The organism is Glycomyces paridis (assembly GCF_004912155.1).
In the GTDB taxonomy this organism is placed as follows: Bacteria; Actinomycetota; Actinomycetes; order Mycobacteriales; family Micromonosporaceae; genus Glycomyces; species Glycomyces paridis.
On the sequence record NZ_STGX01000002.1, the window covers coordinates 111774 to 169444 of the forward strand.

A 57671-nucleotide genomic window follows, 5' to 3' on the forward strand; every position below is an offset into this window, starting at 1 on the left:
ACAAACGCAAACACCCGTCACAACCGAACCGCCGCAAGACAACCAAGTCCGACCACCGACCACCACCGCGATCAACTCGAATCACGAGCTCGAACTACGAGGAGGAACCATGAACCGACTGCCGAACGATCCGCGACTGGCACTCATGCTGCTGTCCTCGATCGTCGAACCAGGCGACGCCGACCTCGAGGATCTGATCGAGGAACACGGGGCGGTCGAGACCGTCCGCATGGTCTGGGACGGGACGGTCCCCGACCGTCTGCGGCGCATCACCTGCGCCGCCGTGGCCTGCACGCACGACCCGGCCGAACGCGCCGCCCAGATCGCCTCGGCGACACGCGAGTGCGGCGCCCGGTTCCTCATGCCCGGCGACCCCGACTGGCCCGACCAGCTCCAGGATCTCCTGCTCGTCTGCGACGCGGACGAGCCGCACGTGCGGCCGCCGCGCGGCCTGTGGGTGCGTGGGGAGCACGACCTCGCCCAACTCTGCCGCAGGTCGGTCGCGATCGTCGGATCGCGGGCCGCCACCGAGTACGGCCAGCACCTCGCCGACGACCTCGCGGCGGACCTGACCGAGTCGGGTTGGACGGTGGTCTCGGGCGGCGCCTTCGGCATCGACCGCGCGGCGCACCTGGGGGCGCTGGCCCGCGGAGGCAGCACGGTCTCGGTCCTGGCCTCGGGTGTCGAACTGCCGTATCCGAAGGCGAACCGGTCCATGTTCGACCTCATCGTGCAGCGCGGTCTCCTGGTGAGCGAGTGGCCCCCGGGCGCCTCCGCGATGAAGCACCGCTTCCTCACCCGCAACCGAGTGATCGCCGCTCTGACCGCCGGCACGGTGGTCATCGAGGCCGCCCACCGCTCCGGTGCCCGGAACACCGCTCGGCACGCGGCCGAGCTGGGCCGGGTCCTGATGTTCACGCCGGGCCCGGTGACCTCCTCGCAGTCGGCGGGGACCCATCAACTCGCCCGCGAGCCCTGGGAGGCACGGCTGGTCACTCGGGCCGAGGAGATCATCGAGGACCTCACCGGCATCGGCGGCCCGATGGCCTCCCAACCGCCCACCGAGCGACGCCCGATCGACCGCCTCACCGAAATCGAAGCGCGCCTTGTCGAAGCGCTACCGCGCGGCTACGTGGTCGAAGCCGAACGCCTCGCCGCGGCGGCCGGAGTCCCGGCCGAGACGGCGGCCCTGACCCTCGCGAACCTCAAGCAGAGCGGCTGGGTCGACCAGATCGACAACCGCTGGCGCCTGTCGAGAGGAGGACACCACTGATCCGACCACGAGCACGAGCCCCACCGAGCCAAGCCGGGCAAAGGTAAGCCAACGGGTCCGAGCCGAACCAACCGAACGGAGGCGAGCCGAACCGAACCAGCCGCGCGAGGCTGAGCCGAACGGGACCGAACCGAGCCAAGCAAACGGAGGCGAGCCGAACCAGCCAAACAAGGCTGAACCGAACGGGACCGATTCGAATCAAGCCGAACCGATCAAAACGGGGTCGAGTCGACAACCCCGACAACCGAATACAACCGACCAAGCCCGAACGCAGCCACAAGCAGAGCACCGGGCAGCGCGCAGCATGCAAATCAGGGGTGGGTGGGGAGGGGGCGGGGGGAGGGGGAGTCCCCCAAGGCGAGGCCCGCGATCCAGGGTGAGTCAGTAGTCGGTGATCACAGTGCGGCGGTGTTCGGGTGGGGTGGGTGGGGAGAGGGCGGGGGGAGGCCCCAAGGCAGGGCCCGCGATGCGGGGAGGGTCAGTAGTCGGTGACGACCGTGCGGGGGTATTCGAGTTCGGCTCGGGGGGCCCAGCATTCGTAGACGCCGCGTTCGATGCAGGTCGCGTCGGTCGCCATGATCGCCTCGATGTCGGGGCGGGTCAGGCGCACCCGCACCCAGTCCTCGTTGCGGCCCAGCGCGAGCACTTCGGTATCGCGCCAGTGCGCCAATGTGAGGAACCGCTGCGGCCGGGTCACCGGGCTGCGGCTGACCGCGCCCCGCTCGTACACGGTGAAACCGTGCCCCGGATCGGCGGTGACCGAGACCCTTTCGCCCTCATGGACTCCCATGAGTCCGGCATGGACGGAGGGATCGACGCGGAACAGCGCCCGGCCGGTCTCAAGGCCGGGGATGCGGTTGACGAGGTCGCGGTGGCGGGCGCCGGCCATCCGGTTCCACACGTTGGTCTGCGGCTGGTACTGGAACAGCGCGATCTCGCCGCCGTCGGGCGTGTACGCGAGGATCTCGGCGCGCGCGGTGAGCGGCAGGTCGGCGAGCCCGGCGGTGGCGAACTCGGGGATCAGGTGGCTGCCGCTGGGGAGGAACCCCGTGCCGAGGATCATCGACCCGCGCCGCTCGCGCCCGGGGACGCCGACCAGGCCGGGGAAGTTCGCCGCCTCCGTGCTGAGGTAGTCGCCGGCGCCGATCGCCTTCCAGCGCAGGGCGAACGCGGTGTCGCGCACATCGTCGGGGTCGCCGGCGAGGACGACTCGGTCGTCGGGGGTGCGCAGGTGGGCCACGTCGAACTCGCGGAAGCACACGCCGCCGACGAGCGGCGCCGAGGTCAGCTGCCGGGCGACCTGGTGGCGGCTGAGCGGCTTGACCATGCGCGTGCCGGGGGTGATGAACGCGGTTGCACGCACGGCCGCGACGAGTGCCCGCTCGACGGGGCCGATGCGCGGGTTCTGGCTGTAGCGGTGGACGGTCTCGGCATCGGCCCCGGGCATGACCGGGACCGACACCGGCGCGACTCCGGCGAGGAGCAGTTCCCCGCCGTCGCTGGCGACCTCGGAGGCGTGCACGTACCGGTGGAAGGCGCCGCCGCTCGGGTGGAAGCCGGGTTCGCGACTGTCCGAGTAGATCTCGAACGCGGCGCCGCCGGTGATCGCGCGCGCCCGGTACCGCCTGTCGTTCCAGACGATCTCGGTGGTGCCGGTGGACGCGGCGGGTGGGGCCTGCATGACGCTGAGTTTACGGAGATCGGTGAACATCAGGGTGAACCGAAGGTGAACTCCCGCCGCCGGACCCCGCCCGAGCTGGGCTCACACAGTCTCTGTGACCTTCTTGAGACCTCTTGGCGCGTCGGGGTTCTCGCCGCGCTCGATGGCGAGATTGAGCGAGAGTTGTTGGAGCGGAAGGATGTCCAGAAGGGCCGCGAGGCGCTCGTCCACCGCGGGGGTGGCGAGGCGGGCGCTCTGGCCGGGGACGTCGGCGGCGCCGACGACGACCACGTCGGCGCGCTGCTTGCCGAGCTGGGTGAGGACGTTCCACATCGCGTGGCCGCCGGGGCCGGAGCCGACGACGGCGAGGACAGGGACGCCGGGGTCGGTCATGGCGAGGGGCCCGTGGAGGAGGTCGGCGCCAGAGAAGGCCAGCGACGGCAGGTAGGAGGTCTCCATGAGCTTGAGCGCGGTCTCGCGCGCGGTCGGGTACGCGTAGCCGCGGCCGGTGGTCACGAAGCGGGAGGCGAAGCGGTAGCGGCCGGCGAGCTCGGCAGCGCCGGAGTGCTCCAGGACGTGCTGGGCGAGCTCGGGGAGTTTGTCGAGCGCGGAGGCCTCGGCTGCTTCGAGGCGGCCGGTGCCGGTGCGGATGCCCTCGATGAGGAGCAGGAGGGTGAGGAGCTCGGCGGTGTAGGTCTTGGTGGCGGCGACGGCGCGTTCGTGTCCGGCGCGGACGTCGAGGTGGAGTTCGGCCTCGCCGGCGAGGCGGGAGTCGGGGTTGTTGGTGACCGCGAGGGTGAGGGCGCCGGAGGCGCGGGCGGCGGCCACGACCTGCGCGAGGTCGGGGGAGCCGCCGGACTGGGAGACGGCGATGACGAGGCTGTCGGACCAGTCGGGGCGGGCGTCGTAGACGGTGACGACCGAGGGGCTGGCGAGGCTCGCGGGGAGGCCGAGGCGGATCTCGGTGAGGTAGGCCGCGTAGAGGGCCGCGTGGTCGGAGGTGCCGCGGGCGGTGAACACGACCGACCGGGGCCTGCGCTCGGCGATGACCGCCGCGATCTTGGCGATCTCGGCCGCGCCGTGGTCGAGCAGGCCGCGGAACACGTCGGGCTGCTCGGCGATGTCGGCGGCCATGCCCGCACCGGGGCGATCGGCGGCGATCTCGTCGGCGGCGCCGACCTGGGGCTGGTTCACGGGACGCTCCTTGTGCGACGGGGACCTCTGAAGACGGGACCTGTAAATATTAAATAAACCTTCATAATGAAGGGTAGTCGACCCCTTCCCGGCGCGTCCACCGCCGTTCCCATTTCGAGCGGCGCCGCCGCGGCGCGTCGGAGCGGCCCGGCGCCGAGCGGACGCGGAGCGGGGAGGTCCGCCCCGGGCGGGGCGGGCGCCCCCTCCGACGGCGCCCCCTCCAACACTGCTCCGAGTTCACGCCGCCGTCAACGCCCTCGGGGTCCTCGCGCAGGTGCCGGTAAGGTTGACCCCTGCATTCCCGACCGACCAAGGAGGAGCCATGGCGAAAGCAGCTCGCAAGCGCAAGTCGCGTAAGAAGAAGTCCGCGAACCACGGGAAGCGGCCGAACAGCTAGCGCGTGGCGGGGCAGGCGGCCGCGCCGAGACTGCCCCGCGATCGCACTGGTCGATCCCGGACACGAACGAGACTGGCCCACATGACCGAAGCGCCGCGCGAAGCGCGCGACCAGCAACAGCCGAGCACCCGCGAGCGGATCCAGCAGACCGCGATCGCGCTCTTCAGCGAGCACGGCTACGAACGCACCTCCCTGCGGGAGATCGCCGAGCAGCTCGGCGTCACCAAAGCCGCCCTGTACTACCACTTCAAGACCAAGGAAGACATCGCGGCGAGCTTCTTCGAGTCCTACGCCGCCGACGTCGACCGCATCTGCGAATGGGGCGACACGCGTCCGCGGGACCTCGAGACCCGGACGGAGCTGCTGCGCCGCTACGAGGAGACCATCAGGTCCCACGTGCCGGTGCTCAAGTTCATGCAGAGCAACCAGGCCGCGCTCACGCGCCTGGACCGCATGTCGGTCTTCCGCATGCGCCAGCGCCGCCTGCACGCGCTCCTCATCGAGTCCGACGACCCGCTCACCCACCGCCTGCGGGCGTGGGACGCGATCACGACGCTGTACAGCGCGTGGATCACCTATCCGCGGATCGACGACTCCGAGCAGGAGATCCGGGAGGCTTCACTCCAGATCTCCATCAGTCTGCTCCAGGCCAACGCCGCCGAGTCCTCGGCCGCGTAGGGCCGTGCCGCTGGGCGCGGTCGGGCCCGGTCAGCGATCGCGTTCGGCGACTTCGCCGAAGAGCTCGCCGACCTGCTCGATCGCGCTGAGCTTGCGGCGCAGGCGCTCCTTGACCTCGTCGGGCGCGGTCTCCTTGCTGCAGCAGCGGTGGACGATGGTGCGCACCTCCTGCTCGATGCCGTACTCGGAGAGGCACGGGGAGCATTCTTCGAGGTGGTCGCGGATCACCGTGCGGCGGACGTCGGAGCACTCTTCGTCGAGGTAGAGGTAGACCTCTTCGAGGACTTCCCGGCAGTCGAGCTTGGGCTTCTCCGGTTCGGGAGCGGTCACTGCTGTACCTCCCGTGCGTGCGACAGGCCGCGGTCGGCGGCGTACGAGCTGAGCAGCTGGCGCAGTTGGCGCCGGCCCCGGTGGAGGCGGGACATGACGGTGCCGATCGGGGTTCCCATGATGTCGGCGATCTCCTTGTAGGAGAAGCCTTCGACGTCGGCGAGGTAGACGGTGAGGCGGAAGTCCTCGCCGAGGCGCTGGAGGGCGTCCTTGACGTCGGAGTCCGGCAGGTGGTCGAGGGCCTCGGTCTCGGCGGAGCGCAGGCCGGTGGCCGAGTGGGATTCGGCGTCGGCGAGCTGCCAGTCGGTGATCTCGTCGGTGGGCGAGGTCAGGGGCTGGCGCTTCTTCTTGCGGTAGGTGTTGATGTAGGTGTTGGTGAGGATGCGGTAGAGCCAGGCTTTGAGGTTGGTGCCCTCGCGGAACTGGTGGAACTTGGAGTAGGCCTTGAGGTAGGTCTCCTGGACGAGGTCTTCGGCGTCGGCGGGGTTGCGCGTCATGCGGAGGGCGGCGCCGTAGAGCTGGTCGAGCAGGGGCATGGCGTCGCGTTCGAACCGCTCGCGCCGCTCCTGGGTGTTCTCGCCGCCTGCCTCGGTCACCGTCTCCCTCTCGTCGCCGGTCAGTCCCGAGCCTACGGCAGGGGTGCGGGCGAGGTCGGGGGAAATGCGTGCGGCGGTGACGCCGCCGACGCCGTCGGGAGTGGCGGTGCGGCTGAGGGCCGCGGGCCATTCGGGCCCGTTCAGCAGGGCGGCCAGTCGTTCGTCCTCGCGTCCGCGGAGGGTGGTCGTCATGTGCGGTGCGCTCCTTACCGGCCTTGTGCTGGGCCCGCCGGCCTCCCGCGGTGGCGGGGGCGTGTCGCGGCGAGCCGAGTGGTGCGGCTCGACCGGTGCAACGTCGGGGGGCGGTGGATCATTCCGCCGGTGGCGAAACGGCGTGAGTCGTCTCGGCCACAGCGGTGGAGCGGGTGGAGTCGGGCGAGGTGTACGAATTTCGGGAAATCACACGAAATCATTACTTTGCGGAGGGAAGCGGTAACTTTCGGTGTGAGTGGTCGTTATCGTGGTTGGACCCGGAAGGGTCTTGATCGCGCCGGGTGACCGGCGCGTGAACTCCCAGTACCTGCCCCGGGCCGGCGGACTTGACACCGCCGCCGGTCCGGGGAGGCTGCGGTCCTCCCCCGATCCCCCCATTTGGACGCCGAGAAGCCGCGACGTCGCCCGCAGGGCGGTCGCGGCCGTCGGTGCGGCGGGTCGCTACGCGCCCACGGCGAGGGGGTTGATGTCCTTCCAGACCTCGATCATGGCCCGGCGTTCGCGGGGCGCGGTGTTGCCCCAGACGCCGTGGCGGTCGCGGGCTTCGAGGGCGCGCACGAGGCAGGGCGTGCGCACCGGGCAGGCGGCGCACATGGCGAGGGCGGCGTCGATGGGTTCGCGGGGTTCGGGGTACATGACGTCGGGCTCGGCTTCGGCGCAGTTGCCGCGGCGCAGCCAGTCGTCGCCGCTCATCCGGTAGGCGCCTCTGATGATCTCGTTGCGGTATTCGGCGGCATCGAGCAGCCGGGGGTCCATTCGGGCTCGGGCCACTTCCTCGGGGCGGATTCGCCGCATTGCTACCTCCCTGTTCCGTTCCGCCGCCGACCCTTCCGGTGTCGACGCCGCGACTCCTGAAGCGATTCCCGTCGGTCAGCGGCGGCTTGTACACGAAAGACCGACGACTTGGGGTACAGATACCGATGCGGCATAGTGATTGAGTTCACATTCCCGGAAGGGTCCGGGCACCGTCCTCCTCGTCGATCGGGCGGACCAGTTCGGGGCCCTCGTTGGCGGCCCGGCCGACCGCGCGGCTCACCTTGCGGATCTCAAGCTCCTCGGGCAGCGACGCGGCGGGCCCGGCGAGCAGTTCGCCGACGTCGGCGTCCTCCTCCCCCAGCCAGGCCGCGTACCGCTCGGGCGGCAGCACGTAGGGCATCCGGTCGTGCACCGACTCCATTGCCTCGCCCATGGCCGGGCAGGTGAGGACCGTGAAGGTCATCAGGCTGAGGTCCTCGGCGCCTTCGGCGCGGGCCTCGCGCGGGCGCCAGGTCTCCCACAGCCCCGCGAAGACCACGCCGCCGGGCCGGGTGAAGAAGTACGGCTGCTTCCCGCCGCCGGGGAGCTTGCGCCACTCGTACCAGCCGTCGGCCGGGACGAGGGCGCGGCGCGAGGCGAACGGGCGCTTGTACGCCCGGGAGGTCGACACGGTCTCGATGCGCGCGTTGAACATGCGGGCGCCGATCGCCGGATCGGAGGCCCACGGCGGCACCAGGCCCCAGCGGGCCATCTCCACGACGCGCTCGTCCCGGGACTTCGAGCGGCGGACCACGGGGGCGAGGGTCGTGGGCGCGATGTTGTACCGGGGATCCCAAGCTCCGGCTATGAGGTCGGCGGCGTCGAACAGGGCCGCCATGCTGGGGCTCGACTTGCTGTTGGCATACCTTCCGCACATGCCCACACCGTAACCCGCGCCACCGACAGCGCGAATCGTCAATTCCGGGCGGGCCGGGCGCCACCCCGGTGCGCCGACGCTCCGGCCCGCGACCCGCAGGCCTCTAGACTGGGCCCCGTGAACGCAACCGCCGCCCCCGAGAAGCGCCGCTGGACCGCCACGTACGCCGAGACCGAGCTCGACGCGGTCGTGCGCGTGCCCGGCTCGAAGTCGATGACCGCCCGCGCGCTCATCCTCGCCGCGCTCGCCTCCGGCCCCTCCGCGATCCACCGCCCCCTCATCGCCCGCGACACCCTCCTCATGGTGGAGGGCCTGCGCGCGATCGGCGTCGGCGTCGACACCGCCGACGACGCCCTGTGGACCGTCACGCCCCCGGCGGGCGGCGCCTTCGCGGGCGGCACCGCCGTCGACTGCGGGCTCGCCGGGACCGTCATGCGGTTCCTGCCGCCGGTCGCGGCCCTCGCCGACGGGCCGGTGGCCTTCGACGGCGACCCCCACGCCCGCAACCGGCCCAACGACGGCGTCATCAAGGCCCTGCGCGACCTCGGCGTCGGCATCGAGGACGGCGGGCGCCTCGCGCTGCCGTTCACCGTCAACGCCGCCGGGCGCGTCGCCGGCGGCGAACTCGCCGTGGACGCCTCCAAGACCTCCCAGCTCGTCAGCGCCCTCCTCATGGCCGCGCCCCGGTTCGAGCACGGCCTGGACCTGCGCCACACCGGCGACCGTCCCGTCCCCAGCCGCCCCTACCTCGACATGGTCGTCCAGATGCTCCGCGAGGCGGGCGCCGAGGTCGACGACTCCGAGCCGAACCGCTGGCGCGTCGCACCCGGCGAGCTCAAGGGCCGCGAATGGGTCATCGAACCCGACCTCCAGAACGCCGCCCCGTTCCTCGTCGCCGCCGTCGCCGCCGGCGGGCGCGTCACCGTCGAAGGCTGGCCGACCGAGACGGCCCAGGCCGGCGACCGCATCCGCGACGTGCTCGCCCAGCTCGGCTCGCGCGTCGAATGGAGCCGCGGCGGCCTCACCGTCGTCGGCGCCCCCGACCCGATCCCGGTCGAACTCGACCTCGCCGACGCCGCCGAGCTCACCCCCGCCCTCGCCGCCCTCTTCGGCGTCAACCGCGGGCCCTTCACCGTCCGCGGCGTCGCCCACATCCGCGGCCACGAGACCGACCGCGTCGCCGCCCTCGTCGCCGAACTGCGCGGCATCGGCGCCGACGTCGACGAGTTCGAGGACGGCTTCCGCGTCAACAAGGGCGGCAGCCGGTCCGGCACCTGGAAGACCTACGCCGACCACCGCATGGCCCACGCCGGCGCCGTCGCCGGACTGGTGATCCCCGGCCTCGTCCTCGACGACGTCGCCTGCGTCTCCAAGACCTGGCCCGACTTCGCCGAAGCCTGGGAGCGCGCCGTCCTGCACGGCGGCGACCGACCCGCAGAGGAGACTGAGGCCTAGTGCCGCAACCGGACTGGGACGCCGAGGACGAGGACTGGGACGAGGACGACGTGCGGGTCAGGCCCACGCGCCGCTCCCGCCCCCGCACCAAGATCCGCCCCAAGCACGAGCACGCGCAGGAGGGCTTCGTCGTCGCCGTCGACCGCGGCCGCTACACCTGCCTCGTCGACGGCGCCCAGGTCACGGCCATGAAGGCCCGCGAACTCGGCAAGCAGTCCATCGTGGTCGGCGACCGCGCCGCCCTCGTCGGCGACCTCACCGGCGCCCCCGGCACCCTCGCCCGCGTCGTCAGGATCGAACCGCGCCACGGCGAACTGCGCCGCTCGGCCGACGACGAGAACGCCAACGAGCGCCTCGTCGTCGCCAACGTCGACCAGCTCGTCGTCGTCGCCAGCCTCGTCGACCCGCCCCTGCGCTACGGCTTCGTGGACCGGTGCCTCGTCGCCGCCTACGACGCCGCCGTCGCCCCCGTCCTCTGCCTGACCAAGAACGACCTCGCCCCCGCCAAGGTCGAAGAGGTCCGCGCCTACTACTCCCAGCTCGACCTCACCATCACCACCACCCGCCCCGACGAGCCCCTCGACGGACTCGTCGCGCTCCTGGCGGGCAAGGAGAACGTGTTCTTCGGCCACTCCGGCGTCGGCAAGTCCACCCTCATCAACCGGCTCGTCCCCGGCGCCGGGCGCGCCGTCGCCGAAGTCCGCGCCATCGGCAAGGGCAGCCACACCTCCACCAGCACCGTCGCCCTCGAACTGCCCGCCGGCGGCTGGGTCATCGACACCCCCGGCGTGCGCTCCTTCGGCCTCGCCCACGTCACCGCCGACTCGATCCTCAAGGCCTTCCCCGAACTCGAAGCGGTCGCCCGCGACTGCCCCCGCGGCTGCACCCACACCCCCGAGATCGGCGACTGCGCCCTCGACGCCGCCATCGGCCCCGACGACCCCCGCGCCGGACGCCTCGCCTCCTTCCGCCGCGTCCTCGCCTCGCTCCACGAATCCGACGCCAAGAACTGAACGGCCCCTTGTTCACCTGGTCGTCGCCTCGCTGGACGGCGGCCCCGGACGCGGCCTCAGTAGGATGAGGTCATGCCCACCTCCAGCTACAACGACGACCTCGGCCTCGCGCACCTGCTCGCCGACAGCGCCGCCCAGATCGGCACCAGCCGGTTCAGGGCCTCCGACCTGCGAGTCTCCTCGAAACCGGACATGACCGAGGTCTCCGACGCCGACACCACCATCGAGGAGGTGCTGCGCTCGACCCTCGCGCGCGCCCGGCCCCGCGACGGCATCTTCGGCGAGGAGTACGGCGACAACCCCGGGGCCTCCGGCCGCAAATGGGTCATCGACCCGATCGACGCCACCCGCAACTACGTGCGCGGCGTACCGATCTGGGCCACCCTCATCGCCCTGTTCGACCGCGGCGAACCCGTCGTCGGCGTCGTCAGCGCCCCCGCCCTGCACCGCCGCTGGTGGGCCATGAAGGGCGCCGGCGCCTTCGCCGGACGCGACCAGCGCGCCGGCAAGCGGATCCAGGTCTCCAAGGTCGCCAAGCTCGCCGACGCCTCGGTGAGCATCTCCTCCATCACCGGCTGGACCAAGCTCGACCGCCAGGGCGCCATGCTCGGCCTCCTCCACGAGGCCTGGCGCGAACGGGGCTTCGGCGACTTCTACTCCTACTGCCTCCTCGCCGAAGGCGCGCTCGACATCGCCGCCGAACCCGAAGTGGCCCTGTGGGACCTCGCGCCCCTCGCCCTCATCGTCGAAGAGGCCGGCGGCACCTTCACCGACCTGCGCGGACGGCCCGGCCCCGACGGCGGCACCGCCCTCGCCACCAACGGGCTCCTCCACGAGCAGGCCCTCGAGCGGCTGAAGATCCGCGAGACGTAACAGCGGCGGACATGCCGAGGGGCGCGGCCGATCGGGCCGCGCCCCTCGCTCTCCTCATCTTCGATGACCGAAGCCGATGCCGCGCCTCAGGCGCCCTTGGCGGCCTCCGCCAGGAACCGCAGGTGCTCGCCGCGCTGGTGGATGCCGCCGCCCTCGTGCTTGTTCCAGGGCCACACGGTGATCCGCTTCTCGCCCTGCCAGCGGTTGTAGGCCGCGAACACCGTCGAGGGCGGGCAGATGTCGTCCATCAGGCCCACCGAGTACAGCGCCGGGACGGTGCCGCGCGCGGCGAAGTTGACGCCGTCGAAGTAGTCCAGGGTCGCGAAGACCCGGTCCTCGCGCAGGCGCTGGCCCGAGAGGAACTCGACGATCTCCTGGTAGGGGAACGCGTCGGTGATCGTCACCGCACGGCGGAAGTAGGTCAGGAACGGCACGTCGATCATCGCGCCCGCGAGGTCGCCGCGCAGGCCGCCGACCGCCTGGGCGATACCGCCGCCCTGGCTGCCGCCCGCGACGACGATCCGGTCGGGGTCGATGCCCTCCAGGGACTTCGCGACGTCGACCGCGCGGTGGGCGTCGGTGAACACGCGCCGGTAGTAGTAGTGCTCGGGGTCTTCGAGGCCCTGGGTCATCCAGCCCTTGTTCGTCGGCCCGGTCGTCCCGTACGGGTCGCCGGTGTCGCCGGGCTGCCAGTTGCCGTAGCCCTGGCCGCGGGTGTCCATGACCAGGTGCGCCCAGCCCGCAGCGGGGTAGGTGGTGTGCGCCCACGGGAAGGACCGACCGCCGGAGTAGCCGATGTACTCGACCACGCACGGCAGGGGGCCCTCGACGCCCTTGGGCTTGACGAGCCAGGCCTTGATCGGGTCGCCGCCGAAGCCCGCGAAGACGAGGTCGTGGACCTCGACGGTCACCAGGTCGGTCTCGTGCGGGGTGAGCCTGACGTCGAGGTCGCGCTCGCCGGCCTCGGCGAGCGTGGACTTCCAGAACTCGTCGAAGTCGGCCGGTTCGGGCACGTCGGGCCGGTACTCGCGGAGCTGTTCCAGGGGGAGGTCGAAAAGAGCCATGAAGAGTTTGTAGCACGACCCAACAAATAAGTCCACATTCAGGAACACGTTTTCCAGGCCTCGCGACGAGCCTACCGGAAACGACGCCGCGGCGCCAGATCGACACGGAGCGTTGATATGTGGCTTTCGAGCGTTATGTGGTAGACAGGGGGAAGCGCGCTCCTCCGAGATTCCCCGGAAATCGCCAGCGCAATCGGTTGCCATCCTTCTCGAAGTCCGATAACATATCGAGACATTTCAATGTATTCCCAGCAAAAGCCGGGAATGCGAACAATCCGACAATCGAGAGGAACGACAACGTGAGCGCCAACCCGGCAGTTCCGCGCATCAAGCGGCGCGTGCTCCTGGCCTCCGGCGCGGGCGCCGCGGCGGCCGCCAGCGGCCTCGGCGTGTGGGCCTCCCAGCACGCCAGTGCGGCGACCGACGAGGGCGCGGCCGCGTCCGACGTCGGCGTAGCCCAGGCCGTCGTCGGCTGGGCGAGCCTGAACGGGGGCGTCTCCGGCGGCTCCCAGCAGGTCGAGGTCTCCAGCGCGAGCGACTTCCTGTCCGCGATCGGCGAGGGCGGCCTCATCGTGCGCCTGAGCGGTTCGATCAGCATCTCGGGGATGAACGACGTCGCCTCCGACACGACGGTGATCGGCGCTTCGGGCGCTCGGATCACCGGGGGCGGCCTCGACGTCTCGGGGCAGTCGAACGTCATCATCACCAACCTGACCTTCGACGACTGGGACGACGACGCGATCAACGTCCAGCAGGAGTCGACGAACATCTGGGTGCACCACAACACCTTCGGCGTCGGCTACGACGGCTGCGTGGACGTCAAGCGCGGTTCGGACTACGTGACCGTGGCGTGGAACCGGTTCGACGGGCACGACAAGAACATGCTCCTGGGGCACTCGGACGACAACGGGAGCCAGGACGAGGGGCACCTGCGGGTGACCTACCACCACAACTTCTTCAACGGCACGAACCAGCGCAACCCGCGCGTGCGCTTCGGCGAGCAGGTCCACGTCTTCAACAACTACTACAAGGACGTGGGCTCCTACGGGATCGCGACCACCGAGGACGCGGGCGTCATCGTGGAGGCGAACTACTTCGAGAACGTCGACGAGCCGACGCACATCGGCGAGGGCTCATCGAGCGACGGGCGCCTGGTCGAGTTCGACAACGTGCTCGACAACTCCGGCAAGATCCTCACGAACGGGTCGGTGAACACCGATCTGCCGTACGGCTACTCGGCGGACCCGGCCGATCAGATCCCGGGGATCGTGGAGGGCGGCGCCGGGGCGGGCTAGTCACGCCCGTATCAGCGCTTGCCACACGCACGACGGGGCCGACGAGACATCGTCGGCCCCGTTGCTTTCTATTTTGGACCGAGGTCTTGCAAACGCTGTCCCTGGCGGTTTACCGTCAACATCGAGATCCTTCAATACGTTGGGTCTCCCCCTCCATCGAAAGGGTCGATCTCATGGACCGCAAGCAGACCAGACGCGGATTCTGGAAGGTCGTCGGCCTCACCGCCGCCGTGCCCGTGGCCGCCTCCGCCGGACTGTGGACCGCCGCCTCGGCACAGGCGGTCACCCCCGGCACCTGGTACTACATCAAGTCCCGCCACTCCGGCCTCGTCCTGGACGTGCTCAACCTGAGCACCACCGGCGGCGCCGAGATCATCCAGTACACCCAGACCGGCGCGAACAACCAGCAGTTCCGCTTCGTCGACAGCGGCGGCGGCTACTACCGCATCCAGGCCAGGCACTCGAACATGGTGCTCGACGTGTGGGAGTGGAACGCCGCCAACGGCGCCACCATCGCGCAGTGGAACGACCTCAACGCCGACAACCAGCAGTGGCAGGTGACCGAGTCCGGCGGCTACGCCACCTTCGTGAACCGCTTCTCCGGCAAGGCCCTCGACGTCTGGGAGTGGTCGACCACGCCCGGTTCGCGGATCTCCCAGTACGACTACCTCAACGGCTGGAACCAGCAGTGGCAGCTCGTGCCGGCCAGCGGCGGCGGCACCCCGACCACCGGCCTGGTCGGCTGGGCGACCCAGAACGGCGGCACCACCGGCGGCGGCAGCGCCTCGGCGACCACCGTGACCTCCGCGTCGGCGCTCTCCTCGGCCGTCAGTGGCTCCTCGGCGAGGGTGGTCCGCGTCAGCGGCACCATCAACGTCTCGGGGATGATCAACGTCGGCTCCAACGTCACGATCGTCGGCAACTCCGGCGCCCAGATCACCGGCGGCGGCTTCCACCTCAGCGGCTCGCGCAACGTCATCATCCAGAACCTGCGCTTCAACAACTGGTCCGACGACGCGATCAACATCCAGGACGGCTCCCAGAACATCTGGGTCGACCACAACACCTTCGGCACCGGCTACGACGGCTCGTGCGACATCAAGCGCGAGTCCGACTTCGTCACGGTCTCCTGGAACCGGTTCAACGGCAGCGACAAGAACATGCTGCTGGGCCACTCCGACGACCACACCGCCGACATCGGCAACCTGCGCGTGCCCTACCACCACAACTTCTTCAACGGCACCCAGCAGCGCAACCCGCGCGTGCGCTTCGGCGAGCCGGTCCACATCTTCAACAACTACTACTACGACATCGGCGACTACGGCGTCGCGACCACCATGAACGCCGGCGTCATCTTCGAGGGCAACTACATCGAGAACACCGACTCCCCCACCGAGATCGGCCAGGGCGACTCCGCGGGCGGGCGCATCGTCTCGCGCAACAACCACCTGGTGAACTCCGGGACGCCGGTCTCCAGCGGCTCCGTAGCGAGCGTGCCGTACTCGTTCACGCTCGACACGCCCTCCAGTGTCAAGTCGATCGTGACCGGCGGCGCCGGCGCGAGCTAGCAGAGGAAAAGGCCCCGTGTCCGAAAGGACACGGGGCCGCATCGCTCACCGCCTGCTGCGGCGGACCGAGTCCCTGCGGTACCAGCCGTACTCCTGGACGGTGTTCGGGAAGTACGACCACGGGAGTGCGCCGACATGGCCGTCCACGGCCCGGAACTGCTCGACGGCCTCGCGGTGGCGGCCGAGCAGGTTGAGGACGTACGCGAGGACGTGCCTGACCTGGATCACGGTGCGCGGGTAAGCGTCAGGGCAGGCCGCTAGCTCCGCGAGGCACGCGTCGACCGCGGCCTCCACCTGCGGCGTGCGGTACTCGCGGCCCGACGGGATGTAGTGCTCCTCGAACGCGGCGACCAGGGGCAGCACGTTGAGGAACGACCCCTGCGGCGCCGCCGACGCGGCCTCGGCGGCGAAGGCCCGCGCCTCGTCGTCAGAGCCGAACCACTTGGCGCACTTGTACTGGAGCATCGACAGATGACCCTCGAACCCGTGCGGGTGCAGGGCCGTGAACCCCTTCCAGAGCGCCTCCGTGCGCCGGTGCGGCCAGCCGCGGCTGCGGGCGACGCGGAGCATGCGCTCTTTCCCGGTGGGGTCGAGCGGGTCGGCGGCCACGGCGGCGTGCATGTGCGCCTCGGCGGCGGCCATCTGCTCGGTGAACCCTGACCGCTGGCCCTGCGTCAGGTACCTGGCCCGGGAGGCGCCGCGCAGCTGCCAGGCGAAGCGCATGGTGCGCTCGGCGCGGACCAGCAGCGGCGCGAAGCCTTCAGGTTCGGCCCGCTCCCAGTCCGCCAGCCAGGTCTGGTCCTTCAGCGAGGACTCGGCCATGAGCACGAGCGCATGCGAACGCCGCTCCCACTGGCCGAGCGTGTCGGCGAAGAGGGCGGCGAGCGCCCGCCAGTCCCGGTCCGCGACCGCCGCCTCGACAGCGGCGTCGAGCGGGCACGGGGCCTCGAACCGCTCCTCGTCGGTGTCGCGCAGGCGCACGAAACCGCGCAGCGGGCGAGGCTCGTAGCCGGGGCTCAGCCAGGGCGGCTCGGGGTAATAGCCCTGGTAGCGGCGCGTCGCCGCGTTGACGGCATCCTTCCCCCTGAAGACGGCGACGGCGCCGAGATGGAAGAACTTGGGGATGTTGGACAGGCGCGAGGCCATGGCGGACCTTTCGGGAGGGGTTCAGCGGCGGCCGCTGCGGCGCACTGAATCGCGGCGGTACCAGCCGTACTCCTGGGGCGGGTTGGGGCAGTAGGTCCAGGGGAGGGCGCCTATGTGGCCGTCGATCGCCTTGAACTGCTCGGCGGCCTCGCGGTGGCGGCCGAGGCGGTTGAGGAAGTAGGCGAGGAGGTGGCGGACCTGGAAGACGATGTCCGGGTCCGCGTCCGGACCGGTCTTGACTTCGAGGAGGCAGGCCTCGACGGCGGCGTGGACCTGGGGGGTGCGGTAGGCCCGGGCGCCCTCAATCCCGTGCTCCTCGAAGGCGGCGATGAGCGGGAGGACGGCCAGGAACGAGCCCTCCGAGGCGTTCGCTGCGGCGGCCGCGGCGAAGGCGCGCGCCTGCTCGTGCGAACCGCGCCATTTGGCGCACCAGTACTGGAGGGCCGCGAGGTGGCCGTGGAAACCGTGCGGGTGGCGGGTCGCGAACTCCTTCCACAGGCCTTCGAAGGCCTCCCGGGACCAGCCGCGGCCCATCGCGACGGGCATCGTGAACTGGAGCGGGGTCGGGTCCTCGGGCGCGGCCGCGACCGCCTGCTCCATGTGGTGCTCGGCGAGCGCGATCCCCTCACGGAAGCCACGGATCTGGTCCTCGTCGAGATACTTGGCGCGTCGCGCGCCGCGTACCTTCCACGCGTGCAGGACCGTGCGCTCGGCGCGGACGAGCGTCACCCCCGGGCTGCCCGGCTCGGCGACCTCCCAGGCCTGGAGCCACGACTCGTCCTCGACGGCCGCATTCGCGATGCGATGGGCGACACGGGATCTGCGATCCCAATCGCCCCAGGTCGCGGCTAGGAGCGAGGTAAGCGCGCTCCGGTCGCCGGAGGCGGCGGCCCCCTCGATCGCCAGCTCGGTCTCGTCGGCGGGCATGTGGCGTTCGGTGTCGAGCTCCGCCAGCGGGGTGAACCCGGGGAGCGGACGGGGCTCGTACGTCGCCGGCAGCTGAGGAGGGTAATAGCCTTGAAATTTTCGGACGGCCACGGAGGACGCCTCGTCGCCACGGCACAAATCGACCGCGACGAGGTACGCCAACTGAAGGGGTTTGGGCATATGGCGGATCATTCGAACCTCTGTTGTAGGGGGGACCCGCAAGATAACAGGCGCCCCTTGGACATCGGTTGCCCGCCTGGTGAGCCGCGGACTCCCCTGGGGATTCCGCGGTTGGAGAAGGGTGGTCCGGAGTGCGCGGCGAGTCGCTGGCCGAGGCCATTCGTTCGCTCGCCCTGCACAGTTACGGCTCGCAAGCGTCGCCGAGGCCGCGGAAGGGCCTTTGCATACCGGTGTCGTATGCAAAGGCCCGACAACGCGGCGAGCGGGCGAATGGACCGGTCAGCGGCCGTTGCGCACTCCGGACGACCCCCTAGGCCCAGGGGAGGCCGAGTTCTGAGAAGAGGCGGCCTTGGCGGGCGGCGTCCTCTACGGCCTGATCGGCTCCCTTGAGGATGGTGACGGGGTCGTCGCCGACGCGGTCGAGGTGGTCGGCGTCGATGAGGCGGGGGATCGGGTCGCTCAGGACTCGTTCGAGGACGCCGGTGAAGGTCTTGGCGCGGCGCAGGCCGGAGATGAGGCCGACGCCTCTGCGGCGGTGGGCGAGGAGGTTGTCGAGGAGGTCGGTGCGCCCGTACCGGGTCGGCTCGGTCTCGCCGGGGAGCAGGAGGCGGTCGGTGGGGTACTGGAACCAGGCCTCCCCTTCGGTGCCCTTGACGTACACGTCGCCTTCGATCTTGCGGTCGCCGCAGACGGTGACGGCGACGGTGATGCGGACGCCGTTCTTGTTGACCGCGCGCCACACCGCGGTGTCGTCCACTTCGATCTCCGAACGCGTGCGCAGGCGCTCCAGTTCGATGTCGCCGTCCAGCGGCCAGTCCCCCGCCAGCGCGATGACCTCCTGCGAGGCGTGCGCGAACGGGTTCGCAAGGGCGCCGTCGGCGATGAGGACGCCGTTCGCCTCGCGCTTGCCCGCCCACGGGGAGCGGCGGTAGTAGGAGTCGGGGCGCTGCCAGGACCCGGCGACGGCGACGGACTCGACCTCGCCGAGGCGCCCGGCCTCGATCGCGTCGCGCAGGGCGTTGAAGGCGTGGGAGCCGAGGGCCTGGAAGCCGACCTGGACGTTGCGGCCGGTCTCGGTCATGACGTCGTAGAGGCGCGCGTACTCGTCGAGGTTGGCGACGGGGGGCTTCTCCAGGTAGACGTCGGCGCCGTGGCGCATCGCGGCGCTGGCGATGGGCAGGTGGGTGGGGGGCGGGGTGGCGATGATGACGACGTCGGGGTCGGCGGCGTCGAGCATCGCCCGGTAGTCGTCGAAGACGGGGGTGTCGCCGATGGGGATCTGCTCGTCGACGTGGATGTCGGCGGTGTCGCAGATGGCGACGAAGTCGATCTCGCCGCTGCGGCGGCGCGGTTCGAGGTTGTGGCGGTGGTGCAGGCCGTAGCCGTTGGCGCCGACGAGGGCGATGCGCGGGGGGCGGGTCTCGGTCACAGGTGCTCCAGGGTGGTGGCAACGCCGTGCCGGTCGAGTTCGCGCAGCCATTTGGCGGCGGCCCGGCGCAGCTGGTGGTCGTCGGCGACGTGTTCGGGGACGATCTGGCGGATGCCGAGGATCGCGTCGATTCTCGCGGCCGGGTTGGATCCGGCGGCGGCGAGGCTCTGGCGCAGGACGTCCTTGAGGGGGTCGTCGAGCGGCAGTTCGGCGTCAGTGTCGGCGGTGCCGGCGCAGAAGCGGGTCCAGGCGGCGAGGGGCAGCGCGATGAGGTCGCGGTCGACGCCGGCGTCGGCGAGGTCGGCGACGGTGGCGAACAGGCGCTGCGGGAGCTTCTGGGAGCCGTCCATGGCGATCTGGATGCAGCGGTGCCGGATGCCGGGGTTGGCGAAGCGTTCGAGGACGCTCTCGCCGTAGGCGATGGTGTCCTGGCCGTCGGGCGGCGTGAAGCTCGGTGCGATCTGCTCGGCGATGAGCCAGCGCGCGAAGTCCTCGGCGCCGGGCAGGGCGAGGGTGTCGCCGATGGTCTCGGCGCCGGCGAGCGCGCCGAGGTAGGCGAGTGTGGAGTGGACGCCGTTGAGGGTGCGCAGTTTCAGGCGTTCCCATCCGGCGACGTCGTTGGTGAAGGTGGCGTCCCAGTCGGGGCGCGGCCCGGCGAAGTCGTCTTCGATGACCCACTGGCTGAACGGTTCAGCCTCGACGGCGGCCCGGTCTTGGACGCCGAGTTCGAGGAAGGCGCGCTCGTAGGTCGCCGGGGTGGAGGCCGGGACGATCCGGTCGACCATCGAGGAGGGGAAGGCGACGTTGGCGTGGGCCCAGGCGCGGGTGCGGTCGTCGAAGAGCGGTTCGACGGCGGCGCGGGTGGTCTTGCCGTTGTCGGGGAGGTTGTCGCAGCACAGGACGGTGAGCGGCGGGCCGCCGCGGGCGGCGCGGCGGGCGATGCCCTCGGCGAGGAGCCCGGGGACCCCGCCGGGGTCGGTGTAGGCCTTCTCGGTGACGGTGAGGGTGACGACGTGGGTGGTGTCGGCGGCGAGGAGGTCGAGGGCGCGTTCGCGTTCGGAGGCGATGTGGAGGGTGTCCACGATCGAGCCGACCACGCGCATGGAGACGCCTTCGGGTCCGAGCGTGGCGACGGAGTAGAGGCCGTCCTGTTCGGCGAGGGCGTCTATGACGCCGCGCGAGTTGGGGGCGGCGACGGTGATGCCCCAGTCGGTGTCGTCGGTGTAGACGGCCTGGTGGGCGCGGTGGAAGGCACCGGCGCCGATGTGGAGGATGCCGGAGGTCTGGGGGCGGTCCCCGGGGACGGTGACGTCCCCGGGGAGCCGCTTGACGTTCTCGTTGCTCAGGCGCTCCATGCGGGCCCGTTCGGGAAGGAGAACTCGGCGATGGACTCGGGCTTGAGTTCGACCGAGTAGCCCGGCTGCGTGGGGAGCCGGTAGCGGCCGTCCACGACGGTGACGGGGTCGGTGTAGTGCTCGTGCAGGTGGTCGACGTACTCGATCATGCGGCCCTCCAAGGTCTTCCCGACTCGAAGGTATTCGAACATGCCGAGGTGCTGCACGTATTCGCAGAGTCCGACGCCGCCGGAGTGCGGGCAGACGTCGACGCCGTGCTTGGCGGCCATGAGGAGGGTGGCGAGGACCTCGGGGATGCCGCCGACGCGGCAGGCGTCGATCTGGCAGACCTTGATGGCCTCGGCCTGGAGGAGCTGCTTGAAGATGACGCGGTTGGCGGCGACCTCGCCGGTGGCGACGCGGATCGGGGCGACGGCCTTGGCGATCTTGGCGTGGCCGAGGATGTCGTCGGGGTGGGTGGGCTCCTCGATCCAGTAGGGGTCGAAGGCGGCGAGGTGCTTCATGTTCTCGATCGCCTCGGGGACCGACCAGATCTGGTTGGCGTCCATCATGAGGAGGCGGTCGGGGCCGAGGACGTCGCGGATGATGCCGGCGCGGCGCACGTCGTCGGCGACGTCGGGCGATCCGACCTTCATCTTCGCGGCGGTCCAGCCTTCGGCCACGGCCTGCTCGGTGAGGGCGCGGACCTTCTCGTCGGAGTAGCCGAGCCAGCCCACGGACGTGGTGTAGGCGGGGAAGCCGTCGGTCTCCAGGACCTTCAGGCGGTCCTCGTAGCCGATGCGGCCCGCTTCGAGGATCGCGACGGCCTCGTCGTAGGTGAGCTCGTCCTCGATGTGGCGGTAGTCGATCTGGGCGGCGAGTTCGGCGGAGTCCATCTCGGCGAGCAGGCGCCACATGGGCTTGCCTTCGAGTCGGGCGCGCATGTCCCACACGGCGTTGACGATGGCGCCGACGGCCATGTGGGTGGCGCCCTTCTCGGGTCCGAGCCAGCGGATCTGCGGTTCCTGGACGATCGAGCGGGAGAACTCGACGGGGTTCGCGAAGATCTCCTCGACGGTCTTCCCCTCGACCAGGTGGGCGTAGGAGCGCACGGCCCGGGCGACGATCTCGGTGCCGCGGCCGCCGGTGAAGGTGAAGCCGGTGCCGGTGGGGCCGCCGTCGGTGTGGAGTTCGACGTAGCAGGCGGAGTAGTCGGCGCGGTTGATCGAGTCCGAGCCGTCGCCGGCGGTCGCGGTCGGGAACCGCACGTCGTGGACTTCGAGGCGTTCGATCTTGGTCGGCACTTACTTTTCCAATCCGTAGATTTTGCGAGGGAGATTGTAGGCGAGGTCGACGGCGACGTCGGCGGCTTCGGCGTCGGTCATGCGGTGCTCGGCGACTAGGCGGGCGAGGTAGGCGGCGTCGATGCGGCGGGCGAGGTCGTGGCGGGCGGGGATGGAGCAGAACGCTCGGGTGTCGTCGACGAACCCGGCGGTGTTGTAGAAACCGGCGGTCTCGTGGACGGCCTCCCTGAAGCGGCGCATGCCTTCAGGGGAGTCGAGGAACCACCAGGGCGCGCCGAGGAACACCGAGGCGTAGCCGCCCGCGAGGGGCGCGAGCTCGCGGCTGAAGACCGTCTCGTCCAGGGTGTAGAGCACGATGCGGAAGCGCGGGTGGTTCCCGAAGGCGTCCAGGAGCGGCTTGAGCGCCCGCGTGTACTCGGTGGCGTTGGGGATGTCGCCGCCGACGTCGCGGCCCCAGCCGGCGTGCAGCCACTCGTTGTGGTTCCGGTTCGACCCGGGGTGGAGCTGCATGACCAGGCCGTCTTCGACGCTCATGCGGGCGAACTCGACGAGCATGAGCCCGGGGAAGCGGAGGATCTCGGCCTCGTCGGCCTCGCCCGCGAGGGCCCTGGCGTAGATCTCGGCGGCGGCCTTCGGGTCGTCCTCGGTGTAGGCGGTGAGGTTGCCGTGGTCGGTGCAGGTCGCGCCGGCCGCGATGAAGTCGCGGCGGCGCGAGCGCAGCGCGGTGAGGAAGCCGTCGAAGGTCGCGGTGTCCTCCCCGGTGAGCTCGGCGAGGGCCTCGACGCGGTCGTGCCAGCCGGGCCAGCCGGGCTCGACGAGGTTGTCGGGCCGGAAGGTCGTGACGACCTTCCCGCCGCGCCCGCCCCACGCGCGCCCGTCGGCCGCGGTCTGGGCGGCCAGGGCGGCGTGCGGCTCCAGGGAGTCCACGGGGGACTCGGTGGTGGCGAGGACCTCGATGTTGAAGCGCTCGAACAGGGCCCGGGGCCGGTAGGCCGGTTCGGCGAGGCGCGCCGAGAGGTGGTCGTAGAACTCGTCGGCGGTGTCGGGCCCGAGTTCCTTGTAGATCCCGAAGACCTCCGCGAAGGTGTGGTCGAGCCACAGCTTCGAGGGGGTGCCGCGGAAGAGCCGGTAGTGCTCGGCGAAGCGGCCCCAGATCGTGCGCCCGTCGATCTCGGAGGGCTCGCCGCGGACGGAGGCCACGCCGAGCTCGCCGGGGGTCACGCCCTGGCTGTAGAGCATCCGGGTGAGGTAGTGGTCGGGGACGACGAAGAGGCGGGCCGGGTCGGGGAACGGGAGGTTCTCGGCGATCAGGCGCGGGTCGACGTGCCCGTGGGGGCTCAGCAGCGGCAGGTCGGCGGTCTGCCGGTGGAGCTCGCGGGCGATGGCGCGGGTGCGCTCGTCGGCGGGGAAGAGGCGGTCGGGGTGGAGGGTCATGCGGCGTCCCGTTTGATGAGGTCTGCGACGGCAATCGATTGCCCACTGGCGATCGACGCGTTGGCCGCCAGGCCCGCGGCCAGCGCGTTCACGCCGTCCTGGGCGTTCGCGGAGCGGGCGTGGGGGTCGGTGTCGCCGTCGAAGAGGACGCCGAGCATCCGGACGTCGCCGCCGCCGTGCCCGGAGCGGTTGTACTCGCCGAGGTCGATGCGGGTGGGCTTGGTCCAGAAGGGGTGGAGGGTGAGCTCGTAGTGGCCCTCTTCGGGGGCGGCGTGGGTGCCGTGGACGCTGGCGCCGTTGGGGCCCTTGAGGGCCGGGTTGACGTGGTCGTTCTCGACGACGAGGAGTTCGAGGCGGCCCTGGGTGCCGTTGAAGTGGACCCGGTAGCCCTCCCAGGGCGAGTACGCCGTGAGGCGGTAGGAGAGGGTGACGCCGGAGTCGTAGTCGATGAGGGCCATCATGTCGTCGTAGATGGTGATGCCGGGGGCGAACACGGACTGGTCCCTGATGTAGCCGTCGGCGTCCTCGGCGTCGAGGTAGAGGGTCTTGAGGGTGTCGCTCTCGGCCATGTGGAGGGCGAAGGGGTCGTCGGAGGCGAGGTCGGAGCCGTGGACGCGGTCGTAGCCGCGGTCGTGGCCGTTCGCTTTGCCGTTCTCGCCGTAGAAGGCGAGCTTGCCCTTGGCGAAGGCGCTGACGGGCGCCGCGTCGAGCCACCAGTTGACGAGGTCGAAGTGGTGGCCGGACTTGTGGACGAGGAGGCCTCCGGAGTTGGCGGCCTCGCGGTGCCAGCGGCGGAAGTAGTCGGCGCCGTGGCGGGTGTCCAGGAGCCAGTCGAAGCCCACGGAGGTGATCTCGCCGATGGCGCCGTCGCGGAGGAGTTCGGCGACCTTCTCGTGGAGGGGGTTGTAGCGGTAGTTGAAGGTGACGGTGACCGTGCCCTTGGAGCGGGCTTCGGCGTCGAGGATGGCGGTGGCGGCCTCGGCGGTGGTGGTCAGCGGCTTCTCGGAGATGACGTCCTTGTCCGCGGCGAGGGCGGCGAGGATGTACTCGTGATGGGTGGCGTCGACCGAGGTGACGATGACGGTGTCGGGGTCGGTCTCGGCGAGGAGGCGGTCGAAGTCGGCGGCGGCGTAGGCGGCCGGGGCGGGCAGGCCCGCGGCTTCGACGGCGGCGGCGTGGTGCGCGATCCGCTTGGGGTTCGTGTCCGCCAGTGCGACGAGTTGCGCTTTGTCACCTCGCTCGATGATCGCGTTGACGTACATCGTGGCGCGTGAGCCGGTCCCGACGATGGCATAGCGATGCGACGTGCCTGACATGTGACTCCTTCGTCTGCGAGGTTCTGGTAAACGCTATCTGAGAACCTCGCGGCAGGCAAGACCCGGTCCCGGCACTCGGGCCGGGGCCGGGCCCACGTCGCTACTTCGGGGTGGCCTTCGTGAAGGGGGGCTTGACGACCCGCACCGGCAGGCGCCGCCCGCGCACGTCGAGTTCGAGCTCGGCGCCGGGCTTGTACGCGGCGTCGAGGAGCGCGAGCGCCACGCCCTTCTTCAGGGTCGGCGCGTGGGTGCCGGAGGTGGTCTCGCCGACGGCGCTCTCACCGTGGAAGACGGTCATGTGCGCGCGCGGCACGCCCTTGCCGACGGCCTCCAGGCCCCACAGGCGCCGCTTCGGGCCCGCGGCCCGCTCGGCTTCGAGCGCGGCCTTGCCCCAGAACTCGGGCTTGTCCCAGCCGATCGCCCAGTTCAGGCGGGCCTGGACGGGCGTGATGTCGGGGCCGAGGTCCTGGCCGTGCAGCGGGTAGCCCATCTCCAGGCGCAGCGTGTCGCGCGCGCCGAGCCCGCACGGGACCGCGCCCTCGGCGGTGATCGCGTCCCACAGCTCCCCCGCGGCCTCGACGGGCACGACGAGTTCGAAGCCGGTCTCGCCGGTGTAGCCCGAACGGCAGACGATGACGTCGGTCTCGTCCCGCTCGTGCTCGGTGAACGTCATGTACTCGTGGCCCGCGGGCAGCCCGAGGGCCTCCAGGACGCGGACCGAGCCGTGGCCCTGGACGGCGAGCACCGCGTAGTCGCGGTGCGCGTCGCGGACCTCGACACCCTCCGGCGCGGCCGCGGCGAGGCGCCGGACCACCTCGGCGGTGTTGGCCGCGTTCGGGATGAGGAACACCCGCTCGTCGGAGAACCGGTAGGCGATGAGGTCGTCCACCACGCCGCCGGACTCCTCCAGGCACAGCGTGTACTGCGCGCCGCCCTCGCCGATCCGGTCGAGGTCGTTCGCCAGGCACCGGTTGACGAACGCCGCCGCGCCCGGCCCGGTGACCCACGCCTTGCCCAGGTGCGAGACGTCGAAGACGCCGACGCCGGTGCGCACCGCCTGGTGTTCGGCGAGCACCCCGCTCCCGTACTGGATCGGCATGTCCCACCCGGCGAACTCGGCGAACTTGGCGCCGAGGGCGGTGTGGCGGTGGTGCAGGGGCGAGGTCAGCAGGGGTGGTGTGAACTCTGAAGCGTCGGACATGGCACGAAGCTTAACGGTTTCGTCTCAGTGGCTAGGATCGGAGCATTTGATCCCCAGTACCCGCACACCTAAGGATGGATCGTGACCGATCTGATCAGCGCCTCCGGCGACGCCGCCGCCGCTGAGGCCGACGTGCTCGTCGTCGGCGTCTTCGCCGGCGAGGACGCCCCCGAGCTCCCCGAGAGCCTCGCGGGCGTCGACGCCGCCTTCGGCGGCCGCCTCGCCGAGCAGCTGGCCGCCCTCGGCAACACCGGCGGCGCCTCCTCGCTCACCCGCCTGCCCGCGCCCGAGGGCCTCGCCGCCGCGCTCGTGTACGCCGTGGGCCTCGGCGACGCCGAGGACCTCGACGACGAAACGCTGCGCCGCGCCGCCGGGACCGCCGTCCGCGCCGCCTTCGGCAAGGAGACCGTCGCGATCGCCTTCGAAGGCGACCCCGAGGCCACCGCCGTCGGCGCCGCGCTCGGCGCCTACAAGTTCGAGGGCTACAAGACCGAGGGCAACGGCGACGCCGCCCCCGCCACGGTCAGCGTCTACGGCGCGGGCGAGGCCGCGGTCACCAAGGCCGCGGTCCTCGCCGAGAGCGTCGCCCTCGTCAAGGACTGGGCCGACACGCCCGCGAACCTCCTGCGCCCGCCGACCTTCGCGATCGAGATCCAGCAGGCCGCCACGGCCGCCGGGGTCGAGGTCGAGATCCTCGACGCCCAGGCGCTCTCGGCCGGCGGCTACGGCGGCGTCCTCGCCGTCGGCGGGGGCTCCTCCGCCGAACCGCGCCTCGTGCGCCTCACCTACCGGCCCGAAGGCGCCGTCAAGCACGTCGCGCTCGTCGGCAAGGGCATCACCTTCGACTCCGGCGGCATCTCCATCAAGCCCGTCGCGGGCATGTGGGACATGAAGGGCGACATGGCCGGGGCCGCGGCCGTGGTCGGCGCGACCGTCGCCGCCGCGCGGCTCGGCCTCGACGTCAACGTCACCTGCACCGTGGCGCTGGCCGAGAACATGGTCTCGGGCTCCTCCTACCGGCCCTCCGATGTGATCACCATCCGCAACGGCATGACCGTGGAGATCCTCAACACCGACGCCGAGGGCCGCCTCGTGCTCGCCGACGCGCTCTCGCGGGCCCTGGAGGACGAGCCCGACGCGATCTACGACGTGGCGACGCTCACCGGCGGGCAGCTCATCGCCCTCGGGCGGCGCACCATGGGCCTCATGGGCTCCGACGTCGAGACCGAGCGGCTGCGGCGCATCGGCGAGGACACCGGCGAGCAAGGCTGGCCGATGCCCTTCCCCGAGGACCTCGTCAAGCTCATGGACTCGTCGATCGCCGACGTCTCGCAGTGCGCGACCGGCCTCAAGCGGGACGGCCACATGATCCAGGGCGGGATCTTCCTGTCCAAGTTCGTTCCCGAGGAGGTCCCCTGGGCGCACCTCGACATCGCCGGACCGGCCGACTCGGACTCGGCCTACGGGTACATCGCCAAGGGCGCGACCGGGTTCCCGGTCCGCACGCTGGTGGCGGCCCTGGAGGAGTTCGCCTCCTGACGGCGCCTTCCAACAACGAACGGACGGGGCGCGGCCGATACGGCCGCGCCCCGTCCGTTCGCCCTCACCACCATGTGGCGGGACGGTGCGGCGAATGCCGCGAAATCGTTGTGTTCACGACCGCCCGGAAGCGGCCGCAGGGGTCACTGGGGACGCTGCTGCTGGAGCTTGCGCCGGGCGTCGTAGTCCCGCTTACGCTGGGGATATCCGGTCTTGGCGACCTCGTACACGGGGAGGTTGTGCTTGCGTCCCAGGGCGAACGCACCTGCCGGGCCGTCGATGCGGCGGCGGGTCCACTCGCCGTCGTGGGCGATGAGCACGACCGTGGTCGCGGTGACCGTCGTCTTCGGCTCGATGTAGGCCTCGACGCCCGACCGCGTCTTGATGAAATCGATGAGGTGTCGCTGGTCGGCATTGTCCGATGCCCGGTCCAACGTCCCGCTGTCCTGCTTCTTCTTCCGTCCGAACCAGCCCACAGCCGCTCCTTCCGCACCCGAGGTGGCGTCGACTCTCAAGCGTACACAGGGGCTGAGACGCCTGTGTCCAGCCGCACATGGGCAAGACTTTCCGAATGCTTCCGGCAAGCGGTTGAATGGTGTTGCACACTCCAACCACCGGGTCTGGGCGACCACGAGTCGCGTCCGGTGGAAGGATGGGCTCCGAACCTAGGCATCACTAAGTGGGGAGAGCAATGAGCGACCCGAACGCAGGATACGACGTAGTCATCCTGGGCGGCGGCAGCGGCGGGTACGCCGCGGCGTTCCGCGCGGCCGAGCTGGGCCTGTCGGTGGCGTTGATCGAGAAGGACAAGGTCGGCGGCACCTGTCTGCACCGCGGCTGCATCCCCACCAAGGCGCTCCTGCACGCCGGCGAGGTCGCCGACACCGCCCGCGAGTCCGAGCAGTTCGGCATCCTCGCCGAGTTCAAGGGCGTCGACATGCCGGCGGTCAAGAAGTACAAGGACGACGTCGTCTCCAAGCTGTACAAGGGCCTCCAGGGCCTGGTGAAGGCCCACAAGGTCGAGTTCATCCAGGGCACCGGCAAGCTCGTCGGGCCCAACGCGGTCCAGGTCGACGGCGGACGCACCGTCACCGGCAAGCACGTGATCCTCGCGACCGGCTCGTACTCCAAAACCCTCCCGGGCCTGGACATCGACGGCGAGAAGATCATCGCCTCCGAGCACGCGCTCGAACTCACCGAGCTGCCCGGCAAGGCCATCGTCATCGGCGGCGGCGTCATCGGCGTCGAGTTCGCCTCCGCCTGGAAGTCCCTGGGCGTCGAGGTCGAGATCATCGAAGGCCTCCCCCGCCTCATCGCGGCCGAGGACGCCGACTCCTCCAAGCAGCTGGAACGCGCCTTCCGCAAGCGGGGCATCAAGTTCCACACCGGCAAGTTCTTCGAGAAGGTCGAGAGGACCGCTACGGGCGTCCAGGTGACGATCCAGGGCGGCACCGTCGTCGAAGGCGACATCGTGCTCGTGGCCGTCGGCCGCGGCCCGGTCACCGCGAACCTCGGCTACGAGGAGCAGGGCGTCACCCTCGACCGCGGCTTCGTCCCCGTGAACGAGAGCCTCCAGACGAGCGTCCCGGGCGTCTACGCCGTCGGCGACATCGTTCCCGGCATCCAGCTCGCCCACCGCGGCTTCCTCCAGGGCATCTTCGTCGCCGAGCACATCGCGGGCCTGAACCCGGCCCCCATCGACGAGACCGGCATCCCGCGCGTGACCTTCACCGAGCCCGAAGTGGCCTCCATGGGCCTCAACGAGGACAAGGCGAAGGAGAAGTACGGCGCCGACAGGATCAAGTCGGTCAACTACAACCTCGCGGGCAACGGCAAGTCCAACATCCTCAAGACCCAGGGCTTCGTCAAGCTCGTCGCGGTCGAGGACGGCCCCATCGTCGGCGTCCACATGGTCGGCGCCCGCATCTCCGAGCAGATCGGCGAAGCGGAGCTGATCTACAACTGGGAGGCCTACGCGAACGACGTCGCGAACCTCATCCACATGCACCCGACCCAGAACGAAGCGATCGGTGAAGCGGCGATGCTGCTGGCCGGCAAGCCGCTGCACGCCCACGACTAAGCACACGCAGGAGTTGAACGAACGATGCCGACATCGGTAACGATGCCCGCCCTCGGTGAGTCGGTCACCGAGGGGACCGTGACGCAGTGGCTCAAGCAGGAGGGCGACACCGTCGAGGTCGACGAACCCCTGCTTGAGGTCTCGACCGACAAGGTGGACACCGAGGTGCCCTCGCCGGTCGCCGGCGTGCTGCTGAAGATCGTGGCGCCCGAGGACGCCGAGGTCGAGATCGGCGGCGAGCTGGCGATCATCGGCGACCCGTCCGAGGCCGGCGGCTCGGCCGCGCCCGCCCCGGCTCCGGCCCAGGAGACGCTGCCCGAACCCGAGCCCGAGGCCGCTCCGGCGGCCCAGGAGGCCCCGGCCGAGGAGGCGCCCGCCTCATCCGGTGCGGCCACCGGCACCGAGGTGCTGCTCCCCGAGCTCGGCGAGTCGGTCACCGACGGCACGGTCACCCAGTGGCTCAAGGCCGTCGGCGACACCGTCGAGGTCGACGAGCCCCTGCTGGAGATCTCGACCGACAAGGTCGACACGGAGATCCCGTCCCCGGCCGCGGGAACGCTGCTGGAGATCCGGGTCGCCGAGGACGAGACCGCCGAGGTCGGCGCCGTCCTCGCGGTCATCGGCTCCGGCGCCGCGGCCCCGGCCGCCGCTCCCGCCGCCGAACCGACGCCCGCGGTCAAGTCCGAACCGGCCCCCGCGCCCGCCAAGGCCGCGGAGTCCACGCCGACGAACCCGGCCCCGGCCGTTCCCGAGGTCACCGCGCCCGTGGGCGGCGAGTCGCCGTCGGCGCCGAAGCCCTCCGGCTCGTACGTGACGCCGCTGGTGCGCAAGCTCGCCGCCGACAACGGCGTCGACCTCGCCGAGGTCGCCGGCTCCGGTGTGGGCGGACGCGTCCGCAAGGAGGACGTCCAGGCGGTCATCGACGCCAAGAAGCAGGCCGCGGCCCCTGCCGCAGCGCCCGCCGCCGCTCCGGCGAAGGCCGCCCCGGCTCCGGCCGAGGTCAGCCCGCTGCGCGGCCGCACCGAGAAGATGAGCCGCCTGCGCCAGTCCGCGGCCAAGGCCCTGCTCCAGTCGATGCAGACCACGGCCCAGCTGACGACGGTGCGCGAAGTGGACGTCACCAAGGTGGCGAAGCTCCGCGCGGCCAAGAAGGACGAGTTCCTCGCCCGCCACGGCGTCAAGCTCTCCTTCCTGCCGTTCTTCTCGATCGCCGCGATCGAGGCGCTCCAGCAGTACCCGATCGTCAACGCCACCATGAGCATGGAGGAGAAGACGATCACCTACCCCGAGGCCGAGCACGTGGGCTTCGCGGTGGACACGCCGAAGGGCCTCATCGTCCCGGTCGTCAAGAACGCCGGCGACCTCAACATCCCGGGCCTGGCCAAGCGGATCGCCGACATCGCCAAGAAGGCGCGCGATGGCGGCCTGACTCCGGACGACCTGTTCGGGGCCACCTTCACGATCACCAACACCGGTTCGGTGGGCGCGCTGTTCGACACGCCGATCGTCCCGGTCGGGCAGTCCGCGATCCTCGGCACCGCCGCGATCGTCAAGCGCCCCCGGGTGGTCAACGACCCGGATCTGGGCGAGGTCATCGCGGTGCGCTCGGTCATGCACCTGACGCTGAGCTACGACCACCGCCTCATCGACGGCGCCGACGCGGCCCGCTACCTCGAAGCGGTCACCAAGCGCATCGAAGAGGGCAACTTCGAGCACCAGCTCGGGCTCTAGACAAGACGAACACGCGCAGGGGCGCGGCGGGATGATCCCGCCGCGCCCCTGCGGCATTCTCGCATCAGGAATTCCACTGCGCCTCATGCGAAACCATGCATCCGCGATCTGCGCCCGCACTACGGTTCGGTAACCCGTAACCCGATACGCAAGTCCTCGTTCTTCCTACAACCCACCTTTTGACACCCCATGCGGAAGTTAGGAACTCGAATGCCGATCGAGTACAACGAACTCCTCGCGATGCTGATGGAGACCCGCCCCGAATTCGCCACCGAGCTGTACTACTGCACCGAAGGCCCCGAACTCCCCGAATACGACAGCATCACCGTCAGCCGCAGGACCCTCGTCGCCCCCGAACCCTCGGAGCGGCTCCTCGTCTGCGTCGCGGCGGCCTACGCGAAGGACGGCGAGCGGCTCGTCACCGTCCTCTTCGATGCCGTCCTCGAACCCGATCCGGCCCAAGCCGAATCGTGGCTGCGCTTCATCACCGACGCGCAGCGCGCCCTCAGCTGCATGGTGGCCTTCGTGGTCCTGTGCCGGGACGCGCGCACCGCCCGCTGGGCGCTCGCCTACAGCGCGGTCGGCGACATCGGCTGCTATGTGCTGCCGGTGGTGGTTCCCTCGCTGCTCGCGAACGCCTAGAATGGAACCGGCCCCTCGCCGCCGTCCCCACCACGGCGCCGGGGGGCCTTCCGCGTCCCTCCTAAAACGATTGCGGGCCCGCCCGCGGGCGGCGAGACTCGACCCATGTCCCGATTCGGCCCCACGGTCCCCTACGACGCCACCGCCGTGCGCGTCGCATGGGAGACGCTGCCCCCCTTCGTACGCGAGAGCGTCGCCGCCGCGCTCGGCGGCGAGCCCGCAGAGGTGCGCATGGCCGGCGGCGGCTTCAGCAGCGGCTTCGCCGCCCGCGTCCGCTCAAGCTCCGGAGCCGAACTCTTCGTCAAGGCCGCGGGACCCGGCAACTCCCGGGCGCTCGACGCCTACCGCCGGGAGGCGCTCGTCAACCCGGCCCTCCCCGCAGGGGTCCCGGCCCCGCGCCTCGAATTCGCCGCCGACTTCGAGGACTGGACCGTCCTCGGCTTCGAAGCGGTCGACGGCCGCGCCCCCACCCTCCCGATGAACCCCCGCGACCTCGACCTCATGCTCGACGCCTGGGCCCGCGCCGCCGCCGCCCTCACCCCGGCCCCGCAGGCGCTCCTCGACCTCGGCGTCACCGCCGATCCCGTCGACCACAAGCTCCGGCAGTTCGCCTCCCTCGACGCCGGGAGCATCGAGCCGTTCCCTCTCCCGCCCGCGCTCGAAGGCCGCACCGCCGAACTCGCGACGATCGAGCGCGGCATCGACGCCGCCCTCACCGCCGACGCGGTCATGCACTTCGACCTGCGCCCCGACAACATGATCGTCGGCGCCGACCAGGCCTGGATCTGCGACTGGAACTGGGTCGAAGTCCACTCGACCTGGTTCGACACCGCGTGCTTCCTCGTCGCCGCCCACGGCGACGGCCACGACGCCGACGCCCTGTTCCACAAGCACCCGACCGCCGCGGGCGTCACCGCCGACGAACTCGACGCCGTCCTGGCCTCCATCACCGGCTACTACCTGTCGCAGTCCTACGACCCGCCGATCCCCGAGGTCTCCCCGTACCTCCGGCGCCACCAACGCTGGAGCGGCCTCGCCGCCGCCGACTGGCTCGCACGCCGCCGCGGCTGGTCATGACCTCCGGCGCGCCGCCGGGCCGGGGACGCCGCTGGTCAGGGACATGTACCGGCGCGAAGCGCTCGTCACCGCCGCGCTCCCATCCCAGGTCCCCGCGCCGCGACTGCGGTTCACCGACGAGGTCGGCGACTGGGTCGTCGCCGGTTACGAAGCGGCGGAAGGCGAACCGGTGACACTGCCGATGACGGCCGCGACGGTGGACCGGCTCCTGGACGCGTGGGCCGAAGCGGCGTCGGCGCTCCCGACACCGCCCCCGGCGCTCGTGGGCCTCGGCCTGCGGGCAAAGAGCGGCCGGAACCTCAAGGCGTTCACGGCCGCGGCATCGGGAGCGCTGCTGCGCGGCTGGCCCGACCGCCCCGGGGGCCTGGTCTCTCCGGCGATCGACGGGCTCATGCGGTGGTCGGGGCTCGCGGCGGCCGACTGGCTGACGCGTCGGCGCCGATGGTGAGTCCACATCATGGAATATTTCTCCCATTTATTGGTACGCCCGCGTTATCGTCGTGCGCATGGCGAAAGAGACCGCGACCTACATCCACGGCCACCACGAGTCCGTCCTGCGTTCCCACGCTTGGCGAACGGCGCAGAACTCGGCGGCGTACCTCCTGCCCGAACTCGACCCCGGCCACCGGGTCCTCGACATCGGGTGCGGGCCGGGAACCATCTCGGCCGACCTCGCCGCGCTGGTGCCGAGCGGGCACGTCACCGCCGTCGACCACGCTCCGGCCATCGTGGAGCAGGCCGCGAAGGAGGCGGCCTCCCGCGGCCTCGCGAACATGGACTTCGGCACGGCCGACGTGCACGCCTTGGCGTTCGAGGACGGCAGCTTCGACGTCGTGCACGCCCACCAGGTGCTCCAGCACGTCGGCGACCCGGTGCAGGCGCTCCGCGAGATGCGCCGCGTCGCGAGGCCCGGCGGCCTGATCGCGGTGCGCGACAGCGACTACCGGGCCTTCACGTGGTTCCCCGAACTGCCCGGACTGGACGCGTGGCTCGCGCTCTACGAGGAGGTCGCCCGCGCGGGCGGCGGCGAACCGGACGCGGGTCGGCGGCTCAAGGCCTGGGCGCTGCGCGCGGGCTTCGCCGCCGAGACCATCACGGCGACCACCTCGACCTGGACCTTCACGACCGACGCCGAACGCGCCTGGTGGGGCGGACTGTGGGCCGACCGGAGCCTGCACTCGGACTTCGCGAAGCAGGCCCTCGAAGGCGGCTTCGCGACCCCCGAAGCGCTGCAGGCGATCTCCCAGGAATGGCGCCGATGGGCGGCCGACCCGGAGGGCTGGCTGATGATCCCCCACGGCGAGATCCTCGCGAGGGCCTGAACCGGCAGACTCCCAGCGGGCCTCTGGTCCTTCCGATCCGGAAGGACCTGGGGCCCGCGCTCGTCCCCGCGGAATGTCGGCGGCCGCGGCTACCGTTGCGGCACCGGGAGGAGCCCCGGCACAACTGCACAGGAGGACCCATGACCGCACCCGAACTCGACCGGCTCGCCGACGCGATCACCGCCCTGGCCGGCGCCCGGCCCCGCCCTCCGCTCGAAGCGCTGCTGCGCGAGACGGCCCTGAACATCCTCATCCTCGCGCGCATCGGCGCCAACCGCCTCGAGGACCGCCTCGGCCGTGAGGAGATCGAGACCGCCGCCGACCACCTCGCCGACACGCTCCGCCAGGCCGCATGGAGCCTCCCGCCGCCCTGACCTGCGATTGTGGACCTCGAACCACAGCTTCGAGAAAAACTTCGCGCGGCGCGATGAATCCGCCGCGCGAAGCTCGTCTGCACTTGCGAGCACGTGTCCTCAGAGCAGACGCGCAGGGAGCAGTCATGGGCAAGGTCATATCGGGGATCTCGATGTCACTGGACGGGTTCGTCACCGGTCCGAACGTCACCCGCGAACGCCAACTCGGCGACGGCGGCGAACTCCTGCACCGCTGGCTCACCGAACCCGAACCGGAGGACGAGGCCCTCCTCAAGCGGATGGGCGCCGGCGCCGGCGCGATCCTCATGGGACGGCGCTCCTACGACCTGGCCGAAGGCGACGGCGGCTGGGGCGACGGCGGACCCGCCGGGCCGCTGCCGTGCTTCGTGCTCACCCACCACGCGCCCGACCCCGCGACCGTGCGCGCCCCGGTCTTCACCTTCGTCACCGACGGCATCGCCTCCGCGGTGGCCCAGGCGAAGGCGGCCGCCGGCGACGGGGTCGTCGGCGTGCACGGCGCCAGCGCCGCACGGCAGTGCCTGGCAGCCGGACTCCTCGACGAGATCCAGATCCACCTCGCGCCCGTCCTGCTCGGCGCCGGCACCGGCCTCTTCGAGCACCTCGGCGGCCCGGTCGAACTCGAACGCACCGAAGCGATCGCCACCGGCAACGCCACCCACCTGCGATTCAGGATCGTCCGATGACCGCCCTCGCGTCCCAGGCGCGCCTCGAAGAGCTGGCCCGCGCCATCGTGGACGCCAACAAGTACATGACGCTCGCGACCGCCGACGACGACGGCTCCCCCTGGGCCACACCGGTGTTCTTCACCCCCGACGGCTACTCCGAGCTGTACTGGGTCTCCTCCCCCACCGCCCGCCACTCGCGGAACCTCGCCTCCCGCGACACCGTCGCCATCGTCGTCTTCGGCTCCCACGCCCCCATCGGCAAAGCCGGTGCGGTCTACATGCGCGGCACCGCCGACGAAGTCCCCCGTCCCGAACTCCCCAAGGCCGCCGCCCACTACGCGGCCCGCTACCCCGACCTCACCTACTTCGCCCCCGAGGAACTCCGCGCCCCCGCCCCCTACCGCCTCTACCGCGCCCGCATCGCCGAGCACTCCGTCCTCATCCGAGGCGACGACCCCGAACACGGCACCGGCACCGACACCCGCCGAACCGTCCACCTCTGACCCTAGGAAACCGGCCAACCCACGAACACGCCGTCCACCTCATGGACGACCGCAATGCCCACCTCGTCGAGCAGATCACGCAGATCCGCACTCGGCGCCTCCGGCAACAGCACCGCCAGCGCCGAAGGCACCGGGTCGAGGTGCCGCCGGTAGTCGAGCAGCTGCCCGATCGCCATCCGGATCGAATCCCGGTCGGCTCCGGCCTTGGCCTCGTACAGGACCCCGGCCGTGACGTCGACCGTGTCGGTGCGCAGGATGCCGCGTTCGCCCTTGACTCGGATCTCGTAGCGGCACAGCGCGTGTCCGTGGGCGAGGAGCGCCGCCTCGAATCGGGCGCACAGTTCGGCCTCGCGGCGCACCACCTCGGCCTCCTCAGTGGCCTTGCGGGTGGTTCGGGTCCGGGTGTTCGTCTCGGTGGCGACGGCCTTGCTCGTGGTCTCGGCGGCGGTCTCCTGCGGCGTCGGCGGCAGCCAGGTCGTGACGGTGGTGGCCTCGGCGGCGGGCAGGCGGTGCCCGTCCTCGACGACGACGTCGCCGACCGGGCGGAGCCGGAACACGAAGACCATTCGGAGTTCGCCGTGCTCGTCGGGCGCTTCGCGTTTGTAGAAGGGTTCGGCCGCGTCGAGTTCGAACTCGCCTAGGTACTCGAACTCCTGCGGCTTGCGGTTCGCGGCGCCGCTCGCCGCGAAGACGCGGAGGGTGCGGGACTGGAGCGCGTGGTCGCGGATGGCCTTGTTGCCGATCCACATCTTCTGCGGGCCGTCCTGGCCGTGCCCTGTGTACTCGAAGACGAGGCGGCCGTCGGGGTCGGTGAGCCAGCCGTCGTGGTAACCGAACTGCTCGCCGCGGCCGGGGTCGGAGTAGATGAGGACCGACGCCGATTCGCGGGAGGGCGCGATGCCGCCTTGGGGAGAGCCGCCCCAGACCTTGCGGATCTCGGTGCGGGTGCGCTTGTCGCCGGGGTGGATCGTCTCGTGTTCGGCCATCGGCTGACCTCCAGGGCGGTGCGGCGGGGACTGCCAGTTTAGGGCGCGGGGGTCGGCGGTGAGGGAGCGCGATGTCGTTTTCCTGCCGGACATCGGGGTCGGTCGCGGGTTCCATTGGGTTCTCGTTGGTCGGATCGATGGAGGAGGCCGTTGTGCATGTGGACGTGGATCTGAAGGTGCTGTACTTCGGGACGCCGGTGGTGCTCATCAGCACGGTGAACGAGGACGGGTCGGCGAACGTGGCGCCGATGTCGTCGGCGTGGTGGCTGGGGCAGGCGTGCATGTTGGGGTTGGGGAACTCGTCGCAGACGATGCGGAACCTGGTGCGGGAGCGGGAGTGCGTGCTCAACCTGGTGCCGCCGGAGCTGGCGGGGGCGGTCGACCTGCTGGCGCCGTTGACGGGGGCGTCGCCGGTGCCGGAGCGGAAGGCGGCGAAGGGGTACCGGTTCGAGGCGGACAAGTTCGGGGCGGCGGGGTTGACGCCGCAGGCGTCGGAGTCGGTGGCGGCGCCGCGGGTGCTGGAGTGCCCGATCCAGCTGGAGTGCCTGGTGGAGAAGGTGCATCCGTTCGGGCGGAACGCGAGCGGGGTCGAGGTGCGGGTGGTGCGGGCGCATGTGGAGGAACGGCTGGTCATTCCGGGGACGGCGTACGTCGACCCGGTGGGCTGGGATCCGCTGATCATGAAGTTCTGCGAGTTCTTCGGGGGCGCGGTGAACGTGGGGCCGTCGGCGCTGGCGTCGGCGTGGGAGATGCCGCACGGGGTCATGCCGTCCGCGGCGGCCGCGTCCGGTTGACGGGTCGTCCGCGCCCTGGTTATATCTCCCGTACGCGTCGGTAGGCGCGGGAGCTGCTGCATTGGAAGGCGCGGGCCATGGACAGTGACGTCATCGTGGTGGGGGCCGGTCTGGCCGGGTTGACGGCGGCCGCCGAGCTGGTCAGGTTGGGGAAGTCGGTGACCCTGCTGGACCAGGAGGGCGAGCAGTCGCTGGGCGGGCAGGCGTTCTGGTCGTTCGGCGGGCTGTTCCTGGTGGACTCGCCGGAGCAGCGGCGCATGGGCGTGAAGGACTCGCACGACCTGGCGTGGCAGGACTGGCTGGGGACGGCGGGGTTCGACCGGCCCGAGGACGCGTGGCCGCGCAAGTGGGCGGAGGCGTACGTGGACTTCGCGTCGGGTGAGAAGCGGGCGTGGCTGCACGGCCTGGGGGTGCGGTTCTTCCCGGTGGTCGGCTGGGCCGAGCGCGGGGGGTACACGGCGCAGGGGCACGGGAACTCGGTGCCGCGGTTCCACATCACGTGGGGCACCGGGCCGGGCGTCATCGCGCCGTTCGTGCGGCTGGTGCGGGAGGCGGCGGCCGACGGGCGGCTGCGCCTGAAGTTCCGGCACCGGGTGGACGCGCTGACGGTGACGGACGGGGCCGTGACGGGCGTCTCGGGGACGCTGCTGGCGCCGGACGGTTCGGATCGGGGCGTGGCGTCGAACCGGGAGTCGCTGGGCGAGTTCGCGCTGGAGGCCGAGGCGGTGGTGGTGACCTCGGGCGGGATCGGCGGCGACTTCGACCTGGTGCGCCGGCACTGGCCCGAGCGGCTCGGCACGCCGCCGAAGCGGCTGCTGTCGGGCGTCCCGGCGCACGTGGACGGGCGGATGCTGGGGATCGCGGAGACGGCGGGGGCCGACCTCATCAACCGCGACCGGATGTGGCACTACACGGAGGGGATCGAGAACTGGGACCCGGTGTGGGCGCACCACGGCATCAGAATCCTGCCGGGGCCGTCGTCGCTGTGGCTGGACGCGACGGGCAAGCGCCTGCCGGCGCCGCTGTTCCCGGGGTTCGACACGTTGGGGACGCTGGAGCACATCATGACGACGGGCCACGAGTACACGTGGTTCGTGCTGACGCAGAAGATCCTGGAGAAGGAGTTCGCGCTGTCGGGTTCGGAGCAGAACCCGGATCTGACGGGCAAGGACGTGAAGCTGCTGCTCAAGCGGGTGCTGCCGGGGGCTCCGGGGCCGGTGGAGGCGTTCAAGAAGCACGGTTCGGACTTCGCGGTGGCGACCGGGCTGCCCGAGCTGGTGGCGAAGATGAACGCGATCAGCGGGGAGGGGCTGCTCGACCTGGCGACGGTGGAGGCGGCGGTGCTGGCGCGGGACGCGGAGATGGCGAACAAGTTCACGAAGGACCTCCAGGTGACGGCGCTGCGCGGGGCGAGGAACTACCGGGGGGACAAGCTCATCCGGGTGGCGTCGCCGCACCGGCTGCTGGACCCGAAGGCCGGTCCGCTCATCGGGGTGCGGCTCAACCTGCTGACGCGGAAGACCTTGGGCGGCTTGCACACCGACCTGGACGGGCGGGTGCTCGCGGCGGACGGGGCGCCGCTGCCTGGGCTGTTCGCGGCCGGTGAGGCGGCCGGGTTCGGCGGGGGCGGGATGCACGGCTACCGGTCGCTGGAGGGGACGTTCCTGGGCGGGTGCCTGTACTCGGGGCGGCAGGCGGCGCGCGGAGTCGTTAAGTAGCAGGGTCTTGAGGTAGCAAGGTCGTGAGGTAGCAGGGTCGTGAAGTAGCAGGGTCGTGAAGTAGCAGGGTCTTGAAATGGCAAGGTCGCGAAGTAACGCCCGTCACGTCGCGGCGGCGGGCGGCCACGGGCCGCGACGTGGGCGTCCGGGCGTGGCGGCGGCGGTCTAAGGTGGTGCGTAAGCGGCATTCCCCACCCGCGAAACCGAGCACTCCTCGTTTACCGCGCGTGGTCCGCTAACATCCAAGATTCTGCGGGTGCCCGCCGAGCCCATCGGCACCACCGGGACCCCCGCCGAAGCCGATCCGCGGCCGCGCCGAGGACCGGCACCTCACAACTCGTGGATGGTTGAGCATGAGCGATTACTACCGCCCCAACTCGGACCCTTCGGTCGGACCTCCAAACAGCGGACCCGCCGGCCCCGGGCCGGCGGGCGGTTGGAGCGCGGGCGGCCCGCCTCCCGGTCCGGTTCCTCCCGGTCCGGTCCCCGGGCGGCCGTCCGGTTCGGCGTCCGTGGGCGTGCCGGTCGGGCCTGCGACCGGCCGCGGCAGCGTCGGTCGCGCCTCGGTGGTCGGCGCGGCGCGGCCCAAGGCGGTCCCCGGCGCGTCCGGGCCCGGCCGCAAGAAGAAGCGCATCTCCAAGCGCCGCCGCCGCGTCTACGCGGCCCTCATCATGGTCTGCCTGATGATGCTCGGCGCGATCACCGTCGCCGGGTCCTGGTTCTTCGAGTCGGTGCCCGCTCCCGAGGACCTCGCGTTCGGCGAGTCGACCACGTTCACGTACTCGGGCAGCGACACCCCGATCGCCGGGTACGGCGAGTACACCCGCAAGCTCGTGGACGACTACGGGGACCTCCCCGACTCGGTGGTGTGGTCGCTGCTGGCGCTGGAGGACAAGGACTTCTTCGAGCACGAGGGCGTCGACTACAAGGGCACGATGCGCGCGCTCATCAACAACATCAAGGGCGGCGACACGCAGGGCGCCTCGACGATCAGCCAGCAGTACGCGGGCATGGTCTCGGACATCCGCGGCGACATCTCCTACGGCCGCAAGGCCAAGGAGGCCGTCATGGCGATGAAGCTGGAACAGGAGTACTCGAAGAAGGACATCCTGCTCCACTACCTCAACCTCAACTTCTACGGCCGCGGCACCTACGGCATCGCCGCCGCCTCGGAGGTCTGGTTCGGGACGAAGGTCGAGGAGCTCAGCTGGGCCCAGGGCATGATGCTGGTCATGCAGGTCAAGGCCGGTGACGGCTCGTTCGACCCGCGCGTGGCCGGCGAGGAGTCGACGGCTCCCTCCGCGCGGTGGACGCACGGCATGGAGACGCTGCTGACGATGACCGAGGACATCTCCGAGGAGGACCGGGCCATCATCCAGGAGCAGCTCGACGCGGGCATGCCCGAGACCCTGGAGACCTTGAAGAACCCCGGTTCGTGGGGCCACGACACCACGACCGGCTTCATCACCAACCCCACCGACGGCTACGTCTGGGCCGAGCTCGAAAGCCGCTGGGGCCTGGACAAGAAGCAGTTCTACGGGCACGACGCGGGCACCGGCGGCTACACCGTGGTCCTCACCATCGACCCGGTGATTCAGGCCGCCGCGAGCGCCACCGCCAGCCGCGGGCACCTCAAGGTCATGGAGGACGAGGACGGCAACTTCCTCAACGCCGACGGCGAGAAGGTCGAGAACCGCGCCGACGCCGAGGTGTACAAGAACGACAAGGGCTACTTCGAGTTCGAGAACACCAACGACGAGGCGGCGCTGTTCAACTACAACACGGCGATGACCACGGGCCTGGTGGCGATCGAGCCCAAGACCGGCGCCGTGCTCGGCTACTACGGCGGCGAGGACGGCACCGGCATCGACAAGAGCGGCCCCGAGAGCCCCCACCCGGCCTCCTCGACGTTCAAGATGGTCACGGCCGCCACCGCGCTCACCCAGGGCGCCTCCATCGACTCGTGGTGGAACGCCGACTCCCCGCGCGAGTTCGAGTCGCTCGGCGACGTCAACGACGGCAAGCTCCGCAACGGCCAGCAGTCCGACCCCGAGGTCGACATGACGCTCGCCGACGCCGTCATCAACTCCAAGAACACCCCGATGTACGCCATCGCCGACAAGTACGGGGCCTCGACGGTGCTCTCCCAGGCCGTCGACATGGGCCTGACAACGCTGTCGAAGTCCGACAGCTACACCTACCTCAACGGCGAGGAGGCCAACGGCGCCAACGTCACCTACTCCTTCGTCAACAAGCCGGGCGAGGGCGAGAACACCTACTCGCGCCACGGCGTGATGCTCGACGAGAACGGCGACTACGTCACCGACTCCAACGGCGCCATCGACTACTGGGCGGCGATCGACTCGTTCGAGAACGCCGACGGGGAGCCGATCAACAACGACGGCGTGGTCGACCGGCTCGTCACCGAGTCGCCCCGGTACCCGGCGGACAACCAGATCGGCTTCGGGCAGTACCCGGTCAGCGTGCGCGACATGGCCGCGATCTACGCCACCATCGCCAACGACGGGGTGTACGTCGAGACGCACTACGTCGCCAAGCTCCTCGACCGCAACGGCAACGAGGTCCCCCCGGAGCGGGAGCTGTACCAGGAGAAGACGATGGACGTGGGCATGGCCCGCGACCTCCAGTACATCGGCGGGTTCATCGGCGAGGGCCCGGCCGACCAGCGCCCGTTCTTCGGCAAGACGGGGACCTGGGAGGCCGACGGCTACGAGGCCGAGTGCCGCAACGACCCCGACACCACCGACGTCGCCGAGCAGTGCGAGAAGTACCCCGAGGCCTACAGCGCCCACGCCTGGTACACCGGCGCGATCCCGCAGCTGAGCGTCGCGACCTGGGTCGGCAACGCCACCTCCGAGTCCGACCCGATCTACAACGACCAGGGCAGCCCCGAGGGCGTGGCCGGCGGCAACACCAGCGCCCCGGTGTGGCAGAAGTTCATGGACGACGTGATCGGCCAGAAGGAGTACGAGCGCACCGAGTGGGGCCAGCCGACGCACGTGGGCAACCCGATCCTCGACGACATCCTCAACGAGGACGGCACGATCGACGCCGACAGCGAGTACTGCATCGCGAACCCGACCGACACCAAGTGCAAGCGCGAGACGCCCCCGGCCTCGGAGGACTGCCCGCCGATCTGGGAGGCCATGAACCTGTGCACGCCCGAGGACGACGGGCGCGGGAACGGCCGCGGCGACGACGACTGACCGCAGTGTGAGCGGGCCCGGAGGGAGATCCCTCCGGGCCCGCGTCGTTCCTCAGGCGAAGGCCTTGCCCTCGCCGCGGTAGGTGGGGACCTCGTCGACGACCTCGCCGCCGGAGACGAGGTGCACGGTGTTGACCCGTTCGGCGAGCTCGCCGGCCTTGGCGTGGCGCATCCACACGCGGTCGCCGATCGACAGGCCGTCTGCGGCCCGACCGCGCAGCGGCGTCTGGACCTCGCCGGCCCCTTCGGTCCTGGTGTAGCGCAGGCCGCCGGGGAAGGCGGGCTTGGGGAGCCGGTCGGGGCCGGGGACGCCGGAGGCGACCCAGCCGCCGCCGAGGGCGGTGACCATGCCGGGCCGGGGGCGGCGCACGACCGGCAGGGCGAAGAACGCGGCCGGGAGCGGGCGCACGGACCGGTAGCCGTCGAACAGGGCCGGGGAGTACAGGCCCGAGCCCGCGGCGATCTCGGTGACGGAGGGGTCGACGGCGGTGGAGACGACCGAGCCGGTGCCGCCGCCGTTGACGAATTCGAGGTCGGCGACGGCGCGGACGGCCGCGACGGCCTCGGCGCGGCGCTCGGCGAGCTCGACCTTGGAGACGCGCTGCATGAAGCGCACCATGGGCATCCGCAGGGCCGCGCCGCCGACGGCGTCCTGGACGCCCGCGATCTGGCTCTCGTAGCCCATGATGCCGACGAGGCTGACGCCCGGGCGCTTGTCGATCTCGTGCGCCATCGCCATCGCCTGGTCGGGGGTGCGGACCGGGGAGCGGTGGGCGCCGATGTGGACGCGCCCTCCGAACAGCTCCAGCGAGACGTCGAGTTCGAGGCACAGCCGCAGCGGCCGCGACGGGTTGGGTTCGACGTGGCGGCGCAGGAAGTCGAGGTGCTCGACCGAGTCGACCATGAGGGTGACGCGGCGGGCAAGCTCGTCGTCGCCGCCGAGGCGGCGCAGCGCGTCGGTGTCGGCGGTCGGATAGGCGACTACGACGTCGTCGAACTCCTCGGCGAGCCACAGCGCCTCGGGCAGCGTGAAGCCGAGTATGCCCTTGAACCCGGGCTGCGAGAGCGCCCGCCGCATGAGCGCGCGGCAGCGTAGGGACTTGCTGGCCAGCCGCAGCGGCTTCCCGATCGCGTTGCGCCGCAGTATGGCGGCGTTGGTGTCGAAGGCGCCGAGTTCGACCACCGCGAACGGCGGCTGGATCGTGGCGGTCGCCCGGTCGAGGTCGGCGAAGCGGCGGTCCGCCGCGCCGCCGAACCCTGCCGCCGACGCGCCGCTGACTCCGTGGTTGCCCATCCGGCTTCCCTTCCGCAGGTCATGTGGGGTTGAATGAAAGCTACCGTGAAGTACACCTCACCTTCAACCGGTGGCGTCCCGAAACCGTCGAGTTTCGGGAGGCGACACGGCGGAAGGCACGGTCGGAAGCACAGGCCGGAACGCTCGGCCGAGGAACACGCACTGCCGAAGCGCAGGCAGAGTCGTCAGGGGAGCCGCCTCAATGGGAACCACCTCGCAGTGGCAGAACTGGTCGGGCACCGAGGGGGCCGACCCGGTGCGGACCGTCAGGCCGCGGGACGCCGCGGAGCTGGCGGCCGCGGTGGTCGCGGCGGCCGAGGACGGCCTGCGGGTCAAGGCGGTCGGTTCGGGGCACTCGTTCAGCGCGATCGCGGTGGCCGAGGGCGTGCAGGTGGACATGGGCGGTCTCGACCAGGTTGTGGCGGCCGACCCGCGCACGGGCCTGGTGACGGTCGAGGCGGGGATGACGCTGCGGCGCCTCAACGAGGTGCTCGACGCGCACAACCTGGCCCTGGAGAACATGGGCGACATCGACGCGCAGACGATCTCGGGGGCGATCTCGACCGGGACGCACGGCACCGGCGACCGCTACCGCGGCTTCGCGTGGCAGGTCAAGGGCCTGCGACTGGTTCTCGCCGACGGCTCGACCGTACATTGTACGGAGTCGGAGCGGCCTGAGTTGTTCGCCGCCGCGCGCCTGGGGCTCGGCGCGATCGGGGTGATCGCCGAGGTGACGCTCCAGTGCGTGCCCGCGTTCCGGCTCAAGGCGCAGGAGCGACCCGAGCGACTCGACGCGGTCCTGGAGGGCCTGGACCTGCTCGTGGCCGAGAACGACCACTTCGAGTTCTACTGGTTCCCCCACACCGACCGGACCCTGACCAAGAGCAACAACCGCTACGCCATGTCCGACCCGAGCCGGCCCCCCGGGAGGCTCGCCTACTGGTGGTCGGAGACGTTCACCGAGAACCGCCTGTTCGAGGCCAGCAACCGGCTCGGGACGCGGTTTCCCTCGCTGGTGCCTAGCCTCAACCGCGTGGCCGGGCGGGTCTGGAGCGCCCGCGAGTACACCGACGTGTCGCACAAGGTCTTCGCCTCCCCGCGCTCGGTCGTCTTCCGCGAGATGGAGTACGCCCTCCCCCGCGAGTCGCTGCCGGAGGTCCTGCGCGAGCTCAAGGCGATGGTCGCCCGCCAGGACCACACGGTGTCCTTCCCCGTCGAGGTGCGCTTCGCGGCGGCCGACGACATCTGGCTGTCGACCGCGCACGGGCGGCGCACCGCCTACATCGCGGTGCACCAGTACCACCGCCACGACCACGAGCCGTACTTCAAGGACTGCGCGGCCCTGTTCGACGCGGCCGAGGGGCGCCCGCACTGGGGCAAGATGCACGGCCTGACGGCGAAGAAGCTCGCCGACCGCTACGAGCGGTTCGAGGACTTCCTGGCGGTGCGCGACGCCGTCGACCCCGACCGCCGGTTCGCCAACGCCTACCTCGAACGCGTCCTCGGCGACTGACCGCGCCGCGCCCTGTCGGTCCCGTGGGCTACCTTGGCGCGGTGGCACAGGTCCTGTACCGAGAACTCGATGAACTGACCGACGACGAGGTCTACGCGGCGTACGCGCCCCCCGAGCCCGACTGGCTGCGGGTCAACTTCGTCGCCAGCGCCGACGGCGCCGCGGCCCTGGAGGGCCTCTCCGGTCCACTTTCGGGTGAAGAGGACAAGCGGGTGTTCAAGGTCCTGCGGGCCCGCTGCGACGTCCTGCTCGCCGGCTCGGGGACCGTGCGCGCCGAAGGGTACGGGCCGCTGGTCCTCTCCCCCGACCGGATGGCCTGGCGCCGGGAGCGGGGCCTGCCGGAGGTGCCGGTCATGGCGATCGTGTCGCGCTCGGGGAACCTCGACCCCGCCGCCGGGATCTTCACCGAGGCGCCGCGCCGCCCCGTCCTGGTGTGCCCCGCGGACCTGCCCGAGGAGCGGCTCGCGCCGCTGCGCCGGGTCGCCGACGTCGTCGCCGTCGGGGAGGGCGATGTGGACCTCGCCGCGGCCGTCGCGGCGCTGCGCGGAAGGGGCCTGCGCCAGATCCTGTGCGAGGGCGGCCCCCACGTGTTCGGCGACCTCGTCGCCGCCGACCTCGTCGACGAACTCGACCTGACCCTCTCGCCGCTCCTGGTCGGCGCCGGACCGATCCGCATCGCCGCCGACCACACCGCGAACGGCGGCCACCGCGAATCGGGCCCGCCGCGCCCCCTCGTGCTCCGACACGTCCTCGAAGCCGGGGGAAACCTCATCCTGCGGTACGTGCGCTCCGCAGGCGGCTCCGACACTGAGGCGAATGCCAGGTGATCCGGGTCGCCCGGCGGGCCGACGGTGAACCGGGGCAGGTCAGGCCGCAGGTGCGCTCGGTTGTCATAGCGCTCATCTAGGATTGCGCCGTGCATCTCCGGTACCGATACCGCCTCTACCCGACGCTCCCGCAGCGCGTCGCGCTGTCGAAGGCGTTCGGGTGCGCTCGGGTCGTGTTCAACGACGCGGTGGCCGCGCGGAGGCGCGCACATATAGAGGGCCTGTCGTATCCGACCACGGCGGTCTTGTCGAAGACGTTGATCACCGAAGCGAAGCGCACCGCCGAGCGAGCCTGGCTCGCTGAGGTCTCGGCGGCGGTGCTCCAGCAGGCTCTCGCCGATGCGGACCGGGCGTTTCGCAACTTCTTCGCCTCGCGCAAAGGGCAACGGAAGGGCCCACTGATGGGTCCGCCGAGGTTCAAACGCCGCACGGGTGCGCAGTCGATCCGCTTCACGCGCAACACCCGGTTCAAAGTTCTGGGCAACGGGAAGCTCAGGCTGCCGAAAGTCGGCGACCTGAAGGTGGCGTGGTCGCGTGAGCTGCCGTCCGAGCCGTCCTCGGTCACGGTCGTCAAGACGGCGACCGGGAAGTACTACGCGAGCTTCGTGGTGGCCGTCGATGAGGACGCGGATCTTCTCGAACCGCTCACCGACCCGGAGGCGGAGACCGGGATCGATCTGGGTCTCAAGGACTTCGCGGTCCTGCGTGGCGGTAAGGTGATCGAGAACCCGCGCTTCTTCCGGCGGTTGGAGCGCAAGCTCGCGAAGGCGCAGCGGATCCTCGCTCGCAAGGCCAAGGGCTCGGCCAACCGGGGCAAGGCGCGGCTGCGAGTCGCGAAGGTCCACGAGAGGATCAGAAATACCCGCGCCGACTGGGTCGACAAGCAGGTGAAGACGGTCGTTGCCGAGAACCAAGGCATCTACGTCGAAGACCTCAATGTCAAGGGACTCAGCCGGGGCAGGCACGCGAAGTCGATCCATGACGCCGGTTTCGGCTTGTTCGTGACCCGCCTCGAAGCGAAAGCCGCCAGGGCGGGCCGCACGTTCGTCAAGGTCGACCGGTACTTTCCGTCCACCCGGCTGTGCTCGGTGTGCGGAGCTTTGACCGGGCCGAGTGGACTGGAGGGCCTGAAGGTCAGGGCATGGGCGTGCGGATGCGGTGCGGTCCATGACCGGGACCGCAACGCGGAGATCAACATCAGGCGCGAAGGCAAGCGCCTCGTGGCCGCCGGGCAGGCGGACACGCGAAACGCCTCTGGAGGAGACGTCAGACCAGGGACACCTGGCAGACTCCGCAACCCCCGTCAGGGGAAGAACGAGGAACCCACCCGTAACCGGACCGCACCCGCGGCCCGCAAGCCGGGAGTTCCCGCCCGTTGAGAGCGAGAAGGATGTCAAATGCGAGGATCGAGCGATGAGTGAATCGGTGGGACGCGTGCTCGGCACGGAGGACGCGACGCCTCTGTCGTTCTGGGTCGGCGTCGGCCCCGAGGCCTACGCCCAGCTCGACGACGTCCTCACCACCGAGCGGCAGGTGCCCGGCGTCGGGGCCGTCCGCATCTCGGGCGTCGTCACGGCGGTGCGGTCGCGCCATGAGGGCGCGCAGTTCGACTCCGACGTGTTCGACATCGCGGGGGGCCTGCTCCCGGCGCAGGTGCAGGAGGCCGCCGAGGTCACCGTGACCCGTGTCGAGCCCGAGGTGTTCGTGCCCCCGCGCCCCGGCGCCGAGGTGCAGCGCGCCTCCGGGGAGGACCGCGACCGGGCGCTGTACTTCGACGGCATGGCCCGCCAGGTGCCGCTCGGGTTCTCCCGCGACGGCCAGCCGGTCTTCCTCAACCCCGACTTCCTCGACGGCACGCGGGGCGCCCACGTCTCGATCTCCGGGATCTCGGGTGTCGCCACGAAGACGTCGTTCGCGACCTGGCTGCTGTACTCGCTCCTGCACTCGGGCGCCCTGGGCGCCGAGGCGGCGAACACCAAGGCGCTCATCTTCAACGTCAAGGGCGAGGACCTGCTGCTCCTCGACCACGACAACACGAAGATCGACGAGGCCGTGCGCGACACGTACCGGCGCCTGGGCATGGAGCCGGGCGCGTTCAAGTCCGTGGAGGTCCTCGCGCCGCCGCGCGAGGGCGACGCGAACGGCATCCCCGACGTCGCCTGCCGTTCCACCGGCGTCGACGCGTTCTACTGGACGCTCGCGGAGTTCTGCCAGTTGAACCTGCTGCCGTTCGTGTTCGCCGACGGCGACGACGACCGCCAGCAGTACACGATGGTCGTCCACCAGGTCGCCGCGCGGCTGCGCAAGGAGGCGCGTCCCAAGGACAACGGGGCCGTCGCGGTCGACGGGCGCCTGCTCACCAGCTACCGCGACCTGGTCGACCTGGTGTGCGAGCGACTCTCCGACGACGAGACCCGCACCGAGTGGGCCGGGTCGGCGATCGGCCTGGGGACCGTGAACGCGTTCATCCGGCGCCTCATCGCCTCGGGGCGCGACATCGGGCGCCTCATCCGCGGCGACCTGCCGCCCAAGGGCGCGGTGCTCTCTTCTGAAGCGCAGGTCACGGTCGTCGACCTGCACAACCTGCCCGACCGGGCGCAGCGGTTCGTCGTCGGCGTGGTCCTGCGCTCGGAGTTCGAGCGCAAGGAGAAGGCCGGCACCGCGCGCCCGCTCCAGTTCGTGGTCCTCGACGAGCTCAACAAGTACGCCCCGCGCGAGGGCACCAGCCCGATCAAGGACATCCTGCTCGACATCGCCGAACGCGGCCGGTCCCTCGGGGTCATCCTCATCGGCGCCCAGCAGACCGCGTCCGAAGTGGAGCGGCGGATCGCCTCGAACTCGGCGATCCGCGTCGTCGGGCGCCTCGACGCCGCCGAGGCCACCAGGCCCGAGTACGGGTTCCTCACCCAGGCCCAGCGGATGCGCGTCCTCATGGCCAAGCCCGGCACCATGTTCGTGGCCCAGCCCGAACTGCCGGTGCCGCTGGTGGTGAACTTCCCGTTCCCCGCCTGGGCCACCCGCCCCGCCGAGGCCGGGTCCGCCCCGGCCGCCACCGCCCGGTCCGTCACCGCCAGGGTCGACCCGTTCGACCTCGCCGAGGACGAGGACGACATCCCGTTCTAGCCCGAACGCGCCCCCGCCCCGCGAGCCTCTGGAAAGGAAGTGCGCCTTGAGGATTCTCCACACCTCCGACTGGCACGTCGGGGTCACCATGAAGGGCCGCTCGCGCCTGGACGAGCAGCGCGCCGTCTTCAAGCAGATGGTCGAGGTCGCCGCCGCCGAACAGGTCGACCTGGTGATCGTGGCCGGGGACCTCTTCGACACCGCCTCGCCCTCGGCCGAGTCGCAGCGCCTGCTGTTCTCGGCCCTGTCGGCGCTGCGCGGCACCGGCGCCGAGGTCGTCGTCATCGCCGGGAACCACGACAACGGCAAGGCGCTCGAAGCGCTGCGCCACTGGGCGCACGCCGCCGGCATCCACCTGCGCGGCTCACTCGGCAAGGCCGCCGACCACCTCGTCACCGGCGAGACCGCCGGCGGCGAGCGCTGGCGCTGCGCCGCGCTCCCGTTCATCGCCCAGCGCCACGCCGTGCGCGCCGCGGAGCTGTTCGAGCTCGGCGCCGCCGGGGCCGAGGCGAACTACGCCGACCACCTGCGCCGCCTCGTCTCGGCGCTCACCCACGACTTCACCGCCGACACCGTGAACCTCTTCACCGGGCACCTCACCGTCGTCGGCGGCAAGGTCGGCGGCGGCGAACGCGAAGTCCACACCGTCGCCGACTACGCGGTGCCCGCCGCGATCTTCCCGCCCACCACTTCGTATGTGGCCCTTGGACACCTGCACAAGGCGCAGGCGATCACCGGACCCTGCCCGATCCGCTACTCCGGCGGGCCGCTCGCCGTCGACTTCGGCGAGGAGGACCACACGCCGAGCGTCGCCCTCGTCGACGTCGCCCCCGGCGTCCCCGCCCGCGCCCGCACCGTCCCGCTCACCGCGGCCGTGCCGCTCCAGACCGTCCGCGGCACCCTCGAACAGCTCGCCAAGGCCGAAGTGGACGAACGGGCGTGGCTGCGCGTCTTCGTCACCGAGCCGGCGCGGGCCGGACTGCGCGGCGAGGTCGCCGACCTGTTCCCGCGCGCCGTCCAGATCCACATCGACCCGGTCATGCGCAAGGACGAGGCCAAACCGCGCGAACGGCGCTCCGGGCGCAGCCCCGGCGAGCTGTTCACCTCCTATCTCACCGAGCACGGGCACGACGACCCGGCCGTGACCAAGCTCTTCGCCCATCTCTACGAAGACGCCCAGACCGTCGCCGAGGAGGCCTGATGCGGCCCGTCCGACTGGACCTCCAGGGTTTCGGCTCCTACACCGGGAGCGAGACCTTCGACTTCACCGACGCGGAGTTCTTCGCGCTCACCGGGCCGACCGGCGCGGGCAAGTCGACCGTGCTCGACGCGATCTGCTTCGCGCTGTACGGGCGCACGCCGCGCTGGCCGAAGTCGGCCACGCAGAACTCGCTCGCGCCGTCCTCGGTGGAGGGCCGGGTGCGGCTCGTGTTCGGCGCGGCGGGGCGCCACTACGTGGCGACGCGGATTCTGCGCCGCGACCGCAACGGCAAGGTCAAGACCACCACGGCCGCGATGGAGCAGCTGCCGGAGGGCGTGGACCCGGCCGAGGACACCGAGCTGGTCGAGGGGCTCGGCAAGGCCTTGGGCGGGAGCCCGAACGAGGTCAACGCCGCCGCCGAGCGGATCATCGGGCTGCCGTTCGAGCAGTTCACCAAGTGCGTGCTGCTGCCGCAGGGCGAGTTCGCGGAGTTCCTGCGCGCCTCCTCGGCCGACCGGCGGAACATCCTGGAGAACCTGCTCGGCCACAGCGTCTACCGGTCGATCCAGCAGCGCGCCCGCACCCGGTTCGTCGACGCGGACGCGAAGCGCCAGGCGTACGAGACGCAGCTCGCGGGGCTGGCGCCGGTCTCGCAGGAGCAGATCGGCCTCGCCGCCGAGCGCGTGGAGCGCCTGGAGAAGCTCGCGGAGCCGGTGCGGGACAAGTCGAGTGCGCTCGACGGCCTCGCCGCGGCCGTGGAGGCCGCGCGGCGCGCTCTCGCCGCCGCCGAGTCGAACCTGGCCTCGCTGACGTACATCAAGGAGCCGTCCGGGGTCGCCGACATCGCCGCGCAGGTCGCCGCCGCGGCGGCCGCGGTGGCCGAGAAGGGCGCCGAGGTCGAGGCGACCGAGGCCGAGGACGAGCGGCTGCGGTCCGAACTCGACGGTCTCGACCTCGCGAAGCTCGAACGGGACCTCAAGGCCTGGGCCGAACTCGCCGAGACCGCCGCGAAGCTCAAGACGGGCCTGGAGCTCACCGAGGAGCTGCGCGACCAGTTCGCCGAGGCGAAGGAGCTCGAAGAGGCCGCCTCCGAGGAGGTCGAGATCCAGCACGCCTCGCTCCACAAGGTCCGCATGGCCGAACTCGCCGGGACCCTCAGGGCGGGACTGGAAGTGGGCGACGAGTGCCCCGTGTGCGACCGTCCCGTGGACGAGGTGCCCGCGCACGACCTGTCGGAGTCGATGCAGCAGGCCGAGGAGTCCTCCCGCACGGCCACAGTGGAGTTCAGGGACGCCCAGGCCGCCGTGGTGGCGCTCCAGACGAGGCTGGAGAACTACGAGGAGCGGCTCACCGAGCTGCAACTGGCCGAGCGGCGGTTGAAGAAGAAGCTCGAAGACGTCCCCGAACCGGCGGTGCTCCAGCAGCGGCGCGCGAGTTCGGAGGAGGCCCGGCAGCAGCTCGCGGGCACCGGCAACGCGCTCCGGGCCGCGCGGCGGGCACTGCGCGAGGCCGAGAAGCGCAAAGCGGCGGTCGACGAGCGCCAGCAGCGGGCCTGGAAGGAGTTCCAGCACGCCCGCGACCAGGTGGCCGTGCTCGGCCCGCCCGCCGCGGGCGACGGCCTGGCCGCGAGCTGGGCGCAGCTGACCGCCTGGGCAGCGACGTCCCTCGAACGCGCCGGCGCCGAACGCGAGGCCGCCCGCACCGAGCTCGCCGAGCTCGACGGCCGCGCCGAGACCCTCCGCGGGGAACTGCGGTTCGCCTTGGGCGAGTTCAACGTCGAGGTCCCCCGCAACGGCACCGGCGGCGACTACGTGGCCCGCCACGCCACGGCGGTCGAGGCGGCGCGCGCCGACGCGGCCTCCCTCGCGGAGTCGCGGCGGCGGCGCATCGAGCTCGACGCCGAGATGCGGCGCTTCGCGACCGAGGCGCTGGTGGCGAAGGAGCTGGCCCGGCACCTCGACGCCCGCAAGTTCATGGAGTGGCTGCTCAGCGAGGCGCTCGACGAGCTGGTCGCGGGCGCGACGGTCATGCTCCACCAGATCACCGGCGGCCAGTACGACCTCATCTACCGCGACCAGGACTTCTGGGTGGTCGACCACCACGACGCCGACATGCCGCGGCCGGCGCGGAGCCTGTCGGGCGGCGAGACCTTCGCGGCCTCGCTGTCGCTGGCGCTCGCGCTGTCGGACCAGCTCGCGAGCCTCTCGCGGCACGGGGCGTCGCTGGAGTCGATCATCCTCGACGAGGGCTTCGGCACGCTCGACCCCGAGACGCTCGACGCGGTCGCGAGCACCTTGGAGGCCCTGACCATCTCCGCGGGCCGCACCGTGGGCCTGGTGACCCACGTCGCCGAGCTCGCCGAGCGCGTGCCCGTGCGGTTCCAGGTCACCAAGGACGCGAAGGGCTCGCACGTCGAGAAGACCTGGTCCTGACCAGAAGCGGCCCTGCTTCACTCGATCAGGTGAGTTTCCGCGATCCGCCGATTTGACAACGGTTTCTTGTCGGACCCGCCCAGAACAATTGAAGCGGGATCGCCCCCCTGGGAGGGCGGGGGACTGCCCGGGGGCGGTTCGGTCGCTCCGCGGGCTTTGGAAACCCGCAGTAGGGTGGGGCGCAACCGCTTCCGAAAGCAGGTGCGCCTTGCAGATCACCGTCGACGCCTGGGACCCGTCCTTCGCGGACAACCCCGAGTCGCCTTCGCGCTCCGACCGCGCGGTCGTCCGCGCCGACATCGAGCTCGAACCCGCCGACTGGCGGCCCGTCGACGCCCCCGCCGCCGGGCCGCGGCGCATCGCCGTGGTCGACGGGGTCCGCCGCATCGACGCCCGCGTGGAACTGCTCGACGACACTCCCGAGCACCGCGGCGAGCGCTGGCCGGGCGTGTGCGTCTCCTGGGCCGCCGGAGCGGTCGTCTGCGACCTCGACGGCCGGTCCTCCTCGGGGGCCGAGGCCGCCGTGGTCGACTTCGCCGTCGAGCGCGGCCTCTTCGCCGCCGTCGACCCCGGCGCCGACTTCGGCCGCTACCCCTACCGCAAGGTCGAATCAGCCGACCCCGGCGAACTCATCGCCGGCGCGCAGACCGCGATGGCCGAACTCGAAGCGAAGGTCGCCTCGACCTGCGCCGCCGACGCCGAGCTGTCGGTCCTCGACGGCCCCCTGCGCGGGCGCACCCGCCTCCCGCACTCGGTGGGCTATATCAAGAGCCACCACCGCTCCTACCTCCAAGGCGAGTTGAACGCCGTGGTCGAACGCCTCGCCCCCGGCCAGCGCACCCCGGTCTTCCACCTCATGTCGGGCTGGCCCCGGTACACGTGGTACCTGCGCCTGCCGGGGACCTCCTCGCGCGGCTGGGCGGGCGTGGCGCGACTCGAAGCGGCCGACGACCTGACCGAGGAGGCCGCGATCGCCCTGGCCGACGCGACGGCGGCGGCGCTGCCGCCGCTGGGTTCGGCCGCGCACAAGGACGCCCGGGCCCCGCAGAACCTCACGCCGATCGCGGGCCTGGAGCGGCGGCTCAAGCGGATGCTGGGCGACCCGCGGCTGCTGCTGCGCTCGGTCCGGGCCGCTTCGCAAGGCTAGTCTCCCCCGATGCGTTGCGAGGCCCCGGCGCTGGCGCGCCGGGGCCTCCGGGGGGGGTCCGCGAACTCCGGGTCCGCTTGATGTGACGGTAGCGGCGTTCTAGTACCAGCCGACCGACTCGCTGTGCGACCATGCGCCGCAGGGGCTGCCGTAGACGCCGTCGATGTAGCCGAGGCCCCATTCGATCTGGGTGGCCGGGTTGGTCTGCCAGTCGTCGCCGGCCGAGGCCATCTTGTCGCCGGGGAGGGACTGGGGGATGCCGAAGGCGCCGGAGCCGGAGTTGTACGCGGTCTCGTCCCAGCCGGACTCGCGGTCCCAGAGGTTGACGAGGCACTGGAACTCGTTCATGTCCCACCCGTAGTCGAGGGTCATGGTGCAGCCGATGGCCTTGTTGCCGGAGTAGTCGCCGCACTCGGCGGAGATGTCGACGCTCGCGCCGGAGGACTCCTCGGAGGTCTCCTCTTCGGCGGGCTCCTCGACGACCTCGGGCTCCTCCTCTTCGGGGGCTTCGGCGGCCTCGGTCTTCGGGGTCTCGGCCGCGGCCTCCTCCTTGAGCGGGAGGATGCTCTCCATCGGGGCGACGTCGTCCCACTTGCGCTCGGTGTCGCGGGAGGCGGCGACGATGTCGTCGGCCTGGCGCTCCACGGCGGTGGTGTCGTCGGTGTAGATGATGGCGGCGCTGGCGCTGCTGGCCGTGCCGAGGGCGACGAGGACGGCGACGGCGGAGACGAACAGGCGGTCGCGGACCACGTGGCGCAGGCCGGCGCGGCGGGGCTCGTCGGAACGGTGCTTCGCGCGTGAGGTCTTCATGCGGGTGAACATTGAGGCAACCCTAGGGGCCTCCGCGGGCTCGGCCGTACCGCTCGGTAATGGTCTCAATACGGCACATGGCGGGCTGCGAGCGAACCTATCGGGTGCCCGTCTCGTCCGATAGGGCCGGTATCGGGCCGTCTGCGGCGCACCTCCTGGGACCGGGGCCGCGGGCCTCCCCCGAACGGCCCATTGACGCCGGACGGGCCGCCATTCCTTCTTCCACTTAGGTCCAGAGAGAGCAATGTCACAGCGAGCGCGGGCGTGCTGCGGGAGGTGCGGTTGTGGCGGGAGCGGTCAGTCGCAGACGACTTTGAGGCGGGCGTAGGAGGCGCCGTCGGCGAGGGTGAGGAGGTCGAGGTCGACCTGGCAGCCGCCGCCGGAGCCGTCGTAGGTGACGCGGCGGGAGCGCAGGTCGCCGGAGGCCAGTTCGAGGTCGGGGTACCGCTCGCCGGTGGCGGCCGCTTCGGCCAGCGCCTCCATGTGGCCGAACGCCTCGGTTTCGAGCGCGAAGATCCCGGAGAAGCCGTAGGTCGCCGAGGGGTTGTGGGGCGGGGCGAGGAGCCGGCCGTCCTCGGGGACGGTGCCGAGCGGCTCCTCCTTGCCGAAGTAGGGCAGTTCGGAGCCGTGTCCGAGGTCGTCGGCGGGGAGTTCGGGGATCTCGATGCCCGAGTCGCCTTGGGGCGGTTCGGGGGCAGGGCGCCAGTGCATGTCGTTGGCGTCGAACCAGGAGTAGGTGCCGAAGGAGACGACGAGGCGCGGGTGGGGTTCGCCGCGGGCGGGGCGCTCGTAGGCGGTGAGGGTGGCGCTGATCTTCGCGTATCCGTCGGTGCCGATGCCGTAGAGCTCGCATTCGTACGGTTCGCCGTCCTCGCAGATCGCTTCGGCGTCGTCGGTGGTGGCGGCTTTGAGGCCGTGGGCCTCGATCTGGGCGTGGAGGTCGCGCATGGCCTCGTGGGAGTCGCCGGTGAGGAGGAGGGTGGCGCTGACGGGTTCGGGGTCTTCGGGCATCCCGGGGGCGTCCCAAGGCTGTTCGGGGAAGGGGGTGCCGAGGAGGACGGTCGCGTCGGGGACCGTCCAGTCCTCCCAGTAGGCGGTGCCGGGCTGGACGTAGCCGGGGCCGTCGGTGTCGATCGGGGCGGTGCGGTCGGGTTCGGCGGCGGGTCGGGCGCAGGCGCCGAGGGCCGCGGTGAGGGCGGCCGCGATCGCCACCGTCCGAAGGGGGCTCATCGTTGCAGCGTAGGCGGTGTCGGCCACCGGGCGGCGGGCCCGGTGGCCGGTCGGGTGTCATTCGCCGTCCGGGCCCGCGGTCTCGGTGGGCGCCTCGGTGGGCTCCGCGTCCGTGGGTGTTTCTTCGGAGGCCGAGGGGGTCGGGTCCTCGGTGGCGGTCGGTTCCTCCGAGGGGCCTTCGGTCGGGTCTTCGGCGGGGGTGTCGCAGATCGGGTAGAGGTAGCCCAGTTCGGGGTCGGGCTCGGCGCCGGGGAGGCCGGTCTCGGGGAAGCCGGTAGCGGCGGCGCGGCTCTCCTGCTCGGCCTCGAAGCGGTCCTGGGCGTAAGGGTCCTCGTACTGGTCCTCCGCTTCGAAGCAGGACCAGGAGTCGCCGAGCATGAGCGGGTCGCCGTTCTGGTCGAACAGGTAGACGCCGTCGATCGGCTCGCCGTTCTCGTCGAAGACCTGGATATCGGTGATGTGGGAGGTCTCGTCGTAGTAGGAGGTCTCGACGAAGTCGTTGCCGCCGTAGTTCAAGGCGTACGGCCATGCGAACCCGTAGAGCGCGTACACGACGAGTGCGATACCGGCGGCGCCGGTCCACCAGCGGCGGCGCCGGCCCCAGGTCTGGGAGCGGCGGCCGAGGCGCAGTGAGACCCACACGAAGAACAGCACTGCGGCGGCGGTGAACAGCAGCCACGAAAGCGAGTCGAACGGCAGGGAGCCGTAGGTGTTGTACTGCGTCGCCGACAAGATGTAGACGACGAGCATCGCGGCGATGACGCCGCGCGCGACCCACCAGCCCGGTCGCAGGCGCTCGACGAGTTCGGCGGCGTCGGCGTGGCCGGTGCTGACGGCGTACCGGTCGGACCAGGTCTTGACGCGGCGCGTCAGGGGCGCGGCGGTCTCGCGGAGGCCGCGGCGCAGGCGGGCGGCGGCGCGCTCCCGGGGGACCTCGGCGGTCTCGCGCAGTTCGCGGGCGTAGGCCTCGGGGCTGCCGAGGAGGTCGCGGAGGGCGACGCCGTCGTCGAGGTCGGCCGCGACCTCGGCGAGGTGGGCGTCCAGGTCGGACATGAGGTCCTGCCGGATGGCCTCGGGCAGGTCGCCGAGGTGGCGTTCGACGGCGGCCAGGTAGCCGGCGATCTCGGTGGTCCGTGAGGTTGCGTCGGTCATGGTCAACCCTTCGTGGGTGCGTCGAGCAGGTGCCGCATCTTGGCGCTGACGTCTTCCCAGGCGTCGCGCATGTGGCGGAGGTGCTTGCGGCCGGGCTCGGTCAGCGCGTAGTACTTGCGGTGCGGCCCCGATTCGCTGGGCAGGACGTAGGTGGACAGGTGCCCGGCCCGGTAGAGGCGCCTGAGCGTGCCGTACACGGAGGCGTCGCCGAGTTCGTCGAACCCGGCCCGGCGCAGGCGGCCGAGGATCTCGTAGCCGTAGCCGTCCTCGTCGTCCAGGACGCGGAGCACGATGATGTCGAGCAGCCCCTTGAGCAGTTGCGATCTGTCCACGCTATCGACAGTACCATGCATTGCACAGTAGTGGAAGCGCGGAACGGCGAACGGCCCCGCCGCTCGGCGGGGCCGTTCACTCGCGTGTCGGTCTGCGGCTCAGAAGGTCGCGCGCGCCGAGCGCAGCCGCGCGAGGCTCGTCTCCCGGCCCAGGAGCTCCATCGACTCGTACAGCGGCGGCGAGACGGTCTTGCCGCTGACGGCGACCCGCACCGGCCCGAAGGCCTTGCGGGGCTTGAGGCCCAGGCCGTCCACCAAAGCGCCCTTGAGGGCCTCCTCGATGGCGGGCACGGTCCACTCGGCGCCTTCGAGCGCGGCGATCGCGGCGTCGAGGACCTGCCCCGCGTCGTCCTTGAAGGTCTTCTTCGCGCTGTCCTCGT

Annotated in this window: 51 protein-coding genes (1 of these 51 only partly in view); 28 read left to right on the forward strand and 23 right to left on the reverse strand. The window is 71.1% G+C overall.

Annotated features, from left to right (window positions below):
• Positions 1–109: 109 nt before the first annotated feature.
• On the forward strand, positions 110–1273 hold the full coding sequence (dprA, locus tag E9998_RS02615) for a DNA-processing protein DprA (RefSeq protein ID WP_136528157.1): 1164 nt from the start codon (positions 110–112) through the stop codon (positions 1271–1273).
• Positions 1274–1751: 478 nt separating this feature from the next.
• On the opposite strand, the gene E9998_RS02620 is transcribed toward dprA, so the two are convergent.
• Positions 1752–2954, reverse strand: a complete 1203-nt coding sequence (locus E9998_RS02620) for a hypothetical protein (RefSeq protein ID WP_136528158.1) — start codon at positions 2952–2954, stop codon at positions 1752–1754.
• A gap of 81 nt (positions 2955–3035) precedes the next feature.
• Positions 3036–4067: an SIS domain-containing protein gene (locus tag E9998_RS02625; RefSeq protein WP_136528443.1), complete on the reverse strand. Its 1032-nt coding sequence runs from the start codon at positions 4065–4067 to the stop codon at positions 3036–3038.
• A gap of 382 nt (positions 4068–4449) precedes the next feature.
• Here E9998_RS02625 and E9998_RS26995 point away from each other — a divergent pair, with 382 nt between their 5' ends.
• Both E9998_RS26995 and E9998_RS26655 read left to right on the forward strand, forming a co-directional pair.
• Positions 4450–4524 carry a 50S ribosomal protein bL37 gene (locus E9998_RS26995; RefSeq protein WP_373897052.1) on the forward strand — a complete coding sequence of 25 codons (75 nt, stop codon included), beginning with the start codon at positions 4450–4452 and terminating at the stop codon, positions 4522–4524.
• A gap of 81 nt (positions 4525–4605) precedes the next feature.
• Positions 4606–5202, forward strand: a complete 597-nt coding sequence (locus tag E9998_RS26655) for a TetR/AcrR family transcriptional regulator (RefSeq protein ID WP_136528159.1) — start codon at positions 4606–4608, stop codon at positions 5200–5202.
• Positions 5203–5232: 30 nt separating this feature from the next.
• On the opposite strand, the gene rsrA is transcribed toward E9998_RS26655, so the two are convergent.
• The 4 genes from rsrA to E9998_RS02650 all read right to left on the reverse strand — a co-directional run bounded on the left by rsrA (position 5233) and on the right by E9998_RS02650 (position 8013).
• A complete protein-coding gene (gene rsrA, locus E9998_RS02635; RefSeq protein ID WP_136528160.1) occupies positions 5233–5532 on the reverse strand; it encodes a mycothiol system anti-sigma-R factor in 300 nt (99 codons plus the stop codon).
• Positions 5529–6320, reverse strand: a complete 792-nt coding sequence (locus E9998_RS02640) for a sigma-70 family RNA polymerase sigma factor (protein ID WP_136528161.1) — start codon at positions 6318–6320, stop codon at positions 5529–5531. Before E9998_RS02640 ends, rsrA begins: the two co-directional genes overlap by 4 nt.
• A gap of 462 nt (positions 6321–6782) precedes the next feature.
• Positions 6783–7136, reverse strand: coding sequence for a WhiB family transcriptional regulator (locus tag E9998_RS02645; RefSeq protein ID WP_136528162.1), 354 nt, complete (start codon positions 7134–7136; stop codon positions 6783–6785).
• A 145-nt stretch (positions 7137–7281) separates the two neighbouring features.
• Entirely contained in the window at positions 7282–8013 is a 732-nt protein-coding gene (locus E9998_RS02650; protein ID WP_136528444.1) for an SOS response-associated peptidase, read from the reverse strand.
• A gap of 117 nt (positions 8014–8130) precedes the next feature.
• Between E9998_RS02650 and aroA the strand changes: the two genes are divergently transcribed.
• The 3 genes from aroA to hisN all read left to right on the forward strand — a co-directional run bounded on the left by aroA (position 8131) and on the right by hisN (position 11354).
• Entirely contained in the window at positions 8131–9468 is a 1338-nt protein-coding gene (gene aroA / locus E9998_RS02655; protein WP_204745212.1) for a 3-phosphoshikimate 1-carboxyvinyltransferase, read from the forward strand.
• Positions 9468–10481 (forward strand): ribosome small subunit-dependent GTPase A, encoded by a 1014-nt coding sequence (rsgA, locus tag E9998_RS02660; RefSeq protein ID WP_136528163.1) that lies wholly within the window; start codon positions 9468–9470, stop codon positions 10479–10481. The genes aroA and rsgA overlap by 1 nt, the downstream gene beginning before the upstream one ends.
• A 72-nt stretch (positions 10482–10553) precedes the next feature.
• Positions 10554–11354: a histidinol-phosphatase gene (hisN, locus tag E9998_RS02665; RefSeq protein WP_136528164.1), complete on the forward strand. Its 801-nt coding sequence runs from the start codon at positions 10554–10556 to the stop codon at positions 11352–11354.
• 86 nt (positions 11355–11440) lie between these two features.
• Here hisN and E9998_RS02670 read toward each other — a convergent pair whose 3' ends face one another.
• Entirely contained in the window at positions 11441–12418 is a 978-nt protein-coding gene (locus tag E9998_RS02670) for an acetylxylan esterase (protein ID WP_136528165.1), read from the reverse strand.
• Positions 12419–12717: 299 nt separating this feature from the next.
• Between E9998_RS02670 and E9998_RS02675 the strand changes: the two genes are divergently transcribed.
• Together E9998_RS02675 and E9998_RS02680 are read left to right on the forward strand one after the other, a co-directional pair.
• On the forward strand, positions 12718–13713 hold the full coding sequence (locus E9998_RS02675) for a pectate lyase family protein (protein ID WP_136528166.1): 996 nt from the start codon (positions 12718–12720) through the stop codon (positions 13711–13713).
• A gap of 173 nt (positions 13714–13886) precedes the next feature.
• Positions 13887–15281: a pectate lyase family protein gene (locus tag E9998_RS02680; RefSeq protein ID WP_136528167.1), complete on the forward strand. Its 1395-nt coding sequence runs from the start codon at positions 13887–13889 to the stop codon at positions 15279–15281.
• 45 nt (positions 15282–15326) lie between these two features.
• Here E9998_RS02680 and E9998_RS02685 read toward each other — a convergent pair whose 3' ends face one another.
• From E9998_RS02685 to gcvT, 8 genes are all read right to left on the reverse strand, one after another.
• Positions 15327–16427, reverse strand: coding sequence for a hypothetical protein (locus tag E9998_RS02685; protein WP_136528168.1), 1101 nt, complete (start codon positions 16425–16427; stop codon positions 15327–15329).
• Positions 16428–16448: 21 nt separating this feature from the next.
• Complete coding sequence (locus tag E9998_RS02690; protein WP_136528169.1) at positions 16449–17534, reverse strand: hypothetical protein; 1086 nt, start codon at positions 17532–17534, stop codon at positions 16449–16451.
• A 310-nt stretch (positions 17535–17844) separates the two neighbouring features.
• Entirely contained in the window at positions 17845–18963 is a 1119-nt protein-coding gene (locus E9998_RS02695; protein WP_158299671.1) for a Gfo/Idh/MocA family protein, read from the reverse strand.
• Entirely contained in the window at positions 18960–20318 is a 1359-nt protein-coding gene (locus tag E9998_RS02700) for a mannitol dehydrogenase family protein (RefSeq protein WP_136528171.1), read from the reverse strand. The genes E9998_RS02695 and E9998_RS02700 overlap by 4 nt, the downstream gene beginning before the upstream one ends.
• Positions 20306–21601 carry an enolase C-terminal domain-like protein gene (locus E9998_RS02705; RefSeq protein ID WP_136528172.1) on the reverse strand — a complete coding sequence of 432 codons (1296 nt, stop codon included), beginning with the start codon at positions 21599–21601 and terminating at the stop codon, positions 20306–20308. The genes E9998_RS02700 and E9998_RS02705 overlap by 13 nt, the downstream gene beginning before the upstream one ends.
• The gene (uxaC, locus tag E9998_RS02710; protein ID WP_136528173.1) at positions 21602–23035 is read right to left on the reverse strand and encodes a glucuronate isomerase; all 1434 of its coding nucleotides are present in this window, start codon (positions 23033–23035) and stop codon (positions 21602–21604) included.
• Complete coding sequence (locus tag E9998_RS02715) at positions 23032–24351, reverse strand: Gfo/Idh/MocA family protein (RefSeq protein ID WP_136528174.1); 1320 nt, start codon at positions 24349–24351, stop codon at positions 23032–23034. Before E9998_RS02715 ends, uxaC begins: the two co-directional genes overlap by 4 nt.
• Positions 24352–24451: 100 nt before the next feature.
• Complete coding sequence (gene gcvT / locus E9998_RS02720) at positions 24452–25552, reverse strand: glycine cleavage system aminomethyltransferase GcvT (RefSeq protein ID WP_136528175.1); 1101 nt, start codon at positions 25550–25552, stop codon at positions 24452–24454.
• 81 nt (positions 25553–25633) lie between these two features.
• On the opposite strand from gcvT, the gene E9998_RS02725 reads away from it, so the two are divergent.
• Positions 25634–27091: a leucyl aminopeptidase gene (locus E9998_RS02725; RefSeq protein ID WP_136528176.1), complete on the forward strand. Its 1458-nt coding sequence runs from the start codon at positions 25634–25636 to the stop codon at positions 27089–27091.
• 143 nt (positions 27092–27234) lie between these two features.
• On the opposite strand, the gene E9998_RS02730 is transcribed toward E9998_RS02725, so the two are convergent.
• Positions 27235–27567 (reverse strand): oxidoreductase, encoded by a 333-nt coding sequence (locus E9998_RS02730; protein ID WP_136528177.1) that lies wholly within the window; start codon positions 27565–27567, stop codon positions 27235–27237.
• 215 nt (positions 27568–27782) lie between these two features.
• Here E9998_RS02730 and lpdA point away from each other — a divergent pair, with 215 nt between their 5' ends.
• The 9 genes from lpdA to E9998_RS02775 all read left to right on the forward strand — a co-directional run bounded on the left by lpdA (position 27783) and on the right by E9998_RS02775 (position 35506).
• Complete coding sequence (gene lpdA / locus E9998_RS02735) at positions 27783–29171, forward strand: dihydrolipoyl dehydrogenase (protein WP_136528178.1); 1389 nt, start codon at positions 27783–27785, stop codon at positions 29169–29171.
• A gap of 24 nt (positions 29172–29195) precedes the next feature.
• Positions 29196–30902, forward strand: a complete 1707-nt coding sequence (sucB, locus tag E9998_RS02740; RefSeq protein WP_136528179.1) for a 2-oxoglutarate dehydrogenase, E2 component, dihydrolipoamide succinyltransferase — start codon at positions 29196–29198, stop codon at positions 30900–30902.
• A gap of 210 nt (positions 30903–31112) precedes the next feature.
• On the forward strand, positions 31113–31544 hold the full coding sequence (locus tag E9998_RS02745; RefSeq protein ID WP_136528180.1) for a hypothetical protein: 432 nt from the start codon (positions 31113–31115) through the stop codon (positions 31542–31544).
• A gap of 105 nt (positions 31545–31649) precedes the next feature.
• The gene (locus E9998_RS02750; protein ID WP_136528181.1) at positions 31650–32621 is read left to right on the forward strand and encodes a phosphotransferase; all 972 of its coding nucleotides are present in this window, start codon (positions 31650–31652) and stop codon (positions 32619–32621) included.
• Positions 32622–32664: 43 nt separating this feature from the next.
• Entirely contained in the window at positions 32665–33069 is a 405-nt protein-coding gene (locus tag E9998_RS02755) for a hypothetical protein (RefSeq protein ID WP_136528182.1), read from the forward strand.
• 58 nt (positions 33070–33127) lie between these two features.
• Entirely contained in the window at positions 33128–33943 is an 816-nt protein-coding gene (locus tag E9998_RS02760) for a class I SAM-dependent methyltransferase (RefSeq protein WP_136528183.1), read from the forward strand.
• A 140-nt stretch (positions 33944–34083) separates the two neighbouring features.
• On the forward strand, positions 34084–34317 hold the full coding sequence (locus tag E9998_RS02765; protein ID WP_136528184.1) for a hypothetical protein: 234 nt from the start codon (positions 34084–34086) through the stop codon (positions 34315–34317).
• A 125-nt stretch (positions 34318–34442) separates the two neighbouring features.
• Positions 34443–35021: a dihydrofolate reductase family protein gene (locus tag E9998_RS02770; protein WP_136528185.1), complete on the forward strand. Its 579-nt coding sequence runs from the start codon at positions 34443–34445 to the stop codon at positions 35019–35021.
• The gene (locus E9998_RS02775; protein WP_136528186.1) at positions 35018–35506 is read left to right on the forward strand and encodes a pyridoxamine 5'-phosphate oxidase family protein; all 489 of its coding nucleotides are present in this window, start codon (positions 35018–35020) and stop codon (positions 35504–35506) included. The genes E9998_RS02770 and E9998_RS02775 overlap by 4 nt, the downstream gene beginning before the upstream one ends.
• Positions 35507–35508: 2 nt before the next feature.
• Here the strand turns inward: E9998_RS02775 and E9998_RS02780 are convergent, their stop codons facing one another.
• Positions 35509–36492: an SRA domain-containing endonuclease gene (locus tag E9998_RS02780; RefSeq protein ID WP_136528187.1), complete on the reverse strand. Its 984-nt coding sequence runs from the start codon at positions 36490–36492 to the stop codon at positions 35509–35511.
• Between the two features lie 152 nt (positions 36493–36644).
• Here E9998_RS02780 and E9998_RS02785 point away from each other — a divergent pair, with 152 nt between their 5' ends.
• From E9998_RS02785 to E9998_RS02795, 3 genes are all read left to right on the forward strand, one after another.
• Positions 36645–37286 (forward strand): flavin reductase family protein, encoded by a 642-nt coding sequence (locus E9998_RS02785; RefSeq protein ID WP_192907037.1) that lies wholly within the window; start codon positions 36645–36647, stop codon positions 37284–37286.
• A 77-nt stretch (positions 37287–37363) separates the two neighbouring features.
• Entirely contained in the window at positions 37364–39004 is a 1641-nt protein-coding gene (locus E9998_RS02790; RefSeq protein ID WP_136528188.1) for an FAD-binding dehydrogenase, read from the forward strand.
• A gap of 512 nt (positions 39005–39516) precedes the next feature.
• A complete protein-coding gene (locus tag E9998_RS02795; RefSeq protein WP_136528189.1) occupies positions 39517–42231 on the forward strand; it encodes a transglycosylase domain-containing protein in 2715 nt (904 codons plus the stop codon).
• Positions 42232–42282: 51 nt separating this feature from the next.
• Here the strand turns inward: E9998_RS02795 and E9998_RS02800 are convergent, their stop codons facing one another.
• On the reverse strand, positions 42283–43524 hold the full coding sequence (locus tag E9998_RS02800; protein ID WP_136528190.1) for an amino acid deaminase/aldolase: 1242 nt from the start codon (positions 43522–43524) through the stop codon (positions 42283–42285).
• Positions 43525–43726: 202 nt separating this feature from the next.
• On the opposite strand from E9998_RS02800, the gene E9998_RS02805 reads away from it, so the two are divergent.
• The 7 genes from E9998_RS02805 to E9998_RS02835 all read left to right on the forward strand — a co-directional run bounded on the left by E9998_RS02805 (position 43727) and on the right by E9998_RS02835 (position 53767).
• Entirely contained in the window at positions 43727–45037 is a 1311-nt protein-coding gene (locus E9998_RS02805) for a D-arabinono-1,4-lactone oxidase (protein ID WP_136528191.1), read from the forward strand.
• 41 nt (positions 45038–45078) lie between these two features.
• A complete protein-coding gene (locus E9998_RS02810; RefSeq protein ID WP_240037472.1) occupies positions 45079–45864 on the forward strand; it encodes a pyrimidine reductase family protein in 786 nt (261 codons plus the stop codon).
• 89 nt (positions 45865–45953) lie between these two features.
• Positions 45954–47243 (forward strand): RNA-guided endonuclease InsQ/TnpB family protein, encoded by a 1290-nt coding sequence (locus E9998_RS02815; RefSeq protein WP_204745213.1) that lies wholly within the window; start codon positions 45954–45956, stop codon positions 47241–47243.
• 34 nt (positions 47244–47277) lie between these two features.
• Positions 47278–48987, forward strand: coding sequence for an ATP-binding protein (locus tag E9998_RS25645; protein WP_136528192.1), 1710 nt, complete (start codon positions 47278–47280; stop codon positions 48985–48987).
• Between the two features lie 46 nt (positions 48988–49033).
• Entirely contained in the window at positions 49034–50188 is a 1155-nt protein-coding gene (locus E9998_RS02825) for an exonuclease SbcCD subunit D (protein WP_136528193.1), read from the forward strand.
• Entirely contained in the window at positions 50188–52620 is a 2433-nt protein-coding gene (locus tag E9998_RS02830; RefSeq protein ID WP_136528194.1) for an AAA family ATPase, read from the forward strand. Before E9998_RS02825 ends, E9998_RS02830 begins: the two co-directional genes overlap by 1 nt.
• A gap of 208 nt (positions 52621–52828) precedes the next feature.
• Positions 52829–53767: a hypothetical protein gene (locus E9998_RS02835; protein WP_136528195.1), complete on the forward strand. Its 939-nt coding sequence runs from the start codon at positions 52829–52831 to the stop codon at positions 53765–53767.
• A 99-nt stretch (positions 53768–53866) separates the two neighbouring features.
• Here the strand turns inward: E9998_RS02835 and E9998_RS25775 are convergent, their stop codons facing one another.
• The 5 genes from E9998_RS25775 to gltX form a co-directional block, all read right to left on the reverse strand.
• The gene (locus tag E9998_RS25775) at positions 53867–54577 is read right to left on the reverse strand and encodes an aggregation-promoting factor C-terminal-like domain-containing protein (protein WP_204745214.1); all 711 of its coding nucleotides are present in this window, start codon (positions 54575–54577) and stop codon (positions 53867–53869) included.
• A 297-nt stretch (positions 54578–54874) separates the two neighbouring features.
• Entirely contained in the window at positions 54875–55807 is a 933-nt protein-coding gene (locus E9998_RS02845; protein ID WP_136528196.1) for a hypothetical protein, read from the reverse strand.
• Positions 55808–55864: 57 nt separating this feature from the next.
• Complete coding sequence (locus E9998_RS02850) at positions 55865–56959, reverse strand: HAAS signaling domain-containing protein (RefSeq protein WP_136528197.1); 1095 nt, start codon at positions 56957–56959, stop codon at positions 55865–55867.
• A gap of 2 nt (positions 56960–56961) precedes the next feature.
• Complete coding sequence (locus E9998_RS02855; protein ID WP_420842403.1) at positions 56962–57312, reverse strand: PadR family transcriptional regulator; 351 nt, start codon at positions 57310–57312, stop codon at positions 56962–56964.
• Between the two features lie 78 nt (positions 57313–57390).
• Positions 57391–57671, reverse strand: partial view of a glutamate--tRNA ligase gene (gene gltX / locus E9998_RS02860; RefSeq protein ID WP_136528199.1) — the 3' end only. 1186 nt of this gene lie beyond the right edge of the window; the window shows 281 of its 1467 coding nt (coding positions 1187–1467); its start codon lies beyond the right edge, outside the window — the gene reads right to left on this strand; the stop codon is at positions 57391–57393.

What these genes read in the sequence shown, in the direction of transcription:
- gcvT (WP_136528175.1), bottom strand. Translation starts at nt 25,552, where the DNA reads ATGTCCGACGCTTCAGAGTTCACACCACCCCTGCTGACCTCGCCCCTG.
- E9998_RS02650 (WP_136528444.1), bottom strand. Translation starts at nt 8,013, where the DNA reads ATGTGCGGAAGGTATGCCAACAGCAAGTCGAGCCCCAGCATGGCGGCC.
- E9998_RS02845 (WP_136528196.1), bottom strand. Translation starts at nt 55,807, where the DNA reads ATGAGCCCCCTTCGGACGGTGGCGATCGCGGCCGCCCTCACCGCGGCC.
- E9998_RS02775 (WP_136528186.1), top strand. Translation starts at nt 35,018, where the DNA reads ATGACCGCCCTCGCGTCCCAGGCGCGCCTCGAAGAGCTGGCCCGCGCC.
- dprA (WP_136528157.1), top strand. Translation starts at nt 110, where the DNA reads ATGAACCGACTGCCGAACGATCCGCGACTGGCACTCATGCTGCTGTCC.
- E9998_RS02755 (WP_136528182.1), top strand. Translation starts at nt 32,665, where the DNA reads ATGTACCGGCGCGAAGCGCTCGTCACCGCCGCGCTCCCATCCCAGGTC.
- hisN (WP_136528164.1), top strand. Translation starts at nt 10,554, where the DNA reads ATGCCCACCTCCAGCTACAACGACGACCTCGGCCTCGCGCACCTGCTC.
- E9998_RS02715 (WP_136528174.1), bottom strand. Translation starts at nt 24,351, where the DNA reads ATGTCAGGCACGTCGCATCGCTATGCCATCGTCGGGACCGGCTCACGC.
- E9998_RS02750 (WP_136528181.1), top strand. Translation starts at nt 31,650, where the DNA reads ATGTCCCGATTCGGCCCCACGGTCCCCTACGACGCCACCGCCGTGCGC.
- E9998_RS25775 (WP_204745214.1), bottom strand. Translation starts at nt 54,577, where the DNA reads ATGAAGACCTCACGCGCGAAGCACCGTTCCGACGAGCCCCGCCGCGCC.
- E9998_RS02670 (WP_136528165.1), bottom strand. Translation starts at nt 12,418, where the DNA reads ATGGCTCTTTTCGACCTCCCCCTGGAACAGCTCCGCGAGTACCGGCCC.
- E9998_RS02625 (WP_136528443.1), bottom strand. Translation starts at nt 4,067, where the DNA reads ATGGCCGCCGACATCGCCGAGCAGCCCGACGTGTTCCGCGGCCTGCTC.
- sucB (WP_136528179.1), top strand. Translation starts at nt 29,196, where the DNA reads ATGCCGACATCGGTAACGATGCCCGCCCTCGGTGAGTCGGTCACCGAG.
- E9998_RS02780 (WP_136528187.1), bottom strand. Translation starts at nt 36,492, where the DNA reads ATGGCCGAACACGAGACGATCCACCCCGGCGACAAGCGCACCCGCACC.
- E9998_RS02620 (WP_136528158.1), bottom strand. Translation starts at nt 2,954, where the DNA reads ATGCAGGCCCCACCCGCCGCGTCCACCGGCACCACCGAGATCGTCTGG.
- E9998_RS26655 (WP_136528159.1), top strand. Translation starts at nt 4,606, where the DNA reads ATGACCGAAGCGCCGCGCGAAGCGCGCGACCAGCAACAGCCGAGCACC.
- E9998_RS02855 (WP_420842403.1), bottom strand. Translation starts at nt 57,312, where the DNA reads ATGCATGGTACTGTCGATAGCGTGGACAGATCGCAACTGCTCAAGGGG.
- E9998_RS02685 (WP_136528168.1), bottom strand. Translation starts at nt 16,427, where the DNA reads ATGGCCTCGCGCCTGTCCAACATCCCCAAGTTCTTCCATCTCGGCGCC.
- uxaC (WP_136528173.1), bottom strand. Translation starts at nt 23,035, where the DNA reads ATGACCCTCCACCCCGACCGCCTCTTCCCCGCCGACGAGCGCACCCGC.
- E9998_RS02645 (WP_136528162.1), bottom strand. Translation starts at nt 7,136, where the DNA reads ATGCGGCGAATCCGCCCCGAGGAAGTGGCCCGAGCCCGAATGGACCCC.
- E9998_RS02805 (WP_136528191.1), top strand. Translation starts at nt 43,727, where the DNA reads ATGGGAACCACCTCGCAGTGGCAGAACTGGTCGGGCACCGAGGGGGCC.
- E9998_RS02800 (WP_136528190.1), bottom strand. Translation starts at nt 43,524, where the DNA reads ATGGGCAACCACGGAGTCAGCGGCGCGTCGGCGGCAGGGTTCGGCGGC.
- E9998_RS02640 (WP_136528161.1), bottom strand. Translation starts at nt 6,320, where the DNA reads ATGACGACCACCCTCCGCGGACGCGAGGACGAACGACTGGCCGCCCTG.
- E9998_RS02690 (WP_136528169.1), bottom strand. Translation starts at nt 17,534, where the DNA reads ATGCCCAAACCCCTTCAGTTGGCGTACCTCGTCGCGGTCGATTTGTGC.
- E9998_RS02745 (WP_136528180.1), top strand. Translation starts at nt 31,113, where the DNA reads ATGCCGATCGAGTACAACGAACTCCTCGCGATGCTGATGGAGACCCGC.
- lpdA (WP_136528178.1), top strand. Translation starts at nt 27,783, where the DNA reads ATGAGCGACCCGAACGCAGGATACGACGTAGTCATCCTGGGCGGCGGC.
- E9998_RS02765 (WP_136528184.1), top strand. Translation starts at nt 34,084, where the DNA reads ATGACCGCACCCGAACTCGACCGGCTCGCCGACGCGATCACCGCCCTG.
- E9998_RS02790 (WP_136528188.1), top strand. Translation starts at nt 37,364, where the DNA reads ATGGACAGTGACGTCATCGTGGTGGGGGCCGGTCTGGCCGGGTTGACG.
- E9998_RS02850 (WP_136528197.1), bottom strand. Translation starts at nt 56,959, where the DNA reads ATGACCGACGCAACCTCACGGACCACCGAGATCGCCGGCTACCTGGCC.
- E9998_RS02830 (WP_136528194.1), top strand. Translation starts at nt 50,188, where the DNA reads ATGCGGCCCGTCCGACTGGACCTCCAGGGTTTCGGCTCCTACACCGGG.
- E9998_RS02770 (WP_136528185.1), top strand. Translation starts at nt 34,443, where the DNA reads ATGGGCAAGGTCATATCGGGGATCTCGATGTCACTGGACGGGTTCGTC.
- E9998_RS25645 (WP_136528192.1), top strand. Translation starts at nt 47,278, where the DNA reads ATGAGTGAATCGGTGGGACGCGTGCTCGGCACGGAGGACGCGACGCCT.
- E9998_RS02700 (WP_136528171.1), bottom strand. Translation starts at nt 20,318, where the DNA reads ATGGAGCGCCTGAGCAACGAGAACGTCAAGCGGCTCCCCGGGGACGTC.
- E9998_RS02760 (WP_136528183.1), top strand. Translation starts at nt 33,128, where the DNA reads ATGGCGAAAGAGACCGCGACCTACATCCACGGCCACCACGAGTCCGTC.
- E9998_RS02680 (WP_136528167.1), top strand. Translation starts at nt 13,887, where the DNA reads ATGGACCGCAAGCAGACCAGACGCGGATTCTGGAAGGTCGTCGGCCTC.